The sequence below is a fragment of the Mesorhizobium sp. B2-5-13 genome (assembly GCF_006440535.1).
GTDB classification, from domain to species: domain Bacteria; phylum Pseudomonadota; class Alphaproteobacteria; order Rhizobiales; family Rhizobiaceae; genus Mesorhizobium; species Mesorhizobium salmacidum.
This window is the reverse complement of record NZ_VFUI01000002.1, coordinates 1-54,123: the sequence shown is the minus strand read 5'-3', so window position 1 is coordinate 54,123 and position 54,123 is coordinate 1. Positions and strand designations below refer to the sequence as shown.

At 63.3% G+C, this 54,123-nt stretch carries 62 protein-coding genes and 1 tRNA gene (1 of these 63 only partly in view); 21 read left to right on the top strand and 42 right to left on the bottom strand.

What is annotated here, in order from left to right:
• The 4 genes from speB to FJ434_RS03525 all read left to right on the top strand — a co-directional run.
• Positions 1–446: the final stretch of an agmatinase gene (gene speB / locus FJ434_RS03540; protein WP_140748768.1), read on the top strand. It extends 616 nt beyond the left edge of the window; only the last 446 of its 1,062 coding nucleotides appear in the window; its start codon lies beyond the left edge, outside the window; the stop codon is at positions 444–446.
• A 79-nt stretch (positions 447–525) separates the two neighbouring features.
• The gene (locus FJ434_RS03535) at positions 526–1,335 is read left to right on the top strand and encodes a transporter substrate-binding domain-containing protein (protein ID WP_140715442.1); all 810 of its coding nucleotides are present in this window, start codon (positions 526–528) and stop codon (positions 1,333–1,335) included.
• On the top strand, positions 1,331–1,999 hold the full coding sequence (locus tag FJ434_RS03530; protein WP_181165954.1) for an amino acid ABC transporter permease: 669 nt from the start codon (positions 1,331–1,333) through the stop codon (positions 1,997–1,999). Before FJ434_RS03535 ends, FJ434_RS03530 begins: the two co-directional genes overlap by 5 nt.
• Positions 1,996–2,643, top strand: coding sequence for an amino acid ABC transporter permease (locus tag FJ434_RS03525; RefSeq protein WP_140748765.1), 648 nt, complete (start codon positions 1,996–1,998; stop codon positions 2,641–2,643). The genes FJ434_RS03530 and FJ434_RS03525 overlap by 4 nt, the downstream gene beginning before the upstream one ends.
• 329 nt (positions 2,644–2,972) lie before the next feature.
• Here the strand turns inward: FJ434_RS03525 and FJ434_RS03520 are convergent, their stop codons facing one another.
• The 3 genes from FJ434_RS03520 to FJ434_RS03510 form a co-directional block, all read right to left on the bottom strand.
• Positions 2,973–3,158, bottom strand: a complete 186-nt coding sequence (locus tag FJ434_RS03520; RefSeq protein WP_023781604.1) for a hypothetical protein — start codon at positions 3,156–3,158, stop codon at positions 2,973–2,975.
• 100 nt (positions 3,159–3,258) lie between these two features.
• The gene (locus FJ434_RS03515) at positions 3,259–3,546 is read right to left on the bottom strand and encodes a hypothetical protein (protein ID WP_140508299.1); all 288 of its coding nucleotides are present in this window, start codon (positions 3,544–3,546) and stop codon (positions 3,259–3,261) included.
• A gap of 289 nt (positions 3,547–3,835) precedes the next feature.
• Entirely contained in the window at positions 3,836–5,239 is a 1,404-nt protein-coding gene (locus FJ434_RS03510) for an MATE family efflux transporter (RefSeq protein WP_140748762.1), read from the bottom strand.
• Positions 5,240–5,473: 234 nt separating this feature from the next.
• On the opposite strand from FJ434_RS03510, the gene FJ434_RS03505 reads away from it, so the two are divergent.
• The 6 genes from FJ434_RS03505 (at position 5,474) to ugpC (ending at position 11,869) form a co-directional block, all read left to right on the top strand.
• Complete coding sequence (locus tag FJ434_RS03505) at positions 5,474–6,391, top strand: AraC family transcriptional regulator (RefSeq protein WP_140748759.1); 918 nt, start codon at positions 5,474–5,476, stop codon at positions 6,389–6,391.
• Positions 6,392–6,632: 241 nt separating this feature from the next.
• Positions 6,633–7,904: an extracellular solute-binding protein gene (locus FJ434_RS03500; protein ID WP_140748756.1), complete on the top strand. Its 1,272-nt coding sequence runs from the start codon at positions 6,633–6,635 to the stop codon at positions 7,902–7,904.
• 138 nt (positions 7,905–8,042) lie between these two features.
• The gene (locus tag FJ434_RS03495; protein WP_140748753.1) at positions 8,043–8,909 is read left to right on the top strand and encodes a sugar ABC transporter permease; all 867 of its coding nucleotides are present in this window, start codon (positions 8,043–8,045) and stop codon (positions 8,907–8,909) included.
• Positions 8,906–9,718, top strand: coding sequence for a carbohydrate ABC transporter permease (locus FJ434_RS03490; RefSeq protein ID WP_140748750.1), 813 nt, complete (start codon positions 8,906–8,908; stop codon positions 9,716–9,718). Before FJ434_RS03495 ends, FJ434_RS03490 begins: the two co-directional genes overlap by 4 nt.
• Positions 9,719–9,734: 16 nt before the next feature.
• On the top strand, positions 9,735–10,781 hold the full coding sequence (locus FJ434_RS03485) for an NAD(P)-dependent alcohol dehydrogenase (protein WP_140748747.1): 1,047 nt from the start codon (positions 9,735–9,737) through the stop codon (positions 10,779–10,781).
• 2 nt (positions 10,782–10,783) lie between these two features.
• Entirely contained in the window at positions 10,784–11,869 is a 1,086-nt protein-coding gene (gene ugpC, locus FJ434_RS03480) for a sn-glycerol-3-phosphate ABC transporter ATP-binding protein UgpC (protein ID WP_140748744.1), read from the top strand.
• A gap of 9 nt (positions 11,870–11,878) precedes the next feature.
• Here ugpC and FJ434_RS03475 read toward each other — a convergent pair whose 3' ends face one another.
• From FJ434_RS03475 to gcvA, 9 genes are all read right to left on the bottom strand, one after another.
• Positions 11,879–13,465, bottom strand: coding sequence for an FGGY-family carbohydrate kinase (locus FJ434_RS03475; RefSeq protein ID WP_140715428.1), 1,587 nt, complete (start codon positions 13,463–13,465; stop codon positions 11,879–11,881).
• Positions 13,462–14,145, bottom strand: coding sequence for an HAD family hydrolase (locus tag FJ434_RS03470; protein WP_140508281.1), 684 nt, complete (start codon positions 14,143–14,145; stop codon positions 13,462–13,464). Before FJ434_RS03470 ends, FJ434_RS03475 begins: the two co-directional genes overlap by 4 nt.
• A 15-nt stretch (positions 14,146–14,160) precedes the next feature.
• Positions 14,161–15,639, bottom strand: a complete 1,479-nt coding sequence (locus tag FJ434_RS03465; RefSeq protein WP_140508279.1) for a mannitol dehydrogenase family protein — start codon at positions 15,637–15,639, stop codon at positions 14,161–14,163.
• Between the two features lie 165 nt (positions 15,640–15,804).
• A complete protein-coding gene (locus tag FJ434_RS03460) occupies positions 15,805–16,575 on the bottom strand; it encodes an L-iditol 2-dehydrogenase (protein WP_140748741.1) in 771 nt (256 codons plus the stop codon).
• 10 nt (positions 16,576–16,585) lie between these two features.
• Positions 16,586–17,590 carry an ABC transporter ATP-binding protein gene (locus FJ434_RS03455; protein WP_140715420.1) on the bottom strand — a complete coding sequence of 335 codons (1,005 nt, stop codon included), beginning with the start codon at positions 17,588–17,590 and terminating at the stop codon, positions 16,586–16,588.
• Between the two features lie 50 nt (positions 17,591–17,640).
• Positions 17,641–18,465 carry a carbohydrate ABC transporter permease gene (locus FJ434_RS03450; protein ID WP_027145410.1) on the bottom strand — a complete coding sequence of 275 codons (825 nt, stop codon included), beginning with the start codon at positions 18,463–18,465 and terminating at the stop codon, positions 17,641–17,643.
• 208 nt (positions 18,466–18,673) lie between these two features.
• Entirely contained in the window at positions 18,674–19,546 is an 873-nt protein-coding gene (locus FJ434_RS03445; protein WP_027145411.1) for a sugar ABC transporter permease, read from the bottom strand.
• A gap of 123 nt (positions 19,547–19,669) precedes the next feature.
• Complete coding sequence (locus FJ434_RS03440; RefSeq protein WP_140508273.1) at positions 19,670–20,980, bottom strand: sugar ABC transporter substrate-binding protein; 1,311 nt, start codon at positions 20,978–20,980, stop codon at positions 19,670–19,672.
• A gap of 256 nt (positions 20,981–21,236) precedes the next feature.
• Positions 21,237–22,142, bottom strand: a complete 906-nt coding sequence (gene gcvA / locus FJ434_RS03435; RefSeq protein WP_140508271.1) for a transcriptional regulator GcvA — start codon at positions 22,140–22,142, stop codon at positions 21,237–21,239.
• Between the two features lie 110 nt (positions 22,143–22,252).
• On the opposite strand from gcvA, the gene FJ434_RS03430 reads away from it, so the two are divergent.
• A complete protein-coding gene (locus FJ434_RS03430) occupies positions 22,253–22,438 on the top strand; it encodes a hypothetical protein (RefSeq protein ID WP_027145414.1) in 186 nt (61 codons plus the stop codon).
• 25 nt (positions 22,439–22,463) lie between these two features.
• Here FJ434_RS03430 and FJ434_RS03425 read toward each other — a convergent pair whose 3' ends face one another.
• Positions 22,464–23,423, bottom strand: coding sequence for a sugar-binding transcriptional regulator (locus FJ434_RS03425; RefSeq protein ID WP_140508269.1), 960 nt, complete (start codon positions 23,421–23,423; stop codon positions 22,464–22,466).
• Between the two features lie 242 nt (positions 23,424–23,665).
• Here FJ434_RS03425 and FJ434_RS03420 point away from each other — a divergent pair, with 242 nt between their 5' ends.
• Positions 23,666–24,298, top strand: coding sequence for an HAD family phosphatase (locus FJ434_RS03420; protein ID WP_140748738.1), 633 nt, complete (start codon positions 23,666–23,668; stop codon positions 24,296–24,298).
• 3 nt (positions 24,299–24,301) lie between these two features.
• Here FJ434_RS03420 and FJ434_RS03415 read toward each other — a convergent pair whose 3' ends face one another.
• From FJ434_RS03415 to ureC, 9 genes are all read right to left on the bottom strand, one after another.
• Positions 24,302–25,069: a class II aldolase and adducin N-terminal domain-containing protein gene (locus FJ434_RS03415; RefSeq protein WP_140748735.1), complete on the bottom strand. Its 768-nt coding sequence runs from the start codon at positions 25,067–25,069 to the stop codon at positions 24,302–24,304.
• Positions 25,070–25,149: 80 nt separating this feature from the next.
• Positions 25,150–25,791 carry an urease accessory protein UreG gene (gene ureG / locus FJ434_RS03410; RefSeq protein WP_140748732.1) on the bottom strand — a complete coding sequence of 214 codons (642 nt, stop codon included), beginning with the start codon at positions 25,789–25,791 and terminating at the stop codon, positions 25,150–25,152.
• Positions 25,788–26,228 (bottom strand): DUF3995 domain-containing protein, encoded by a 441-nt coding sequence (locus tag FJ434_RS03405; RefSeq protein WP_140715410.1) that lies wholly within the window; start codon positions 26,226–26,228, stop codon positions 25,788–25,790. Before FJ434_RS03405 ends, ureG begins: the two co-directional genes overlap by 4 nt.
• Entirely contained in the window at positions 26,225–26,896 is a 672-nt protein-coding gene (locus FJ434_RS03400) for an urease accessory protein UreF (protein WP_140748729.1), read from the bottom strand. The genes FJ434_RS03405 and FJ434_RS03400 overlap by 4 nt, the downstream gene beginning before the upstream one ends.
• Positions 26,889–27,452 (bottom strand): urease accessory protein UreE, encoded by a 564-nt coding sequence (locus FJ434_RS03395; protein ID WP_140748726.1) that lies wholly within the window; start codon positions 27,450–27,452, stop codon positions 26,889–26,891. Before FJ434_RS03395 ends, FJ434_RS03400 begins: the two co-directional genes overlap by 8 nt.
• Positions 27,449–28,051, bottom strand: coding sequence for a glutathione S-transferase family protein (locus FJ434_RS03390; RefSeq protein WP_140508255.1), 603 nt, complete (start codon positions 28,049–28,051; stop codon positions 27,449–27,451). Before FJ434_RS03390 ends, FJ434_RS03395 begins: the two co-directional genes overlap by 4 nt.
• A 44-nt stretch (positions 28,052–28,095) precedes the next feature.
• Positions 28,096–28,689, bottom strand: a complete 594-nt coding sequence (locus FJ434_RS03385) for a hypothetical protein (protein ID WP_140748723.1) — start codon at positions 28,687–28,689, stop codon at positions 28,096–28,098.
• A 38-nt stretch (positions 28,690–28,727) separates the two neighbouring features.
• Complete coding sequence (locus FJ434_RS03380; RefSeq protein ID WP_140508251.1) at positions 28,728–29,216, bottom strand: DUF29 domain-containing protein; 489 nt, start codon at positions 29,214–29,216, stop codon at positions 28,728–28,730.
• Between the two features lie 64 nt (positions 29,217–29,280).
• A complete protein-coding gene (ureC, locus tag FJ434_RS03375) occupies positions 29,281–30,996 on the bottom strand; it encodes an urease subunit alpha (RefSeq protein WP_181165953.1) in 1,716 nt (571 codons plus the stop codon).
• 164 nt (positions 30,997–31,160) lie between these two features.
• On the opposite strand from ureC, the gene FJ434_RS03370 reads away from it, so the two are divergent.
• Positions 31,161–31,538, top strand: a complete 378-nt coding sequence (locus FJ434_RS03370; RefSeq protein WP_140508247.1) for a hypothetical protein — start codon at positions 31,161–31,163, stop codon at positions 31,536–31,538.
• 114 nt (positions 31,539–31,652) lie between these two features.
• Complete coding sequence (locus tag FJ434_RS03365; protein ID WP_140748720.1) at positions 31,653–32,147, top strand: hypothetical protein; 495 nt, start codon at positions 31,653–31,655, stop codon at positions 32,145–32,147.
• Positions 32,148–32,221: 74 nt separating this feature from the next.
• Here the strand turns inward: FJ434_RS03365 and FJ434_RS03360 are convergent, their stop codons facing one another.
• Genes FJ434_RS03360 through FJ434_RS03340 form a run of 5 tightly spaced genes read right to left on the bottom strand, consistent with a single transcriptional unit; the run spans position 32,222 to position 34,588 of the window.
• Positions 32,222–32,527, bottom strand: coding sequence for an urease subunit beta (locus FJ434_RS03360; RefSeq protein ID WP_140748717.1), 306 nt, complete (start codon positions 32,525–32,527; stop codon positions 32,222–32,224).
• A 6-nt stretch (positions 32,528–32,533) separates the two neighbouring features.
• Entirely contained in the window at positions 32,534–33,121 is a 588-nt protein-coding gene (locus FJ434_RS03355; protein ID WP_140748713.1) for a HupE/UreJ family protein, read from the bottom strand.
• Between the two features lie 26 nt (positions 33,122–33,147).
• Complete coding sequence (locus tag FJ434_RS03350; protein WP_140748709.1) at positions 33,148–33,402, bottom strand: DUF1272 domain-containing protein; 255 nt, start codon at positions 33,400–33,402, stop codon at positions 33,148–33,150.
• A 12-nt stretch (positions 33,403–33,414) separates the two neighbouring features.
• Positions 33,415–33,717, bottom strand: a complete 303-nt coding sequence (locus tag FJ434_RS03345; protein ID WP_015314510.1) for an urease subunit gamma — start codon at positions 33,715–33,717, stop codon at positions 33,415–33,417.
• Positions 33,718–33,745: 28 nt separating this feature from the next.
• A complete protein-coding gene (locus tag FJ434_RS03340; protein ID WP_140748706.1) occupies positions 33,746–34,588 on the bottom strand; it encodes an urease accessory protein UreD in 843 nt (280 codons plus the stop codon).
• Positions 34,589–34,784: 196 nt separating this feature from the next.
• On the opposite strand from FJ434_RS03340, the gene FJ434_RS03335 reads away from it, so the two are divergent.
• From FJ434_RS03335 to FJ434_RS03325, 3 genes are all read left to right on the top strand, one after another.
• Entirely contained in the window at positions 34,785–35,039 is a 255-nt protein-coding gene (locus tag FJ434_RS03335; protein ID WP_027145432.1) for an acyl carrier protein, read from the top strand.
• A 4-nt stretch (positions 35,040–35,043) separates the two neighbouring features.
• The gene (locus FJ434_RS03330; RefSeq protein WP_140748703.1) at positions 35,044–36,252 is read left to right on the top strand and encodes a beta-ketoacyl-[acyl-carrier-protein] synthase family protein; all 1,209 of its coding nucleotides are present in this window, start codon (positions 35,044–35,046) and stop codon (positions 36,250–36,252) included.
• Between the two features lie 241 nt (positions 36,253–36,493).
• Positions 36,494–37,198, top strand: coding sequence for a glutathione S-transferase N-terminal domain-containing protein (locus FJ434_RS03325; protein WP_140748700.1), 705 nt, complete (start codon positions 36,494–36,496; stop codon positions 37,196–37,198).
• A gap of 26 nt (positions 37,199–37,224) precedes the next feature.
• Here the strand turns inward: FJ434_RS03325 and FJ434_RS03320 are convergent, their stop codons facing one another.
• The 5 genes from FJ434_RS03320 to FJ434_RS03300 form a co-directional block, all read right to left on the bottom strand.
• On the bottom strand, positions 37,225–37,551 hold the full coding sequence (locus tag FJ434_RS03320; RefSeq protein WP_140748697.1) for a hypothetical protein: 327 nt from the start codon (positions 37,549–37,551) through the stop codon (positions 37,225–37,227).
• A 104-nt stretch (positions 37,552–37,655) separates the two neighbouring features.
• Positions 37,656–38,276, bottom strand: coding sequence for a nucleoside triphosphate hydrolase (locus FJ434_RS03315; protein ID WP_140748694.1), 621 nt, complete (start codon positions 38,274–38,276; stop codon positions 37,656–37,658).
• A 142-nt stretch (positions 38,277–38,418) separates the two neighbouring features.
• A complete protein-coding gene (locus FJ434_RS03310) occupies positions 38,419–39,516 on the bottom strand; it encodes a hypothetical protein (RefSeq protein ID WP_140748691.1) in 1,098 nt (365 codons plus the stop codon).
• Between the two features lie 122 nt (positions 39,517–39,638).
• Positions 39,639–41,453, bottom strand: coding sequence for a methyl-accepting chemotaxis protein (locus FJ434_RS03305; RefSeq protein WP_140748607.1), 1,815 nt, complete (start codon positions 41,451–41,453; stop codon positions 39,639–39,641).
• 291 nt (positions 41,454–41,744) lie between these two features.
• On the bottom strand, positions 41,745–42,176 hold the full coding sequence (locus FJ434_RS03300) for a nuclear transport factor 2 family protein (RefSeq protein WP_140748604.1): 432 nt from the start codon (positions 42,174–42,176) through the stop codon (positions 41,745–41,747).
• 259 nt (positions 42,177–42,435) lie between these two features.
• Here FJ434_RS03300 and FJ434_RS03295 point away from each other — a divergent pair, with 259 nt between their 5' ends.
• Positions 42,436–43,329 carry a D-alanyl-D-alanine carboxypeptidase family protein gene (locus tag FJ434_RS03295; protein ID WP_140715514.1) on the top strand — a complete coding sequence of 298 codons (894 nt, stop codon included), beginning with the start codon at positions 42,436–42,438 and terminating at the stop codon, positions 43,327–43,329.
• Positions 43,330–43,499: 170 nt separating this feature from the next.
• Entirely contained in the window at positions 43,500–44,423 is a 924-nt protein-coding gene (locus FJ434_RS03290) for a DUF1003 domain-containing protein (RefSeq protein WP_140748602.1), read from the top strand.
• 309 nt (positions 44,424–44,732) lie between these two features.
• On the opposite strand, the gene xth is transcribed toward FJ434_RS03290, so the two are convergent.
• The 4 genes from xth to FJ434_RS03270 all read right to left on the bottom strand — a co-directional run bounded on the left by xth (position 44,733) and on the right by FJ434_RS03270 (position 47,083).
• Positions 44,733–45,509, bottom strand: a complete 777-nt coding sequence (gene xth, locus FJ434_RS03285; RefSeq protein ID WP_140748600.1) for an exodeoxyribonuclease III — start codon at positions 45,507–45,509, stop codon at positions 44,733–44,735.
• A gap of 268 nt (positions 45,510–45,777) precedes the next feature.
• The gene (locus FJ434_RS03280) at positions 45,778–46,041 is read right to left on the bottom strand and encodes a hypothetical protein (RefSeq protein WP_140748598.1); all 264 of its coding nucleotides are present in this window, start codon (positions 46,039–46,041) and stop codon (positions 45,778–45,780) included.
• Positions 46,038–46,373 carry a hypothetical protein gene (locus tag FJ434_RS03275; RefSeq protein ID WP_140749027.1) on the bottom strand — a complete coding sequence of 112 codons (336 nt, stop codon included), beginning with the start codon at positions 46,371–46,373 and terminating at the stop codon, positions 46,038–46,040. The genes FJ434_RS03280 and FJ434_RS03275 overlap by 4 nt, the downstream gene beginning before the upstream one ends.
• Positions 46,374–46,696: 323 nt before the next feature.
• On the bottom strand, positions 46,697–47,083 hold the full coding sequence (locus FJ434_RS03270; RefSeq protein WP_140508222.1) for a cytochrome c family protein: 387 nt from the start codon (positions 47,081–47,083) through the stop codon (positions 46,697–46,699).
• A 326-nt stretch (positions 47,084–47,409) separates the two neighbouring features.
• On the opposite strand from FJ434_RS03270, the gene FJ434_RS03265 reads away from it, so the two are divergent.
• Positions 47,410–48,270, top strand: a complete 861-nt coding sequence (locus tag FJ434_RS03265) for a DUF2189 domain-containing protein (RefSeq protein WP_140748596.1) — start codon at positions 47,410–47,412, stop codon at positions 48,268–48,270.
• 132 nt (positions 48,271–48,402) lie between these two features.
• On the opposite strand, the gene FJ434_RS03260 is transcribed toward FJ434_RS03265, so the two are convergent.
• From FJ434_RS03260 to FJ434_RS03235, 6 genes are all read right to left on the bottom strand, one after another.
• Positions 48,403–48,873, bottom strand: a complete 471-nt coding sequence (locus tag FJ434_RS03260) for an aminoacyl-tRNA deacylase (RefSeq protein ID WP_140508218.1) — start codon at positions 48,871–48,873, stop codon at positions 48,403–48,405.
• Between the two features lie 104 nt (positions 48,874–48,977).
• Positions 48,978–49,361 (bottom strand): cytochrome C oxidase subunit IV family protein, encoded by a 384-nt coding sequence (locus FJ434_RS03255; RefSeq protein WP_140508216.1) that lies wholly within the window; start codon positions 49,359–49,361, stop codon positions 48,978–48,980.
• Positions 49,362–49,370: 9 nt separating this feature from the next.
• The gene (locus FJ434_RS03250; RefSeq protein ID WP_027145445.1) at positions 49,371–50,093 is read right to left on the bottom strand and encodes a heme-copper oxidase subunit III family protein; all 723 of its coding nucleotides are present in this window, start codon (positions 50,091–50,093) and stop codon (positions 49,371–49,373) included.
• Positions 50,094–50,132: 39 nt separating this feature from the next.
• Positions 50,133–50,837 (bottom strand): cytochrome c oxidase subunit 3, encoded by a 705-nt coding sequence (locus FJ434_RS03245; RefSeq protein ID WP_140748594.1) that lies wholly within the window; start codon positions 50,835–50,837, stop codon positions 50,133–50,135.
• Complete coding sequence (locus FJ434_RS03240; protein WP_140508212.1) at positions 50,834–52,609, bottom strand: cbb3-type cytochrome c oxidase subunit I; 1,776 nt, start codon at positions 52,607–52,609, stop codon at positions 50,834–50,836. The genes FJ434_RS03245 and FJ434_RS03240 overlap by 4 nt, the downstream gene beginning before the upstream one ends.
• 54 nt (positions 52,610–52,663) lie before the next feature.
• On the bottom strand, positions 52,664–53,509 hold the full coding sequence (locus tag FJ434_RS03235; protein ID WP_140508210.1) for a cytochrome c oxidase subunit II: 846 nt from the start codon (positions 53,507–53,509) through the stop codon (positions 52,664–52,666).
• Between the two features lie 451 nt (positions 53,510–53,960).
• Here FJ434_RS03235 and FJ434_RS03230 point away from each other — a divergent pair.
• Positions 53,961–54,037 (top strand) — tRNA-Arg (locus tag FJ434_RS03230).
• Positions 54,038–54,123: the final 86 nt, after the last annotated feature.

The following is a 54,123-nucleotide window of genomic DNA, read 5'->3' as shown; positions in this document are numbered from 1 at the left end:
CTGTGCTCGATGGCGTGCTCGATCCGACGCGCACCATCCAGATCGGCATCCGCGGCTCGGCCGAATATTTGTGGGAGTTCACCTACGAATCCGGCATGACCGTGGTCCATGCCGAGGAGGTGACCGGACTCGGCATTCCCGCCATCATCGAGAAGGCGCACAGAATAGTCGGCGATGGCCCGACCTATGTGTCTTTCGACATCGACAGCGTCGACCCGGCCTTCGCGCCGGGCACGGGCACGCCGGAAGTCGGCGGGCTGACGACACGCGAAGTGCTTGAACTGCTGCGCGGCCTCAAGGGCCTCAACATCGTCGGCGGCGACGTCGTCGAGGTGGCGCCGCAATATGACGCGACCACCAACACCGCGCATGCCGGCGCCCAGGTGCTGTTCGAGATCCTGAGCCTGATGGTGTTCAGCCCGGCCCTCAGAAACAAGGGCGCCTGACGATCAAAGAAAGGCGGCCGCCGTGCTGGAGCCGGCGGCCGGCCCAAACAATCAAAAAGCTTCCAGAAGGGGAATGACAATGACAATCCGCTCGACATTCAAATCATCCATCGCCGCCGTCCTGGTCCTGGGCGCGGCAGGTTTCAGCCTTGGCACACAGGCGGCCAAGGCTGACGCGCTGGCCGATATCACCAAGGCCGGCACCATCAATGTCGGCGTCTTCGCCGATTTCCCGCCCTTCTCCTCGGCCAGCGCCGACATGAGCCTCAAGGGCTATGACATGGACGTCGCGCAGTACATCGCCGACACGCTCAAGGTGAAGCTCAATCCGATCGCCGTCACCGGCCAGAACCGCATCCCCTATTTGAACGATCATCGGGTCGATATCCTGATGAGCGTCGGCTACTCGAAGGAGCGCGAGCAGGTCATCGACTTCGCCGCCGCCTACGCGCCCTATTACATCGCGGTGATCGGTCCGGCGGCGATGTCGGTCAAAGGCAAGGAAGATCTTGCCGGCAAGTCGATCGCCGTCAATCGCGGCACGCTGGAAGATACCTCGCTCACCGAGGCAGCACCCGCATCGGCCGACATCAAGCGCTTCGACAACTATAATTCGGTGATCCAGGCCTTCATCTCCGGCCAGACCCAGCTGATGGTCGTCGGCAACGACGTCGGCGCGCAGGTGCTGGCCAAGCAGGACGTGCTCAAGCCCGAGCAGAAGTTCCAGCTTCTGACCTCGCCCTCGCATATCGGCCTCAACAAGAACGAGGACGCCCTCAAGAAGGCGGTCAACGACGCCGTCGCCAAAATGTTGGCCGACGGCAAGCTGGACGAAAGCTCGAAGGCCTGGCTGAAGACGCCCCTCAACCCCGACAACCTCAAGGATTGAGTTTGCCGTGGCCTTCGGCTGGCTTCCAGGTGCCGTGGGCGACATCGCGCACGGCGCGGCGACGACGATCCTTTTGATCGCCGTCACCACGCTGGCGGGAACGCTGCTCAGCATCCTCGGTGCTGCCGGGCGGCGAAATGGCCCCGCGCTGCTGCGCCGGGCCATCGCCTGGTATGTCGAGGTGATGCGCAACACGCCGTTCCTTGTGCAGCTGTTCTTCATCTTCTTCGGCCTGCCGAGCCTCGGCATCAGGCTTGACCCGATCCTGGCCGCCATGCTGGCGATGACGCTCAACATGGCGGCTTACACGATCGAGATCGTCGGCGCCGGGCTCGACGCGGTGCCGAACGGGCAGACGGAAGCGGCGCTGGCGCTCGGGCTGAGGCCGCGCCAGGTATTCATCAAGATCGTGCTGCCGCAGGCGCTCAAGATCATCTATCCCGCGCTGACCAGCCAGATCGTCATCATGATGCTGGAATCCGCCGTGGTGTCGCAGATCGCGGTGCGCGAGCTGACCTATGAGGCCGACATGCTGCAGGCGCGCACTTTTCGCTCGTTCGAGACCTATTTCGTCGTGACGCTGGTCTATCTCTTGATGTCAATGGCCTTGCGGCGGCTGCTGGTGTCAGGCGGACGCCGCGCGCTCGGAGCGGGCGTGTCATGATCGAGTTCACGCTCTGGGACATCGTGCGCAACCTTCTGCTTGCCGCGCGCTGGACGGTGCTTTTGTCGCTGGCCGCCTTCGTCGGCGGCGCGCTGGTCGGAATGGCGGTGCTGTTCCTGAGGATCGCCAAGAACAAATGGAGCCGGCGCCTTGCCTCCGGCTACATCGCCCTGTTCCAGGGAACGCCGCTTCTGATGCAGCTCTTCCTGATGTTCTTCGGCCTGCCGATGCTCGGCCTGCGCATCGAGCCCTGGACCGCGGCGGTGCTCGGCCTGACCTTCTTCGCCAGCGCCTATCTCGCCGAAATCTGGCGCTCCGGTGTCGATGCGCTGCCATTGGGCCAGTGGGACGCCGGCGCCAGCCTCGGCCTGCACTATCTGCAGGAACTCAGGCTGATCATCCTGCCCCAGGCGTTCTCGATCACACGCGCGCCGACGGTCGGCTTCCTGGTGCAGCTGATCAAATCGACCGCGCTGACCTCGATCATCGGCTTCGAGGAATTGGTGCGGACTTCGAATGCCATCAACAACGCCACCTTCGAACCATTCAAGGTCTATGGGCTGGTGGCGCTGATCTTCTTCGTCATGTGCTTCCCGCTGACGCAATATGCGCGGTCGCTAGAGAAGCAGACATTGACGCGCTGAACCGCGAGCATGTTGTGTTGACCAACATCGACGCGACCGCAAGCTGGGAAGCTGTGTGCTGTTAGAGCGCTTGAATGCTCCATTTGGGCACGGATGACAGCTTTGCGCCGCATCCCAGCCGTTCAGACGACATCTGCGAGTTCCTTAGAGCGGACGGTCAACTAGGCGGGAGATTACGACGGCATCGGGGTGGTCTTCGAGCTCGGCCAATTATTCGCGTTGGCAGTGGAGTTGGATCCAGGGCGATACCACCACAATCGGTCCTGTCACATTGTTGGCGATGTGACGGACATGTTGGCTTCGATGAGTCTGTTAGGTAAGTAGCCATCCTAATTTTCAGCATGGCTGAAGACGACAGTGCCATTGTCCTTGCGAACTTCAACGCAAATGATCCCCTCGTCACCCCTTCGGGTCTGAAACATGGAGATTGCGTGATCTTTTGCCACCTTTTCGGCGTCAAAGATCACCTTGTCGATGATGCCCTGTCTTCCATACCAAATAACGGTGAACGCCATTCGCCGCCTCCATTCGAGGCACCATAGGCGCTCTTACCGGTACCTTCAAACGGCGTCTGTGGCCAAAAGGCGGCGCGAAACGGCCGCCTTTCCCCCAAATTCAGCCACCCATCTTCTTGGCCATCGCGCAGAAATCCGCATGCGACTTGTTGATCGTGGCGTCGCCGCAGTCTTTCAACACCGCCTTCTGTTCATCTGGCTTCATGGACATCCATGCGGTCTTGAAATCCGCTTCCGACCTGAGTGTTTTCATGCCGGCATCGGTGAAGAACGGCGACATCTTTGCCGGGTCGTCGAGCGCGGAGGTCCCGCCGCTGGAAGCGGCCAGAGCCGATCCAGTTATCATTGCGATCGCCATCGCGCTCATAGTGAGCATTTTGAAGTTCATTTCTCATCTCCTCACGCTTTACGTTGATCGTATGCAACGATCATCCCTCGAAACGTCATCGTGCAGGAAAGGTTGCCCGCCTGCGTCGAAAGATGGAATTCTATTCCGGGAATGCAGTTTGGACGCCAAGGGCGCGGAGACTCAGCCTGAACCGAAGTCCTGCCGTTGCTCGTCCAGCCGCCGACCGGACCTTCGTGCCCAGCGGTCGTTTCGCGGCAGTTCTGAAGGCGCCATTTGATGCGCTACAATGTTGGGACGAGCGACCGCCGAACCGACGGACGTCTTGCGTTCATTGCCCGAGCGCCAGCGACGGCGCGATGCGGTCGCGCCGTAGCCAGCGTGCCAGGAGCAGGGCCGCCACCACGGCCAGTCCCGACGACAGGCCGATCCAGATGCCGACGCCATGGAAGCCGAAATGGAAGGCCAGCAGCACCCCAAGCGGCAGGCCGACGCCCCAATAACCAATCGCGGCATAGATCATCGGCACCTTGGTGTCGTGCAGGCCGCGCAGCATGCCGGCGGCAACCGCCTGCGCGCCGTCGAAGACCTGGAACAGGGCAGCAAACACCAGGAACGACACGGCAAGCGCGATCACCCTGGCATTGGCCGGATTGCCGAGGTCGATGAAGGCGCTGATCAGGAGATGCGGCCAAAGCACCATCACCAGTCCCATCAGCGCCATGAACGAGACGCCGATGACGAAGGCGGTCCAGCCGGCGCGCGAGACGCCCTCGGGATTGCCGGCGCCATGCGCGAGCCCGACCCGCACCGTCACCGCCTGGTTGAGGCCGAGCGGCACCATGAAGGAGATCGAGGCGATCTGGATGGCGATCGCGTGCGCGGCCAGAGAATCCGCGTCGATCAGGCCCATCAGCAGGGCTGCCGCGTTGAAGATCGTCACCTCGAAGGCAAGGATGCCGGCGATCGGCAATCCGAGCCGCAGCAGGCCCTTGAAGCGCGGCCAGTCGGACCGCCAGAAACGGCCGAACAGATGGTAGCGCCGGAATTTCTTCTCCAGCATCACCACGACAGCCATGCCGACGAACATCAGCGTGCTGGACAGCGAGGTGGCAAGACCGGAGCCGGCGATGCCCATGGCCGGCACACCGAGATTGCCGAACATGAACAGCCAGTTGAAGAAGGCGTTGCAGGCGACGGCGACGAAAACGATGATCAGCGCCCAACCCGGCCGCTCCAGCGCCGAGATGAACGAACGCAGCACGATATAGCCGTAGAAGGGCAGCACCGCCCACTCCAGCCAGCGCAGATAGATGCCGGCCTGATGCGCCAGCGCGGGCTCCTGCCCCATGGCCAGCAGAATGGCCTCGCCGTGCCAAAGCACAAGCCAGATCGGGATCGCGATCAGGATCGCCAGCCACAGGCCCTGGCGCACGGTGCGGCGCAGATCGCGCACTGAGTGGCGGCGGCGGCCAAGCTCGGTGGCGATCATCGGCGAGGTCGCCAGCATCAGGCCGAGGCCGAAGATCAGCGGCATGAAATAGAGGTTGGCGCCAAGCGCGCCGCTGGCCAGCGTGTCCGCGCCGAGGCGCCCCATCATCATGACGTCGGTGGCGGTCATCGCCGTCTGGCCGAGATTGGTCAGCACCATCGGCCAGGCCAGCGCCAGCGTCGCCCTGATTTCCCGACGCCAAAGATTTTCCGGCGCGCGAGCGCCGGCTTCGATCGCAGACATTGTCCTGCTCTTTCAGAACACGGCGCGTCGGGCCACGCCCGGAAGCCGCACAGCAACGGCACGAAATGGCACCGTTTGCGCCGTCTATTGAACGAAATGCGACATGAAGGCAAGGGAGGAGGCGTCAGAACAGATTGAGCCAGCGCCTTGCCCGGGAACCGCCGCCTCGTTCCCTTGCCGGCCAGGGACTGCTACGGATCAGACATCGGCAACCGGCGAATTGTGGGAGGCAGGATGGCGTTCAGACGCAGAAAGAACACGGCAGCGATCCCGCGCACGGCGCCTTCCTTCGAGCATATCGTCACCGAGGCGAACGACAGTTTCCTGTGGCGGCTGGACGACTATCCCTGGGAGCGCAATGTCTGGAACTTCCACCCGGAGTACGAGATCCATCTGCTGCGGAAATCCTCCGGCGTGGTCCTCGTCGGTGACCATATCGGCGAGTTCGGGCCGGGCTACCTCACCATCGTCGGCGGCGGCCTGCCGCATGACTGGGTCACCGCGGTGCAGCCGGGCGAATTGATCGATGGCCGCGACATCGTGCTGCAATTCGATCCCGAGCGGCTGCGCGGGTCGGCTGACATGCTGCCCGAACTGCGCGAACTGGAGCCGTTCCTGGAACGGTCTCTGCGCGGCATCGTCTTCCACGGCGGGACCGCGCTTGAAGGCGCCGCGCTCATGGAGCGGATGGGCACGGTGCATGGGTTGGCCCGGTTCTGCCTGTTCCTCGAACTGATCGATCTTCTGGCCAGGACCGACGAGTATGAGCTGTTGTCGTCGCCGGACTTCCAGCCGGTCCTCGACGCCGCGTCGCTCGACATCGTCCAGCGCACGCTGACCTATCTGTTCCAGCATTTCGCCGAAGATCTGAAGCTGCCTGAGGTGGCCGAGCTGGCCGGCATGAGCGAAAGCACCTTCTCGCGCTTCTTCCAGAAGAACACCGGCAACTCCTTCAGCGACCATCTTGCCAAGCTCAGGCTGTGGCAGGCGTGCAAGCTCCTGGCCGACACCGATATTCCGATCACCGACATCTGTTTCCAGGTCGGCTACATGAACATCTCCAACTTCAACCGCGCCTTCCTGCGCAAGCACAAGATAACGCCGTCATCCTATCGCAAGCTGTCGCGGCAGCGTCTGGCGATGCGCGCATAAGCGCATCTTGAATCATCGTTTTGGACCAGATCGATACTCATGTGACGCGCTCCGTACTTGGGCGCAGTTTTTTGCGCTGCACAATGCATAAAAGTACAGGTCAGCTGCAACGGGGCTTCTAGCGTCGCCCAACGCAACTGCGCATTTTGGCGATGGGTGGCATGTCGTTCGGGCGATGGTGAGGATCGCGTAACCCGAGGACCTGCGCTTCCTGCGACGTATTCCTGGAGGAGAAAAGATCATGAAACCAGTTCGGCTCGCTGCCAGCCTTGGCGCAGCTTTCGTGCTTTCCACTACCGTTTCAACCCTAGCCTTGGCGCAGGCGCCGGTCTGCTCGGCACCGGTCAAGGTGCTGGCGCAGCCCCGCGATGGCCTGACGCTTCTGGAGGACTCCAAGGCCGAGTTCGAGAAGCTCTCCGGCGCGAGCTTCAAGATCGATTACCTGAACGAAAACGACCGCCGCGCCAAGTCGCGCGCGGACGCGTCCACCGTCGGCAACTACAACGTCTACTATGTCGATGAAGCCAATGTGGCGCTTTTCGCCTCGTCGAAGTGGATCGTGCCGCTGACCGATTATTATCCGGCTGATTACGACTATGCCGACTTCGATCCGGGCCGCCAGAAGGTCGCCACCTATGACGGCAAGGTCTGGTTCGCGCCGCTGACCGGCGGCGGCGACCTGATGGTCTACCGCAAGGACGTGCTGGAAGCCGCCGGCATCCAGCCGCCCAAGACGCTGGACGAGCTGATCGCCGACGTGCCGAAGCTGACCAATGCCGACAAGGGCATGTACGGCATCGCGCTGCGCGGCGCGCGCGGGTCGGGCGCCAATGTCTGGCGCTGGATGCCGTTCTTCAAGGCCTATGGCGGCAAGTGGTTCGACGGCGACAAGCCGGCCTTCAATTCGGACGCAGCCGTCAAGGCGACCGAGGCCTATCTGAAGCTGTTCAGGGATTCGGCACCGGGGACCCAGACCGGCAGCTGGGACGAATCGACCGGCGCCTTCCTGTCGGGCCAGGTCGCGATCCTCGTCGAATCGACGCCGCTTTCGGGCATGGCGGTCGACCCGAAGACCTCGCAAGTGGTCGGCAAGATCGGCTTCCTGCCGCCGCCCTCGCCGCTTCCCGGCGGCGGTTACGGCCACGGCCTCGCCATCGCGGCGAAGGCCAATGCCGACGACGCTTCGAAGAAATGCGCCGGCCTGTTCATCGCCTGGGCAACCTCGAAGGAAAATGAGAAGCGCCGGCTCGACGCCCACCAGTTCGGTGAGCTGAACCGCACCAGCATCCTGTCCAGCAAGGAGTTCGCCGACATCTACGGCGCCGATCTCGGCCAGGCGCTTGCCGAAACCGGCAAAGTCACGGCGGTGAACTTCTGGCAGGATCCGCGCTGGCCGGATCTCGGCGACCGCTGGGGCATCATCCTCGAGGAATTGATTGCCGGCACACGCACCGACGTCAAGGGCAGCCTCAACGAGCTCGAGGCCTACGCCAATGAGCTGGTGAAGAAATAGGCCCCTCCCTCTTGCGGCGCGCGGTTCGCGGCATTCCCTGGGAATGCCGGGACCTGTGTGCCGCAGGAGGGCCTGCCCTGTCCCGCGCGCGGGTTCCGCCATGTCCAGATATCAGAGACACAGCAAGGCCTGAGACCAATGCCTCGACGTTCATCCCTGCCGGTCACCTTTGTCGTGCCGACACTAGTCATTCTGCTGATCCTGTCGATGGTGCCGACGCTCTACGCGATCATCATCGCGCTGCAGAACCGCGAGCTGAGCTCGGCTGCCTATTCCTGGGTCTGGTTGTCGAATTTTGTCGACCTGTTCTCCGACCGCCGCTTCCTCAACGCTGTCTGGGTGTCGGTAAAGTGGGAGGTCGTCACTGTCGTCGCGACGATGGTGGTGGCGATCGGGCTCGGCGTGCTGATGTTCGAGGTCGCCTCGCCGCGCCTGCGCAACCTCTACTGTCTGCTGTTCATCATTCCGGTGCTGTTGCCGCGCGTGTCGGCGGCCTTCGTGTGGAAGTTCGCCTATCATCCGCTCTATGGCATCGCCACTTATCCCTACCGGCTGCTGACCGGCGGGCTGATCTTCGACCCGCTGTCCAAGCCGTCGACGGCGCTGTTCGCCGTCGCTTCGGTCGATGTCTGGCAGTGGGGCCTGTTCTTCGCGGTCATCGTGCTGAAGCTCTTGGAAACCTTGCCGCCGCAGCCGATCGAGGCGGCCCGGCTCGACCATGCCCGGCGCTGGCAGATCCATGCCTATGTCACCTTGCCGATGCTGAAGGCGCCGCTGATCAGCCTGATGTTCGTCAAGATGATCGAGTCGCTGCGCTCCTTCGACCTGATTTATGTGATGACCCGCGGCGGGCCGGGGGTCGCGACCGAAACGCTCGACATGTACGCCTTCTCGCAAGGCTTCATCGAATCCGGCAAGGTTTCCTATGCCTCGGCGATGGCCGTGCTGATGATGATCGCCACCGTCATCACCTTCACCATGCTGTGGAAGCGGGTGCAGGCATGAGGCTCGACCGCATCATCGCCAAGGCCGTCCTGGCCTTCGCCGGCTTCCTCGCGGTGTTTCCGCTGCTATGGACAGCGCTCAATTCGCTGAAGAACAGCGTGGATATCATCACCCGCGTTCCCCGCCTGGTGTTCACACCGACGCTTGCCAACATCAGCTACATACTTGGCCGCGACAGCGTCGTCACCGGCCTCTACAATTCGGTCGTCGCTTGCGGCACAGCCGTACTGATCGGCGTCGTGCTCGGTTTGCCCGCGGCTTACGCGGTGGCGCGTTATCCCAACCGCTGGGCCGGCGACATCCAGTTCTTCGTGCTGTCGCTGCGCTTCCTGCCGCCGGTGGCGGTGGCGATCCCGCTTATGGTGATCTGGCTGCAACTCGGTCTCTACGATACGCTGCCGGCGCTGATCGTCACCTATTCACTGCTCACCATCTCGGTGATCATGTGGCTCGCCATTCCAGCCTTTCAAGGCGTGCCGAAGGAGATCGAGGAAGCCGCCTTCGTCGACGGCTACGGCGCCTATTCGGTGTTCTGGCGGATCGCGCTGCCCGTGGCTGCGCGCTCGCTGATCGGCGCGGTCGCCTTCAGCTTCGTGCTGGTCTGGAACGAATTCCTGATCGCGCTGATGCTGTCGAGTTCCAACGCCAAGACCTTGCCGATCGTCGCCTCCGAACTCTCCCAGCAAGGCATGAACGTGCCGTGGGGCATTCTCAACGCCTCGGTCGTGCTCCTGTCGCTGCCGCCGCTGCTGTTCCTCGGCGTGCTCAGCGGCTTCCTGAATTCTGTTTTCCGGCAAAAAAAGACTTGAAGTGAGGACTTACCCGATGCGGGCTTTGGTGCTTGAGAAAAAAGGTGAATTGTCGCTGCGCGAGATCGCGTTGCCGCTCGATGTCGGCCCCGACGATGTCAGGATCGCCATCCACACGGTCGGCGTCTGCGGCAGCGACGTGCATTATTACACGCATGGCGCCATCGGCAGCTATGTCGTGCGGGCGCCGATGGTGCTCGGCCACGAGGCTGCGGGCACAATCGTCGAGGTCGGCGCCAATGTCAGGAGTCTAAAGGTCGGCGACCGCGTCTGCATGGAGCCGGGTGTACCGAATCTGTCGTCGCGCGCGACAAAGCTCGGCATCTACAATGTCGACCCCGACGTCACTTTTTGGGCGACCCCGCCGGTGCATGGCATCCTTGCTCCCTATGCCGTGCACCCGGCCGCCTTTACCTACAAGCTGCCGGACAATGTCTCCTTCGCCGAGGGCGCGATGGTCGAGCCCTTCGCCATCGGGATGCAGGCGGCTAGCCGCGCCCGCATCGTCCCGGGCGATGTCGCCGTCGTCGTCGGCTGCGGCCCGATCGGCATCATGGTCGCCCTTGCCGCCCTTGCTGGCGGTTGTTCGAAAGTGCTGATTTCCGATTTTTCCGCGCCCAAGCTGAGGATCGCCGAGCAATATGCCGGCATCGTGCCGGTCAATGTCGGCGAGCAGTCGCTGGTCGATGCCGTCGCGGCAGCTACCGACAATTGGGGTGCCGACATCGTCTTCGAGGCGAGCGGCAGCGCCAAGGCTTTCGCCGATCTGTTCGACGTCGTGCGGCCAGGTGGCGCGGTGGTGCTGGTCGGGCTGCCGGTGGAACCGGTGGCCCTCAATGTGCCGGCGGCGATCTCGAAGGAAGTGCGCATCGAGACGGTGTTCCGCTATGCCAACATCTTCGACCGCGCCCTGCAGCTCATCGCCTCCGGCAAGGTCGACCTCAAGCCGCTGATCACCGGAACCTATGATTTCGCCGACAGCATCAAGGCGTTCGAACGGGCCGCCGAAGGCAACCCGCAGGACGTCAAGCTGCAGATCCTGCTTACCGGTGAAAAGGACTGACCATGTCCGCGATCGTTTGCTCCCATGTCGACAAAGCCTATGGCGCCACCACAGTGATCCGCGATCTCAATCTCTCGATCGAGGAGCACGAATTCGTCGTGTTCCTCGGCCCGTCCGGCTGCGGCAAGTCGACCTTGCTGCGCATGCTGGCGGGGCTGGAGGACATCAGCGGCGGCGAGGTATCGATCGGCGGCAAGGTGGTCAACGACCTCAATCCGGGCGACCGCGGTATCGCCATGGTGTTCCAGAACTACGCGCTCTACCCGCACATGAGCATTTTCGACAACATCGCCTTCGGGCTGCGGCGCCAGAAGGTCCCGGCGCCCGAGATCCGCAAGCGGGTCGAAGCGGTGTCGAGGACGCTTGGGCTCGACCCCTATCTCGGCCGTAAGCCAGCCGAACTCTCCGGCGGCCAGCAGCAGCGCGTGGCGATCGCGCGGGCCATGATCAAGACGCCCAAGGTGTTCCTGTTCGACGAGCCGTTGTCCAATCTCGACGCCAAATTGCGCAACCATATGCGCGTCGAGATCGCGCGGCTGCACCAGTCGCTGAAGACCACCACCGTCTATGTCACGCACGACCAGCTGGAGGCGATGACGCTCGCCGACCGTATCGTGCTGCTCAAGGATGGCATCATCGAGCAGATCGGCTCGCCGGCGGAAATCTACGGGCGGCCGGGCAATATTTTCGTGGCCGGTTTCATCGGCACGCCGAACATGAATTTTATCGATGTGACGGTCGGCCGGGCAGGGAACGGCTGGACGCTGACCGGCGCCGGGACGGTGCTTTCGATAGACGGGGCGGGCTTTCATCTCCAGCCGGGCGCTCGCGCTGTGCTGGGCATCCGGCCCCCGGACCTGAAGACGGCCGGTGTCGGCGCCGCCAGCCTATTGCAAGGCACCGCCGATCTCATCGAATTCCACGGCAATGACGCGCTGGTGACATTCGGCTCCGGCGGCAAGGAAATCAGCGCGCTCGTTCCGGCACGCGACTGCCCGGTAGTGCGTGCTCCCGTCCGCTATACATTCGAGGAGAATGACATTCACCTGTTCGACGCGACATCGGGCGCGTCCCTGCGCAGGCAATAGCGTAAAAGCCTACCGGATCGCGTCAAGCATCTGCCGCTGCCGGTGCATTTCCAGGAAAATCCGGTAGTCGCGATCGAAGCGGACGCCGGCCGCCGGATTGGCGGCGCGTGTCTTGCCACCCTGCTGCATGGCAAGGCAGGCGGCGTTGAGATCGGGGAAAAGCCCGGCGGCGGTCGCCGCCACCATGCCGGTGCCGAGCAGCACCGCCTCGTCGGCCAGCGGCTCGACCACCGTGCAGCCGGTGGCGTCGGCATAGAGCTCCATCAAAAGCGGGTTCTTGGTGTGGCCGCCGGTGACATGCAGCGTGTCGATCAGATAGCCGTTCTCGTTCAGCGCCTCCAGCACATGGCGCACGCCGAGCGCGATGCCGACGGCGGTGCGCCAGTAAAGCTTGCACAGGCTGTCGAAGGACGAATCCAGCGTCAGCCCGCTGACGACGCCAACGGCATGTGGGTCGGCAAGCGGCGAGCGGTTGCCGTGGAAATCCGGCAGCACATGCAGCCGGTCGGCAAGGCTCTCGCCCTCGGCGGCGCGCAGTTCGGCGACGCGCGCGGCGATCCTGGCATGCATGGCCGCATTCGGCTCGCCGCCGGCGCCGTGCCAGCGGATGATGTGGTCGAGCAGCGCCCCGGTCGCCGACTGACCGCCTTCCGACAGCCACAGCTTCGGCAGTGCGGCGCCGTAATAGGGGCCCCAGACACCGGCGAAAGGCTGCGGATCGGGCGACATTGCCATGACGCAGGATGAGGTGCCGGCGATCAGCGCCAGATGGCGACCGATATTCTGGTCGTCGCCGGCAAAGCCACCGAGCACGCCAAGCGCCCCGGCATAGGCATCGATGACGCCCGCGCCGACGCGGCAGTTTTCGGTCAGACCGAGTTCTGCCGCTGCCTGCGCCGTCAACGGACCGATATCGGCGCCGACCGGACTGGCCCGTTCCGGCAGATTGCCGTGCTCAAAAAGATCGTCGAGGCCGACGAGTTCGAAGAAATCGCGCTGCCACGCGGTGTCCTGGTGCGCCAGATAAGTCCACTTCGCTGTCAGCGTGCATTGCGAGCGGGCCAGCGAGCCCGTCGCCTGCCAGGTCAGGAAATCGGTCAGGTCGAATAAATAGCCGGCTTCGTTCCACGTCTTCGGCAGATTGCGCTTCAACCACATCAGCTTCGGCGTCGCCATCTCGGGCGACATAACGCCGCCGATGTAGTTCAGCACCTCGTGGCCGCTCGCGGTGCATTCGTCGGCTTCGGCGATGGCACGGTGGTCGAGCCAGACAATGGTGTCCCAGCGCTTGTCGCCGCTGGTCGACACACTGAGCTGGCCGCCCTGCCTGTCACGCACGACCAGCGAACAGGTGGCATCGAAGGAGATACCGGCAATATGCTCGGCGGCGACGCCGGCCTTTTCCCGCGCGGCACGCACGGCGGTGCAGACGGCGGCCCAGATATCGCGTGAATCATGCTCGGCATGATCTGGCTTTGGCTGGTTCATGGCGATCGGCCGCTCGGCGCGGCCAAGCAAGGTACCACTGGCGTCGAGAATGCCCGCGCGAGCGCTCCCGGTGCCGACATCGACCGCGCAGACAAACTGTTTCGTCAAGATGCTCTAACTCTCGCTTCCAGGCCTGCAATCAAATCGGGCAATTGCAGCATGTCAGCGAATATAAAGTCCGGTTCGGTCGACGCAAGCCGCGCTTTCAATCCCGGATTGCCGGCGTGTGCGCCGCCGGTGAAGGCGAAGACGCGCATATCCGCCGCGAGCGCGGCCGCGACGCCGGCCGGGCTGTCCTCGATGACCAGGCAATTTCTCGGTTGCGCCCGCATGGCGGCGGCCGCGTGGAGGAAAAGGTCCGGTGCCGGCTTGCCCCTGGCAACCATGGCAGCGCTGAACAGATGCGGCTCCATCAGCGTGAGCAGGCCGGTGACGTCGAGCGCGTAACGAATACGTTCCAGCGTGCCGGAGGAAGCGACGCAGTACGGCAGGCCGAGCTTCGGCAGCATCGCCTTGACGCCGGCGATCGGCTTCAGCTCCTCACGGAACTTTCGCATGAGGTCGACGCGCATGGCGGTGAGATGCTGATCGGTGATCTCCAGGCCGAAGTCGCGGCCGAGGATTTCGCGCACGCTCTTCATGCTCTTGCCGAGGAAATGCTCGTAGGCGGCGTCTTCGCCGACGCTGCCGCCGGCAAGTTCGATCATGCCGAGCAGCGCCGAGACGGAGAGCGCCTCGCTGTCGACCAGCACGCCGTCGCAGTCGAAGATGACCAGTTCAGGCGTCATGATGCCGGCTGGCTCTCAGAGCTTGCCGGCGAGGTAGCGCGTCAGCGTGGCGCGGGTGCCATTGGCCCAGAGCACGTTGAGCGCGTGGACGAAGGCGTCGACGAAGGCCGTGGCGCGGCCGACATCGCCATAGATATCGTCCATGGCAAGCCAGGCGGCGGGCGCGTCCTTTGCCGCCTTTGCCGTTGCCTGCAGCCGGTCCCAGCTCGGGTCGTTGGGCTCGATGACCGCCCCGCTGTCCGTCGTGCCGAAGCAGTAGCGGCACCACAGCGCCGATTCCAGCGCCAGACCGGCAACGCCTTTGCCGGCCTTCAGCCGGTCGGCGATGGTCGGGATGATGAATTTCGGCTGGCGGTTGGAGCCGTCGAGGCAGAGGCGGCGCACCGTGTCGCCGATCTTGGGATTGGAGAAGCGCTTCTCGATGAGCTGGTAATAATCTTCCAGCACCGTGTCCGGCACCGGCGGCACTGTCGGGATGATCTCGTCATGCTCGAGCTTGTCGAGGAAACCGAGCACCAGCGGCTCCTGCATCGCCTCATGGACGAAGTGGATGTCCATCAGCCCGGCCGGATAGGCGATGGTGGCGTGGCCGCCATTGAGGATGCGGATCTTCATCAGCTCGTAAGGGGCGACGTCCCTGACGAACTGCACGCCGACCTTTTCCAGCGGCGGGCGGCCATCGGTGAAATGGTCTTCCAGCACCCATTGCCGGAACGGCTCGCAGAACACCGGCCAATTGTCCTCGAGGCCGAAATCATCGGCAAGGATCTTGCGCTCACGGTCGCTGGTTGCCGGTGTGATGCGGTCGACCATGGCGTTCGGGAAGGCGACGTGGTCGCTGACCCAGCTCGCCAAATCCTCGTCGATCAGGCGGGCGAGGCCGATAACGCCATCCGACGTGACATGGCCGTTGTGGGGGATGTTGTCGCAGGACATGACCGTGAACGGCACGATGCCATCCTGGCGGCGTCGCGCCAGCCCGGCCAGGATGATGCCGAATACGGTTTTCGGCGTGGCGCCCGGCTGGGCGTCGGCGACGATATCGGGATGGGTCGGATTGAACACGCCGGAGGCCGGATCGATGAAATAGCCGCCTTCGGTGATGGTCAGCGATACGATCCTGATGGCCGGGTCGGCAAGGCGATCGATGATACCGGCCGCATCGCCCGGCATCAGGAAATCGATCATCGCGCCGGTGACGCGGGCACTCATATGGCCCTCGTCCTGCTCGACAACCGTGGTCAGCCAGTCCTGCTCTTCGAGCTTGCCGCGGCCGATCTTCTCGCCGTCGAACACGCCGGCGCCGACCAGCGCCCAATCATGACCGACGCCTTGACCGAACAGGTCGTCGAGATAGACGGCCTGATGTGAGCGGTGAAAATTGCCGACACCGAAATGCACGATGCCGGCTTTCAACGCCGACCGGTCATAGTTCGGACCTGCGACCTTGGACGGAAGCGTGGCGAGGCTCGAGGAAGAGAGTTTCACGGTCATCTGCTTTACCCTTTGGCCGATTTGCAGCCCGACTGTTTCGCCTCCTTCGGGAGGGCGAGGATGAGGGGCCGCACCTGGTTTTCCAGTATGCTGCCCCTCATCCGCCCCCGTGGCGTCTTCTCCGGAGGAAATGAGAGAAGCGCCTTCCCCCTCAACTCGTCCTTTTCAACTCATCCATTGGCCGCCATCGACGTTGTAGGTCTGGGCGACGATGTATTCGGCCTCGTCACTGGCGAGAAACACGGCCATGCCTGCGAGGTCTTCCGGCTTGCCCATGCGGCCATACGGCACGCCTTCGCCGACCAGCCGTTTCTTTTCGCCTTTCGGCCGGTTCTCGTATTTGGCGAACAGGGCATCGACCTCGTCCCACATGTCGCTGTCGACGACGCCGGGCGCGATGCCGTTGACATTGATGCGGTGCTTGATCAGGTCGAGCCCGGCCGACTGCGTCAGCGAGATGACCGCGGCTTTGGTGGCGCAGTAGACCGCGACCAGCGGCTCGCCGCGACGCCCGGCCTGGCTCGCCATGTTGATGATCCTGCCGCCCTTGCCCCGCGCGATCATCGAGCGGGCGGCTGCCTGCAGCATGAACAACGTGCCGGCGACATTGACGGAGAAAAGCTTTTCGTAGCTCGCCCGAGAGATCTCCACGATCGGCGCCAGGTCAAACAGAGCGGCGTTGTTGATCAGGATGTCCAGACCGCCGGTTTTGCTCTCCACCGCTTTGACCGCAGCCTCGATGGATGCCTGGTCGGTGACGTCGAGCTTGACGGCATAGGCGTTGTCGCCGATCGCGGCCGCCGTTTTCTCGGCGGCTTCAAGGTTGATATCGGCAATCGCCACCGTGGCGCCTTCGCGCACATAGGCTTCGGCGAAGGCTCTGCCGATGCCGCGCGCCGACCCGGTGATCAGCGCCGATTTGCCCTTCAGCCTCACTACCCCACCCTCACTGGGCCATCGCCTTGCCGTCAGCGCCGAAGCGATGCAGCTTGGCCTTTTCGGGTGTAAGGTAGATCGTGTCGCCATGATGCACGGCCAGTTCGCCGTCGGCGCGCACCGTCAGCGGTCCGACGCCATCGGCCTGGACATGCAGAAACGTGTCGGAGCCCAGATGCTCGGCAACGCCGACCGTCGCCTTCCAGTCGCCCGCCGTGGTCGAGATCTGCATATGTTCGGGCCGGATGCCGATCGTCTTGGCGCGGTATTTGTCAGCCGGCGCGCCCTCGATCAGGTTCATCTTCGGCGAGCCGATGAAGCCGGCGACGAACAGGTTGCGCGGCGTCTTGTAGAGCTCCATCGGCGAGCCGACCTGCTCGATGTTGCCGGCGTTCAAGACGACGATCTTGTCGGCCATGGTCATGGCCTCGACCTGGTCGTGGGTGACGTAGATCATCGTCGTCTTGAGCTGGTGGTGCAGCTCGCTGATCTCGAGCCGCATGGTGCCGCGCAGTGCCGCGTCGAGGTTGGACAGCGGTTCGTCGAACAGGAAGGCCGAGGGCTGGCGCACGATGGCGCGGCCGATGGCGACGCGCTGGCGCTGACCGCCGGAGAGCTGGCCGGGACGGCGCTCGAGATAGTTGGTGAGATTGAGCACGCGCGCCGCGTCCTTCACCTTCCTGTCGATGGTCGCCTGGTCCTCGCCTGCCATCTTCAGCGGAAAGGCGATGTTCTTGGCAACCGTCATGTGCGGATAAAGCGCATAGGACTGGAACACCATGGCGAGCTTGCGCTTGGCCGGCGCCTCGCCGGTGACGTCACGGCCATCGATGTTGATGGTGCCACCGCTGGTGTCTTCGAGGCCGGCGATCAGCCGCAGCAATGTCGACTTGCCGCAGCCCGACGGGCCGACGAAGACGACGAACTCGCCATTCTCGATCACCAGGTCGAGACCGGGGATGATGGACGTCGATCCAAACGATTTGGAGACGTTCTTGAGCGTGATGTTTCCCATGGTTTCCTCCCCGAGAGCTATTTTTCGCCGATTGCTTCAGGCAATTTCCGTTACTTCACCGCACCAAAGGTCAGGCCGCGCACCAGCTGCTTCTGGCTGAACCAGCCCATGATCAGGATCGGCGCGATGGCCAGCGTCGAGGCCGCCGAAAGCTTGGCCCAGAACAGGCCTTGCGGGCTGGAGAAGGAGCTGATGAAGGCGGTCAGCGGAGCAGCGTCCGTGGTGGTCAGCCGGATGGTCCAGAATGCCTCGTTCCAGGCCAGGATGATGTTGAGCAGCATGGTCGAGGCGATGCCCGGCACCGCCATCGGCGTCAGCACGTAGATGATCTCGTTCCACAGCGACGCGCCGTCCATGCGAGCCGCTTCCAGGATCTCGCCGGGGATCTCGCGGAAGTAGGTGTAGAGCATCCACACCACGATCGGCAGGTTGATCAGCATCAGCATGACCATCAGGCCGATGCGCGAGTCCAGCAGGCCGAGATTGCGGAAGATCAGGTAGATCGGAAACAGCACGGCAACCGCCGGCATCATCTTGGTGGACAGCATCCACATGAGGATGTCCTTGGTCCGCTTGGTCGGCGAAAACGCCATCGACCAAGCCGCCGGAATCGCGACCAGCAGCGCCAGGATGGTCGAGCCGACGGAGAGCAGCACCGAGTTCAGGAAGAACTTGAAATAGCCGCTCTGCGCCTGGACTTCGGCATAGCTTTCGAAGGTCCCCGACGGGATCAGGTTGAAGCCCTGGATCGCCTCCTGTTCCGACTTGAACGAGGTGATGATTGTATAGAGGATCGGGAAGAAAATCAGCAGGGCGACGATCCAGGCGGCGACGGTCGCGATTGTCTTGTGCTGGGTGGTGACTGCGCGTGCCATGATCAGGTTCTCCCGTATCGGCGATGGTGGCGGCAGGGTCGACCCCCACTCCGGTTTGCTGCACAAACCACCTCTCCCCCGATCGACGGGGTAGAGGAAGGGCGCAGCTTCGATGCAGGCATTTCCTCTCCCCCGGGCCGGGGGAGAGGTGTCCCGCGCAGCGGGACGAAGTGGGGGTGGTTCAGCGCACGTGCCATCTTGACCTCCCTTACTTGTCCAGGTTCTTGCCGACGGCGCGCATGGCGAAGAAGGCGACGATGTTGGCGAGAATGACGGCGATCACACCGCCCGCGGATGCCTGGCCGATTTTGAACTCCAGCAACGCCTTCTGGTAGACAAGGAAGGGCAGGTTGGTGGAGGCATAGCCCGGGCCGCCATTGGTGGTGACCAGGATCTCGGCATAGACGGAAAGCAGGAAGATCGTCTGGATCAGGATGACCACGGTAATCGCCCGGGACATGTGCGGCAGCGTCAGATAGATGAAGCGGCTGATGAAGCCGGCGCCATCCATCTCGGCGGCCTCCTTCTGCTCGCCGTCGAGCGACTGCAGCGAGGTCAGGAGGATCAAAGTCGCGAAAGGCAGCCACTGCCAGGCGACGATGATGATGATCGCCGTCATCGGATGCTGCCCGAACCAGTCGATCGGTTGCGCGCCGAAGAAGCGGGCTATGTCGGCGAAGACGCCATATTGCGGGTGCATGATCATGTTCTTCCACACCAGCGCTGCCACCGGCGGCATGACGAAGAACGGCGAGATGACGAGAATGCGCACGATCCCCTGGCCCCACATCGGCTGATCGATGAGCAGCGCCAGCAGGATGCCGCCGATCACCGTGATCAGCAGCACGCTGACCACCAGGACAAGCGTGTTGAGGATCGACTGCAGGAAAGCCGGGTTGGAATAGAACAGCGCGTAGTTCGAGAGGCCGACGAAGCCATCGCGCATCGGATTAAGCGGATTGTACTGCTGGAAGGAGAACCACAGCGTGAGAGCGAGCGGAACAACCATCCAGACCAGCAGCAGCACCACGGATGGCGCCATCATGAATCGGGCAAGCGAACGGGTCTGCTGAGTAGCCATGACGGTCACCCTTCAAGGATCAAACTGAATTATCAGAGGCGTTGAAGGCGGCCGCCCGAACTGGGTTTCGGGCGGCCGTTGCCGGTCATGATCGTCGGCCGGCATTCGGCACCGGGAGGAGCCTTACTTGATATAACCGCCCTCGGTCATCGCCGCGGTCGCGGCGTCCTGGGCCTGCTTCAGCGCATCGTCGACGCTCGACTGACCGGCAAGAGCCGCCGAGAAGAGCTGGCCGACAGTGGTGCCAAGGCCCTGGAATTCAGGGATGGCGACGAACTGCACGCCGACATAGGGCACCGGCTTGACGGTCGGATGCGTCGGGTCGGCGGCGTTGATGGAGTCCAGCGTCATCTTGGCGAACGGAGCCGCCTTCTGGTACTCGGGATTGGCATAGAGCGAGGAGCGCGTGCCCGGAGGTACGTTGGCCCAGCCTTCCTTCGATGCGACGAGCTCGGCATAGTGCTTGCTGGTGGCCCAGGAGACGAACTTCTCGGCGGCGTCGGCCTTCTGCGTGCCGGCCGGGATCGCGAGCGACCACGCCCACAGCCAGTTGCCGCGCTTGCCGAGGCCGTTATCGGGCGCCAGGGCGTAGCCGACCTTGTCGGCGACGGTCGAGTTCTTCGGGTCGGAGACGAAGGACGCCGCCACGGTGGCGTCGATCCACATGCCGCACTTGCCCTGCTGGAAGAGCGCCAGGTTCTCGTTGAAGCCGTTGGACGAGGCGCCCTCGGGACCGTCGGCCTTCATCAGGTCGACATAGAACTGCAGCGTCTTCTTCCACTCGGGCTGATCGAACTGCGGCTTCCAGTTCTCGTCGAACCAGCGGGCGCCGAACGAGTTCGACATGGCGGTCAGGAAGGCCATGTTCTCGCCCCAGCCGGCCTTGCCGCGCAGGCAGACGCCGTTCACGCCACTGGCGCGATCGGTCATCTTATCGGCGGCCTGCTTTACAAAGTCCCAGGTCGGCGCGTCGGGCATCTTGAGGCCGGCCTTCTCCATCAGGTCCTTGCGGTACATGACGAAGGAGCTTTCGCCGTAGAAGGGCGCGGCATAGAGCTTGCCATCGACCGAGAGGCCGCCGGCAATGGCCGGGATGATGTCCTTGGCGTCGTAGTCGTCGCCGAGCTTGTCGAGCGGCAAGAGCCAGCTCTGCTTGGCCCAGATCGGAACCTCGTAGGTGCCGATGGTCATCACGTCATACTGGCCGCCCTTGGTGGCAATGTCGGTGGTGACGCGCTCGCGCAGCACGTTCTCTTCGAGCGTGACCCAGTTGAGCTGAATGTCGGGGTTGGCCTTGGTGAAGTCGTCGGTCAGCTTCTGCATGCGGACCATATCGCCATTGTTGACTGTGGCGATGGTGATGGATTCGGCGTGTGCGGCGAACGCAAGCGCGCTGGCGGACAACAAGCCCAGGGTGAGCGTGCGAAGTTTCATCAAATTCCTCCCATAAACCAAGATGAGCATTTGCCTTGGTTATGAGCAATTACTCACTTGGTGTGAATTATGTCAAGCCGGATTCGATGCTGCAGCGCAGCACGCAACCCGGCGCATGGCGGCGGACGATCGGCAACAGGGCTCGGATTGCCACCGCCTGGGATCCGGGCGGCAGGGCCGAAAGCCTCCTGAACGAGATGTGGTTTTCTTGCCCGGTCTGCCGGTCAGCTTGTCTGCCAGTCAACTTGTCCGCCGGTCAGCAGGCGATCTCGGCCAGCAGCCAGTCACGGAAGGCGCGGATCTTGGGCACGTTGCGGCGCGCCTCGGGGTAGACCAGCCAGTAGGCGTGCCCGTCGTCGCCGACCAGGTCGAAAGGCTGGATCAGCCGGCCGTCCGCGAGTTCGGACTTGAACAGCGCCCGGGTCAGGATCGCCACCCCATGACCCGATATGGCCGCGTTGGCTTCGTATGCCTGCGCGCCCATGCTGCTGCCGGGACGCCTGGCAAGGTCATGGCTGTGCACACCGGCGGCCTCGAACCATTGTGTCCACCAGATATCGCTGGGATCGAGGATCGGCAGCTTGAGCAGATCGGCCGGTTCGTTGATGCCGCCGATGCTCGCCGCGAGCTTCGGGCTCAGCATCGGCGTGAAATCGGCATCGAGCAGCTTGTGGGCTTCCAGCCCCGGCCATTTGCCACCGCCCGAACGGATGGCAAGGTCGACATCCTCGCGGGCGAAATCCGTCAGCCGGCTCGACGTCTCGAGCCGCACGGCAAGCGACGGGTGCGCGATCTGGAACGCGCCGAGGTGGTGCGCCAGCCAGTTGGAGGCAAAGGTCAGCACCGTGGTGACACATAGCAGCCCGTCCGCGCCGCCGCGCGCGGCGGCATAGGCCTGGCTAAGAATGGCGAAGGCCTCGCTGACGGCCGGCGCCAGGCGTTGGCCGGCTTCCGTGAGTTCGATCTGTCGCGGCCGGCGCAGGAACAGCGGCGCGCCGACGCGCTCTTCCAGCACCTTGATCTGATAGCTGACCGCCGCTTGCGTCATGGCGAGTTCACCAGCGGCCTTGGTGAAGGAAAGGTGCCGCGCCACCGCCTCGAACACCCGGATCGCCTGCAGCGGCGGGAGTTGCGAAAGCTGTGGCGCGCCGAGGTCAGGCATAAGGCGTCCTTATGGGTCGTTATCGACGTTCGATTGGCAAAGGCGGCCGGCAAGGCCGACATTGATGCTCAACCCGTCATTCGGGTTCAGGATAACGAAGGTTGACGATCATGACCATGGCGCAGCAAAAATGCACTCCCGCTCCCGATCATCGCTGGATTTCGTGGCTTGTGGACGGATTCGGCTGGTTCGCGACCCGAAAAAAGGCACATCTTGATATCAGGGACCTGTCGCCGCATCTGCTGCGCGACCTCGGTTTTCTCGACGGCAACGACCCTTTCGGCCGGCACCAATAGCCTTGCTGGCTTTATCACGAAGCCGTCAAATGCTGGCCAGCAGGGCGGCGGCCGTCCGCTCGTCGGTGATGAGCCCGTTGACCAGCCGGCGGTTGACGGCCGCCATGATACCCGGCAGCTTGCGCTCGCCCATGGCAAGCGCAATGACCAGCGACTTCTCACGCGACGGCAGCGCTGCCGACGACACCCGGTCATTGGTGATGCCCTCGATCATGCGGCCTTCGCGATCGAACACCCAGCCGACGATTTCGGCGACGCCGCCGGCCTTCTGCAGGGCTTTCAGCTCGCTTTCGGAAATGAAGCCATCCTCGTAGAGCGGCGCCTTCGGCCCAAGGTCGCCAATGCCGATGAAGGTGACATCGGCCTCGGCGGCAAGCGCCAGCGTCGGCTGGATCATCGGCTGATTGAGCAGCATCTCGCGCTCCTGCGGCGAGGAGGCGATGACCGGCAGCGGCATCGGGAAGGACCGCGCCTTGACCCTGTCGGCCATGGTGAAGATGACGTTGTAGAAGGCGGCCGAACCGTCCGGCGAGATGTTGCCGGTCAAGGACACCACCTTGTGCTGCGGGCATTCCATCGGCGGCAATTGTTCGATCGCCGCCTTCAGCGTGCGTCCGGTGCCGATGCCCATGACGAGCGGTGTCGGCGACCGAAGCCGCCGCTCGATCTCGGCGGCCGCCGCTTCGGCGATGCCGATGGTCGTGGAGGATGAACTGGGGTCACTCGGCACCACCTCGACAAGGTCGAGCGCGAAGCGCGATTTCAGCCGCGCGGCAAGGTCCAGGCAGTTGGCGATCGGATGATCGACGCGGACCTTGATCAGGCCTTCCGACACCGCCAGCGACACCAGCCGCTGCGCCGTCTGCCTCGATATGCCGAGCGTGGCGGCGATCTGGTCCTGTGTGTTGCCGGCAACATAGTAGAGCCAGCCGGCGCGCGCCGCGTCATCCAGCCTGTTGGTGCCGCCATCCTGCCGGGTATTCACGTCCTGCCTCCCGAAAACCGCCGATCATCAGGCGGTCAGTTCAGTTTCGCAGGGAATGGCCGCCTGCGCAATTGTCAATCTCAAGAGCAAATGCTTACACCGATACAGCGGAGTTTTCTTCACTATCATCCGGCTGGAGAAAGCGCGGCCGGTTCCGTCTTCATCGGAAGGCATGTTCTGTGGCCGCTAAAGGTTTATCTCCCGTCGCAAACCCTTTAAGGGATCGCAAAAAGGAGCGCTGCATGACACCGAAGGCGGTTTTCTGGGACATGGACGGCACGCTGGTCGACAGCGAACCGCTGCACGAGGCAGCCCTCATTGCAGCGATGCGCAATGCCGGCCTCACGCCGCCTGACGATCTGCATGAGCGCGTGCTCGGCGTCGCCGCCTGGCCGGTCTACGAAATGATGCGCGACGAGTTCGGGCTGCAACTGCCCTTCGACGAATGGATCGTTCACAAATATGAGCATTACCTGCCGCTGGTCGAGGGGCTGAAGCCGCGCCCAGGCGCGATCGAGGTCTTCAACGAACTGCGCGCGCTCGGTGTGCAGCAGGCGGTGGTCTCCAATTCGGACCGGATGATCGTCGACGCCAACCTGCACATGGTGGGGCTGACTTACCCCGGCATGAAGACGATCAGCCGCAACGACGTGCGCGAAGGCAAGCCGCACGCCGAGCCTTTCCTGCGCGCCGCCTATCTGGCGGAGGTCGATCCTGCGCACGCCGTCGCGGTCGACGACAGCTGGCCGGGCGCCATGGCGGGCCTGGCGGCGGGAATGAAGACCATCTTCTGGCCTGAAAAGCCGATGGAAGGCCCGCCCGGCGCGGTCGTCATCAACAGCGCCACGGAATTGCGGGCTCAGCTCGGACTGTAGCCCTCAGTTCCGGTACGCCGGCTCCTGTTCGTCGAGGATCGCCTTCAACTCGGCGAGATGGCGTTCGGCCTGGCCTGGATAGTCGTCCATCTCGCTCGCCGCCTTTTCGGCGATCGCGTCGGAGAGCGTGCGCAGCGGTCGGCCGGTCCACAACGCCTTGATGTAGGTCTCGGCGGCGCGCTCGAAATAGAACATGCGGTTGAAAGCATCGGCGACGGTGTCGCCGATAACCAGCACGCCATGGTTGCCCATCACCATCACCTTGACCTTGGGGTCGGCGAGAAGCTGCGAGCAGCGTTCGCCCTCTTCCTCGAAGGCCAGCCCGCCATAATGCGCGTCGACGATGTGACGGTTGAAGAACATCGCCGAATTCTGGTCGATCGGCGGCAGCGTCGAATCGGCAAGCGAGGCCAGCACGGTGGCGTGGATCGAATGGACATGCATGACGCAGCGCGCGTGCGGCACGTTGCGATGGACGGCTCCGTGCAGCCCCCATGCCGTCGGGTCGGGTGCATTCGGCCCTGAAAGCGTGTCGGGGTCGTTGGCGTCGATCTCGATCAGGTCACTCGCCTTGATGCGCGAGAAATGCACCTGGTTCGGGTTCATCAGGAACCTGGTGCCGTCGTCGTTGACGGCCAGCGAGAAATGGTTGGCCACCGCTTCGTGCATGTTGAGCCGCGCCGTCCAACGGAAGGCGCATGCGAGATCGACGCGCTCTTCGTAGAGGGGCAGGTTGGTCAGCGTTTCCTTCTGCAGGCGGGCAATGCTCATCCTGGAAATCCTCCGGTTTCGGCAAGAATGCCGCGCTCCGCTGGTGCCCGCAACCGCTTTCGCTTGGTGCAGACCGCCAGCTATGCCGCCGTGCTTGCGGCGCCAACAGTCCGCAGTCCGCCGTGCTCGACGATGAAATCGATCACCTCCTGCAGGCCCTTGCCGCGCGAAAGATCGGTGAAGCCGAACGGCCGCTTGCCGCGCATGCGGCCGGCGTCGCTCTCCATGACATCGAGATTGACGTTCACATAGGGCGCCAGGTCGCGCTTGTTGATGATGAGGAAATCGGAACGCGTGATCGCCGGGCCGCCCTTTCTCGGAATCTCTTCGCCCTGGCAGACCGAGATGACATAGAGCGTCAGGTCGGCAAGGTCCGGCGAGAAGGTGGCGGCCAGGTTGTCGCCGCCGGATTCGATGAAGATGATGTCGAGATCGGGAAATTTGCGGTTCAGCTCGGCGATAGCCTGCAAATTGATCGAGGCGTCCTCGCGGATGGCGGTGTGCGGGCAGCCGCCGGTCTCGACGCCGACGATGCGGTCCTCCGGCAGCGCCTGCAGCCGGGCCAACATCATGGCGTCTTCCCGGGTGTAGATGTCGTTGGTGACGACGGCGATGGAAAACTCGTCGCGCAGCGCCTTGCAGAGTTTTTCGGTGAGCGTCGTCTTGCCGGAACCGACGGGGCCGCCGATGCCGATACGAAGAGGACCGTTCGCTTGTGTCATGTCGGAAACTCCATAATGGCAAGAACCGCGAAGCCGAGCCCGATCAGCAGGCACAGCGGCGAATAGAGATTGGTATCGAGCCGCGCAAAAGGCTGTTCGGGTGCCAGCCGGCGCCACCAGGGCATGAAACCGGCGATACCGCGCCCCAGGAACACCAGACCGATCAGCATCGACGTGGCGGCAAGCCCCTCCCTTGGAAACGGCGAGGCAAAGAAACCGATGAGCGCCAGCGGCCACAGCGTTGCCAGGCCAAGGCAAGCGGCAACGGCGAAACTGGCGAATGGCGTCGGCATTTCGTCGACGCCGCGAAAACCGACGACGGCGTGGGCGCAGGACGCCGCATCCCTGCCCGGCCAGATGCCGCCTATGCCCCAATAGACGTGCAGGGCCGTGATCAGCAGCAGGACGAATGAGAGGACGAAGGCGAGGAGGATCATGAGCGGAACAGTCGTGAGTACTGGGTTTCGTGCTTCATCGCCACGATGTCGGAGATGAAGGCGCAGCCGCCGAGATCGTCCGGTATCGAGCGGGACGCGCGGGCAGCGGTCGAGAGCGCCAGCGGCTCGAACCCTGCCAGCAGCGTCGTGGCCTCGTTCTGGCCGATGACGCCGAGCCGGATCGCGGCCTGGACGAGGTTGGAGAAGAAGGCTTGCAGGAAGGCGGACAGCGCGTCCTGCAGCGCAATGCCGTTGCCGCCGGCGACAGTGCCGACAGCGACGCAATAGGCGCACTCGGCCGGCAAGCGCTCCAGCACTGGATTGGGCCAGGCGGCGGCGGCCTTAAGAAAGGCCGCACCTTGCAGCATGGTCTCGGTGTGGCGCTCGCGCGAGCCTGCCAATGCCTCGGCCAGTGCTGCGACTTCGGCCAGATCGCCGCCTTCGCGGGCGCGGCGCCAGCTCTCGGCGAACAGCACGGCATCGTTCCAGCCCGAACCCATCTCAACCAGCGTCTCCAGCCAGCCGGCAAGGCCAGCGGCATCGGTCACCAACCCATCATACACCGCCCGCTCAAGGCCATGGCTATAGGCAAAGCCGCCGACCGGAAAGGCCGGCGACAGCCAAGCCAACAGCCGCAGCAGGGCGATGCCGGAGGGCTGGTCAGTCATGATGATGATCGTGATGCGAATGCGCATGGCTGTGCGAATGGGATTCGCCGTGGCCATGGCTGTGCGCCTCGGCGTGGGCGTGGCCATGCCCACCGGAGTAGGCGCCGCGGACCGGCTTGAACGGTTCCGAGACGTCGCGCACCGTGGCGCCGAGCCCCTCCAGCATCGCCTTGATGACGTGGTCGCGAAGGATGAGGATGCGGTTCGCCTCGATGCCGGCGGCGAGATGGCGGTTGCCAATATGCCAGGCGAGTTCGGTCAGATGCACGGCGTCGCGGGCGCGGATGTCATAGACCGCTTCGGGCGCCGCGACGATCTCGATATGGCCGCCATCCTCCAGCACGAGCCGGTCGCCATCGTTGAGGGCAATAGGCACGCGCAAGTCGACCAGCACCTTGCTGCCGTCGGCAAGTTCGATGGCGCGGCGGCGCAGATGCCGCTCGTCATGGGCGAGAACCGCACGGCCGGATGGCGCGGTGGCTCCAACACTGCCCGCAGGCAGCACCGAGACGGCGCGCGGAAATTTGGTGAAGTCGGTGTTGAGGTTGAGCTTCATTTCATGGAGCCTCCGTTAGCTTGCGCCCGCGCACGGGCAGGCCGCGACAACACGCGGTCGAAATAGGCGTTGACGCGGTCGGAGTCGATCGGGAACCGGCCGGCACGCGCCCAGCCGCCCATGTCGCCGAGCAGCACGTCGACAGCCGAGAACCGGCCCAGCGCGAACAGCCTGTCGCCGAGCCGGCGGTCCAGCGCCTTGACCTCCGTGGCGAAGTCATAGGCCGCGGCAGGACCGACATCGACCCGAACTTCCCTGGGTAGGAGGAAGCGGTGGCGCAATTTGTTCCACAGCGGCGCTTCGAACTCCGACTGGGCGAAGTGCATCCAGGAATCGATTTCGGCACGGCCGGCGAGACCGGGATTGGCGCCCATCCCCTTGTCGGCGTGCTTCTCCGCCAGATAGACGCAGATCGCCGCCGAATCCGTCACCGTCAGCTCACGGTCGATGAGGATCGGCACCTTGCCCGACGGGTTGAGCGCATAGGCTTCCGGCGAGCGGAGCTTGACCTCGACGAATTCATAGGGCTCCCCGAGTTCCTCGAGCATCCAGAGGACGCGGCTGACCCGGGATCCGCGCGATCCGACGGCCTTGTACATCGTTGAACCTGCCTTTCCCCGGAACTCTAGATCATCGGGAGGTGTCATACGATCGTGTCGAAGAGCCGCAGGATGAACGATATCTGGTAGATGAGCGCGGCCGCGACGAAGGCGATGTGGAAGCGGCGGTCGCGCACCAGGATCGCGGCGATGCAGAGCGCGACGAAGACCGGCGTGCGGAACAGATATTCGTTGCCGAAGCGGGCGAAATGCTCCGGACCTTTCAACAGGGTGTCGATGACGTCGAGCAGGTAGCTCCCCGCCAGCAGTCCAAAGAACCAGGCCCGGCGCGAATAGAAGAAATCCTCGTAGCTGGTGTAGTCCAGCATCGAATCCGGAAACAGCAGCGCGCACAGCAGGAACAGCGTGATGGCATAGAAAATAATGAAAAGGTATTTGCCGAAGGTCCACGTTTCGACGGCGTAGAGGTCGAACTCCCACCACCAGAAATGCACCAGCATCAGCAGGACCGAGACGACCCAGGCCAGATGCACGGGATAGAGCCGATACTGGCCGGGATGCTGGACGATGCGCGCTACCCCCGACAGCAGGCGGGCGACGCCAAGTCCGATCACCATGCCCATGACGATGCGGATATGCGGGAAGATGTCATGGGCGGAGGCTATTTCGGTGGCCATGGATCTTGGGAGAAACGCTGGTGGGGAAAAAGAGGCAGCTAGCCTCGCAGGAAATCATCCATTGAAAGAGGGCCGCCAGGCCAAAATCTCCCATCGAGCGCCTGCTTGGCATTGAACGGTGGCTCACTTGGAAATTGCGATTTCCGCAGGCCGGTCTCCTGAATGGCAATGGGCAACGCGTCTTTGTAGGACTGATCGAAGATTTGAGCGGGATAGCGACGAAGACTCGGACTATCCTTGAGGATACCTTCGATCCAGACACGCTGCTCGGAAATCGACGATTGCCAGCTGTGGCATCTGTGGCCCGGCTGGAATTCCCATTTCAGGAGGTGTGCAATCAACACCCGCATCCGACTGCGAATTTCTCTCCGGTCACTTCTCCCCAAGCTTTCTATCTCCTCGGCAAGGTTCTCGCGGTCGAGATCGGAGAGACGACCCTCGCGCAGCAACGCACCCTGCTCGGCGCACCACTGGGCGTAGTCTGTTTCATAGGGTGTCATGGCCCTGAGACGGTCAATCCTGTTCATATGCGCATAATGCCCTAAAGCGCGCCGCGTTTAAACGGCTTCTTGGCGCAGGCACCGGTGAGGCTCAAAACAGAAAATACCGTTGCGCCATCGGCAGCACCGTCGCCGGTTCGCAGGTCAGCAACTCGCCGTCGGCGCGAACTTCATAGGTTTCCGGATCAACCTCGATATGGGGCGTGGCGTCGTTGAGTACCATCGAGTGCTTGCCGATGCCGCCGCGCGTGTTCTCGACGGCGACGAACTGCTTGTCGACGCCAAGCCTGCCGTGCAAACCTGATTCGAGCGCGGCCTTCGAAACGAAGGTCACCGACGAATTGGTCCGGGCTTTGCCATAGGCGCCGAACATCGGCCGGTAGTGCATCGGCTGCGGCGTCGGGATCGAGGCGTTGGGGTCGCCCATCGGGGCGGCGGCGATCATGCCGCCGATCAGCACCATGTCCGGCTTGACGCCGAAGAAGGCCGGGTTCCACAGCACCAGGTCGGCGCGTTTGCCGACCGCGATCGAGCCGATCTCCTTCGAGAGGCCGTGGGCGATGGCCGGATTGATGGTGTATTTGGCGATATAGCGGCGGACGCGGAAATTGTCGTTGTCGCCGGTCTCCTGCGGCAGTGACCCGCGCTGGCGCTTCATCTTGTCGGCGGTCTGCCAGGTCCGGATCGCCACCTCGCCGACGCGGCCCATGGCCTGGCTGTCGGACGAGATGATCGAGAAGGCGCCGATGTCGTGCAGGATGTCCTCCGCAGCGATGGTTTCCTTGCGGATGCGGCTTTCGGCGAAAGCGATGTCCTCGGGGATCGACGGCGACAGATGATGGCAGACCATCAGCATGTCGAGATGCTCGGCCAGCGTGTTGGCGGTGTAGGGCCGCGTCGGGTTGGTCGAGGACGGGATGACGTTGGGAAGGCCGCAGACCTTGATGATATCCGGCGCATGGCCACCACCCGCACCTTCGGTGTGGAAGGCATGGATGGTGCGGCCCTTGATCGCCGCCACCGTGTTCTCGACAAAGCCGCTCTCGTTGAGCGTGTCGGTGTGGATCATCACCTGCACGTCGTAGTCGTCGGCGACCGACAGGCAGCAGTCGATCGCGGCCGGCGTCGTGCCCCAGTCCTCGTGCAGTTTGAGCGAGCAAGCGCCGCCCAGCACCATTTCCTCGAGTGCGGCGGGCAGCGAGGCGTTGCCTTTACCCGACAGGCCGATATTCATCGGGAAAGCGTCGAAGGACTGGATCATGCGCGCCATGTGCCATGGCCCCGGCGTGCAGGTGGTCGCCAGCGTGCCATGCGCCGGGCCGGTGCCGCCGCCGAGCATGGTGGTGATGCCCGACATCAGCGCTTCCTCGATCTGCTGTGGGCAGATGAAGTGGATATGCGCGTCGAAGCCGCCGGCGGTGAGTATTTTGCCTTCGCCGGCGATGATTTCGGTGCCGGGACCGATGACGATAGTGACGCCATCCTGCGTATCAGGATTGCCGGCCTTGCCTATTGCGGTGATTCGGCCATCCCTGAGGCCGATATCGGCCTTGAAGATGCCGGCACTGGCATCGATTACCAGCGCGTTGGTGATGACGGTGTCGACCGCGCCCTGGGCACGGGAAACCTGGCTCTGGCCCATGCCGTCGCGAATGACCTTGCCGCCGCCGAATTTCACCTCCTCGCCATGAATGGTGAAATCCTTCTCGACCTCGATGATCAGCTCGGTATCGGCAAGCCGCACTCTGTCGCCAACGGTCGGGCCGTACATCTGGGCGTAGGCGGCACGGGTTAGTCTGGCCATCAGCGATTGCTCCCGAAATGCGGTATGGTCGAAGTCCGTCTGCACATTGTCGCCTTCCAATGGTCACGCAATGACCCGCTGGGCGACACCTTCTGATCCCATTTGGCGGTTGAGGTTGGGACGCCACCCCAAAGCGACCGTTTGCCAAATCGATGGAAGGAAAATCCATGCGCAAAACGATAGTTCTTGCAACCGCCGCCAGCCTGATGCTGGTTGGTGCCGCCAGTGCCCAGCAGCAGCCCGCGCAACAGCCCGCTCCGACCACGCCGGCTCCAGCCGCCCCTGGCGGTCAGCAGGCCGCGCCAGCGATCCAGAGCGTCAACGTCATCGACATCAGCGAGCTGCCGAAGGACACGCAGACGCAGGTCAACCAGGTGATCGCCCAGCGTGGCGACGCCGGCCTGCAGAAACTGCGCAGTTCGATCGACGCCACCCCCAAGGTGAAATCCGCTCTCCAGGCCAAGGGAATGACCTCGGCTCAGGTGGTCGCGGCCAGCATGGAGCCGAATGGCGCGCTGACCCTGATCACCAAGAAAGCGAGTTAAGGACCCGGCGTGGCGGGCCGGTATCCGGTCCGCCCGCCGAATCATGACGGGAACCGTGGCAGGGCCGGAGTCGTTTCGTTTCCTGAGCGTCGAAACAAACCGCGAAAGTGGACGATGACCGACATCACCTTGCCCGATGCCCGTTGGCTGCACGCCGTTGCCGCGGCTGCGTTTGTCGCGGCGAGCGTTCCCCAGGCAGCGCTGAACGCGCAGGGCCTTCAAAGCCCGGAGACTGTCGACCGGATTGTCGGCTCGCAGGTCAACCAGGAAGAGGCCAAGACGACCGCTGAGATCGGAAAGGTCAATTCGGCGATCGACCGCACGCGCGAAAACATCAGCACGGTGCGCAAGACGTCCAAGCTCGACAAGGTCGATATCGTGTTCCTGACCGACGCGGCGCGCAGCGAGGGCGGCCCGCCGCCGGCCATCGAGAACAAGGTTAGGCAGCATCAGGACGATGTCGCGGAACTGCGCAAGGAGATCGAGGCCAACGCCCTGCTCTACAATGCCATCGAGTCGCGGCGCGTGCTTGCCGATGATGTGCTCGCCGTGGAGTTCGATGATCCCGGAAAGATCGTGATCTATGCGGCCGCCAAGCCGTCGGGCTGAGCCGAAGGCATCGCCTGTGTGCAGGCTTGCCCCGAAGCCATTCGCCGGCCTTGCGCACCACGCATGAGACACCCTCACAGCTTGCCCATCACCTTCTGCTGGAATCCATAGACCTCGCGCTTGCCGCCGAGCGGCACCAGCGTGACGTCGCGTTCCTGCCCCGGTTCGAAGCGCGTGGCGGTGCCGGCGGCGATGTCGAGGCGCATGCCGCGCGCGCGCGCGCGGTCGAATTTCAGCGCCGCATTGGTTTCGTAGAAATGGTAGTGGCTGCCGACCTGGACCGGCCGGTCGCCGCCGTTGGCCACTTTCAGGATGACGGTCGGCAGACCCTTGTTGAGTTCGATGTCGCCTTGGGCGGGAATGATTTCGCCGGGGATCATGGGACCTCACACCACGCCGAAGGCGAGGCCGACGCCGATCGCCGCGCAGGCGGCACCCGCGATACGGGCCACACCGCGGAACCTGAGGCCGAGGCTCAGACCAGCGGCGATGCCGATTGCATGGAGCAGCACGGTGGCAACGGCAAAGCCGGCCATATATTCGAGGCCGCCGGCATTTTCCGGCACTTCCATGCCATGGGCATGGCCGTGAAACAGCGCGAACAGGCCGATGATGGCGACACCGGCCGAAACGGGGAGATCGACCGCCAGCGCCACCAGCAGCCCAAGCGCCACGACGGAGGCCAGTATGCCCGGCTCAACGAAGGGCAGCGGCACGTGCAGCATGCCAAATGCGCCGCCGGCCAGCATGACGCCGACGAACGCCGCCGGCCAAACCCAGATCGCCTTGCCGCCCTTGAGGGCCGCCCAAAGGCCAACAGCGAGCATCACTGTCATATGGTCGAGACCCGACAGCGGATGCGTGAAGCCGACTATAAAGGAGGAGGTCGTGCCGATGCCGACGTGGGCGTAGGCGGGCATGGCTGCCGCTACGAGCAGGATCGCCGAGAGGCACAGGCGTTTGACAGGGACCATTTTATTTTGCCTTTCGTTTTGCGGTGTCAGGCGGCCTTGCGGGAGCCGCAGCCCTCGGCCTTGAGCACGCGCTTGGTCGAAGCCGGATATTTCTTCAACATCGCGGCGGGACGGATCGGCCGGGCGGTAAAATCGCCGCCGCAGTTCGGGCAGACGCCGCCAAGCACGTTTTCGACACAGCGCGCGCAGAAGGTGCACTCGAAGGTGCAGATCAACGCATCCTTCGCTTCGGGCGGCAGATCCTTGTCGCAGCATTCGCAGTTCGGGCGCAGCTCCAGCATTTTTCTCTCTCCTCACCGGATCGGTTCGTGCACGGTCACCAGCTTGGTGCCGTCGGGAAAGGTCGCTTCCACCTGCACGTCATGGATCATTTCGGCGATGCCTTCCATCACCTGCGCGCGGCTGACGACATGGGCGCCGGCCTCCATCAGCTCGGCGACCGGGCGGCCATCGCGGGCGCCTTCGACGACGAAATCGGTGATCAGCGCGATGGCTTCCGGATGGTTGAGCTTGACGCCGCGCTCGAGCCGCTTACGCGCCACGATCGCCGCCATGGCGATCAGCAGCTTGTCCTTTTCCCTTGGCGTCAGGTTCATGCGTCTTCCTGAAATGATGCGGACACAGTCACAGTGACCATAATTTGGGCAACCCCGCCCTTCCGTTGAGCAATTCGACGAGCGGGACCAGCCGCTGGCGCAGGTGGTAGCCGTCCCCGGCGTAAAGCCTCGCAAGAAGCTTGCCAGATGTCTTCACGGTCCAGAGGCTGACGCCACCCCGGTCGCCAATGATCTCCCGAACCGGGTCGAGCAAGGCTTCCGCGCGCGGCGATACCAGCAGCAGCGTAGCCACGGCGATCGCGCCACCTGATATCGCCGGACGGGACAAGGTGTCGGCGATGGCAGGTCCGATGCGGAAATCCTCGGCATGGATGAGGGTTCCTTCCCTGCGAACACGCCAGCGGTCGCGAAAAGTGCCCTGTGCGGCACGTTCGCCCATGGCCAGGCGGCCGAAGACAGTGGCTTCCAGCACCAGCGCCTCGGCTCCGGCCGCGAGTTCGACATCCAATGTGCGGGCAAAGGCGGCGCGGTCGAAGACGATGGTTTCCTGCGGCAGCCAGGCGATGCTGCCGTTCGCACCCACGGTCAGCTTGACCCGCACTTCGGCATGATCCGACGCGGCGCGATAGACTTTTTCGCAGGCCTGGGTCGTTATCGCGGCACTGGCATCCACGCCGATATCGACATCCCAACCGAGGCGGTCGCCGCCGGTCAGCCCGCCGGCGGTGTTGATCAGGACGGCCTCCAGCGGGCCGGCTGGAACGGCCGGCAGCCTTATCTTGGCGGAGCCGTCCTGATAGAGGCGCCGCAGCCGCGTGCGTCCGCCGATGCTGGCGCAACCAAGCTGCGCCTTGCCCGCCGCGCGCTGGGGCAGTTGACCTGAGAACTTCGTATTTTCGATCGTATCCACGCCATCAGGTTAAGCACTGTGGCGCTTTTGTCGACATATAGCTTGTTGCTTGATGACGTTTCCGTTTCTATAGAGGGAACCACCTTGGTACGGTCAGGCAACGCTTGCCGGGGGTAGAAGGCGAAGATCGCGATCTGATATCGAGGACAAGAAGGCGCTGTTCAGCGTCGGAACCGACAAGTGGGGAAGAAACCGAATGGCTGACCAGCTGGCAACGGACATCATCGAGAAGATCAAGGCCCATGCCGAGCCGGGCGGCGAGGAAATCACCACCACGACCGAATTGACGGCGCTCGGCATCCATTCGCTGGAGCTGACCGAGATCATCTTCGACCTCGAGGAGCAATATGGCATCGAGATCGAGATGAACACGGTCGATGCCTGGAGCAATCTGAAGAATGTCGGCGACATGGTCGAGGCCGTTCGCGCGCTGATCGCGAAAAAAGCCTGACCGAATGCTGAAGCGCGTCGTCATTACCGGCATCGGCGGGTTGTGCGGATTGGGCACCAATGCGCAGGCAATCTGGGCCGAGTTGCGGGCCGGCCGGTCAGCGATCGGCCCGATCGACAATCCCTTCCTGCACGACCTGAAGGTCAAGACCGGCTGCGAGATCAAAGCGCTGCCGGATCACGGCATCGAGCGCAAGCAACTGGTGTCGATGGATCGCTTCAGCCTCTTGGCGGTGATCGCTGCGAAAGAAGCCATGCGGCAGTCCGGATTGATCCCGCATGCGGACAATACCTATCGGATGGGCACCATTGTCGGTGTTGGCGTCTGCGGGTTCGAGACGGTCGAGGAGAACTATCGCGCCATCCTGATCGAGGGCAAGAATCGCGCCGGCATCTTCACCGTTCCCAGGGTCATGCCGGGCGCCGCCGCCGGCCAGATCAGCATGCATCTGGGTTTGCGCGGACCGGTGTTCGGCGTCACTTCGGCCTGTTCGTCGGCCAATCATGCCATCGCCTCGGCGGTCGACCAGATCAGGCTCGGCCGCGCCGACGTCATGGTGGCCGGCGGCACCGATGCGCCGCTGGTGTGGGGCGTGCTGAAGGGCTGGGAGGCGCTGCGCGTGCTTTCGCCCGACACGTGCAGGCCGTTCTCGGCCGACCGCCAGGGGCTGGTGCTGGGCGAAGGCGCCGGCATGGCGGTTCTGGAAAGCTACGAACACGCGGTGGCGCGCGGCGCCACCATTTTGGCCGAGATTGCCGGCGCGGGCCTTTCGGCCGATGCCTCCGATATCGTCGCGCCGACCGTCGAGGGCCCGGAAGCCGCGATGCGCTTCTGCCTGGCCGATGCCGGGCTCAATCCCGAGGATGTCGATTACCTCAACGCGCACGGCACCGGCACCAAGGCCAACGACCAGATCGAAACCCTCGCGATCAAGCGCGTCTTCGGCGATCATGCGCGGGCGCTCTCCGTGTCCTCGACCAAGTCGATGCACGCGCATTGCCTAGGCGCCTCGGGCGGGCTGGAGATGATCGCCTGCGTCATGGCGATCCGCGAAGGCGTCGTGCCGCCGACGGCGAATTACCGCGAGGCCGATCCCGACTGCGATCTCGACGTGACGCCGAATGTCGCGCGCGAGCGCAAGGTGCGCGCCGCCGTCAGCAACGGCTTTGCCTTCGGCGGCACCAATGCGGTGCTGGCCTTCAAGGCCATCTAATCCGGGCGGTCACTACCTGCCCAGGGCGGTCACTACCTGCCCAGGGCGGTCACTACCTGCCCAGGGCGGTCACTACCTGCCCGGGGCGGTCACTACCTGCCCGGGCGGTTCGGATCGATTGACTGTCCGTGCATGGTGAAGCGTCGCCGCATGTTGATCCGGCCGCGCCGCAGCCCTAATTCTTTGGCCGACCCCGCCGACATCGCGCCGCTTGGCGCAAATCCCCCCTCAGGAGTTCTCGATGGCCGACTTGTCCGCCTTTCCGATCGCAACCCGTTGGCCGGCCAAGCATCCGGACCAGATCCAGCTCTATTCGGCAACGACGCCGAACGGAGTGAAGATATCGATCGCGCTGGAGGAGATCGGCCTGCCCTATGAGCCGCATCTGATCAACATCGGCAAGAACGAGAGCTGGACGCCTGAATTCCTGTCGCTCAATCCCAACGGCAAGATTCCGGCGATCATCGATCCCAACGGCCCGGACGGCAAGCCGATCGGCCTGTTCGAATCCGGTGCGATCCTGCTCTACCTCGCTGAAAAGACCGGCCTGCTCATCCCAGCGGATGCAGCGCGGCGCTACGAGACGATCCAGTGGGTCTTCTTCCAGATGGCGGCGATTGGGCCGATGTTCGGCCAGGTCGGCTTCTTCCACAAATTCGCCGGCCGCGAGATCGCCGACAAGCGACCGCTGGAGCGCTACCGCGACGAATCACGGCGCCTGCTCGGCGTTCTCGACGTCAGGCTGAAGGGCCGCAAGTGGATCATGGACAATGACTACACCATCGCCGACATCTCGCTGCTCGGCTGGGTGCGCAACCTGATCGGCTTTTACGAGGCGCGCGATCTGGTCGGTTTCGATGATTTCGCCAATCTGGCAGCGTGGCTTGAGCGCGGCCTGGCGCGGCCAGCGGTAGAGAAGGGCCTGACCATTCCGGCGCGGAGCTGAACCTCCGGCCCTTGGGAAGCGCGTCCCTACTTTGCTTTCGCCTTGGGTCCGCCCCTGCCGACCACGGAGGCGGCAAGAGACGCCACACCCCGCGCCGTGGCCACCACCGCTCCGGCGGCAACATTGGCTGCGGCGCGAACCTTCGAGCCGCCGCTGGCGGCCGGCTTCTTCGCGTGGGCGGACTTGGCGGCTGCTTTCGACGCGCTACCTGGCACGACTTTTTTCGGCGGCGCCTTGCCGAAGGCCTTTGTATCCTTGGAGCGCTGGGCGACCGCCGGGCTGGCCCCGGCCGTGGATTGCGGCGCCTTCGGTTGGGCTGACTTGCCCCTGGGCTTTTTTGCCTTGGTTGCCATCGGACGGAATCCCTCTTCTGGCATGATTGCCTGATCGGGATAACGTCTTGTAAGTCTTAAAGTTCCCGCCGAAAAATACTGAAAATTAAACAGGTTAATCGACCTTAACCGGGTTCACCAATGACCAGGTCGGCCGCCCGGCGCCGTGCCAGCACCCGTTCGATGTTGGGCATGTCATTGGAGGCGATCCAGGCGCGCGCATCCGCCTCGGAACGGCCATGCTCGTGCCAGCGTTCCATCAGGCGGCGTTCGAGCTCATTGCGCGGCACGTCGACGAAGATCGAGAAATCGAACAGCGGTGCCAGGCGCGACCACGGCTCCTCGTCGAGCAGCAGGTAATTGCCTTCGACCAGGATGAACTTGGTCTCGGCACCGATGATCGCCGCGGCAGCGCGCGACAATTCCATGCCGCGGTCGAAGACCGGAATGGCGATCTCGGCCTCGCCGGCGCGGATGCGCTTCAAAAGCGTCTCGAAGCCGCCGAAGTCGAACGTGTCGGGCGCGCCCTTTCGCGCGCGCAGGCCGCGCGCGTTGAGCACGATGTCGTCATAGTGGAAGCCGTCCATGGGCACGACTTCCACCGCGCCTTCCGGCAAAAGGTCATGCAGGCTTGCCGATAGTGTCGACTTGCCGGCGCCCGGCGGTCCGGCAATGGCGACGATGAAGCGCTTCGCCTTGCCGGCGCGCTTGAAGATGGTGGCGGCGAGGTGGGCGATTTCGGACATTGTGTTGGCTCCTTCCGCAGGATTTTGGACGCATCTTGTCGGCAGTCGCAGGAGATTTCAAACCGCGATTTGCACGATTTAGAGCGAACAATTGTGGAAGTCAGCGCTGGCGAGTGCGATTAATCCCTTACGGCTTTGCCCTTCAGCTTGCCGGTGGCAGGCCGATACGCAGGAATTCGCTGTCGAACGGGACCTCCGATGCCGCGGCGCCAGCCAGCCGCAGGCGGCCATCCGCCGTGGTGATCTCCCGCGGGGGCTCGCCGCCCGACAGCGGCAACGCACCGATGACATGGCGGAACGAGACGCCGCGGCGCTCGCCGAGCGCGAATGTCGTCGCCACGCCCTCGCGCTTCAGCCAGTTGTCGCCGAGCGAGGCGGCGTGGCCAATCGCGGTTCGCCCATCCTCGATGCCGAGCACGCCGAGATGGCGGCCGCTCCACGGCGCGTAGTCGCGCCCGCCATTGCTGAACCACAGCATGGTGACCGGCAGTTCGGCCGGGTTCTTGAGCACCAGCACCAGATCGTCTTCGGCGTGGCGCGCAAGCGCGGTCCAGCCCGGGCCGCCATGGTCGGCCTCGACCAAGGTGAGGAAATCCTCGCGCCGGTCATCCATGCGGTAGTCCGTGAGATCGAGCGTACCGCCGCCGGCAGCAGGAAAATGGTCGAGATCGGACGACCGCGCCGGATACGCGAGCATGAAGCGGCCGCGCGCGGGGTCCGGCTCCAGCGGATCGGCTGGCGTGGCGGCAAACCGCTTCGGCGAGAAAGCCAGCCTGCCGCCGCCTTTCATCGCCGTCATCGGGTGATGGGCGACCGAGATCGCGCCGGATCCGCCGGAAAATACATGTTCCTGATAGAGGAAAGGATGGTCGTCGCGCAGCGTGAGAATCTTGTCGACGCTGGCGCCCATCACCTTGTGCCGCAGGCGGAAGATGGCGCGCCAGCCGCCACCCGTGGTGCCGCTGTCCACCACATCCCAGGCGCTGTTGGCCGGCCAGCCATGCAGCGGCGCCTCCTCGACATCGCTGCGCGAAAACGGCGCGCAGAGAAAGTCGCCAGAGAGCCGGACGGTGCCCTGCGGCAGGTCTGGAGGCAGCGTCTCGCTTGCGTCGACCCAGGGTGCGCGGTGCAGTGGCCGCAATTGGCGCCCGCCGCTCTCGATTGTCATGTCGGCGATGTGGCCGACCATGAGGTCGAGCGAAACCGAAATGCCCCTGGCCTTGATCGTGACTGTATCCATGGCGTTCTCACCCGAATCTGACGGGTGCCAAGAAGAACCCGTTCGGCGCGCAGCGCAAGCGCGCGGGCGCGCATTTTGCATCAGATTTGCGTCCACCTCTCTACACGCCGAAGGTGCCAGCCCTATTGCCGCTTGTAGTCCCGTACCGGCGATTTTGTCCCGTCGGTATAGGTCACCTGCACCGACATCGACTTCACGCTGTCGGCGACCTTGAAATAGGGCTGGAAATCACTGGGGATGGCGTAGGGATCCTTGGCATTGCAAGGCGGCATGGGAAGCGCCTTGTCGAGCGTGGCGCCGTTCAGGCTGTAATGCACCTCCTTGATGGCGCAGCGGTAGGACAGCATCTGCGTGAAATAGACCAGCCCATGATTGCCGCTGGCGTCGAAGGCGATCCACGACGTCCAGAACTGGTCGAGGATCTGCTTGTTGCCCTGTTGCAGGGCGGCATCCGGATCGAAGCGGATGTCGAACGGGCCGGTCTCGCGTCCCCTGATGTCGAGATATTTGATCCCGATCGTGGTCGCCGCCGTGCTGTCGGGCAATTCAAAACTCGGATTGGGTATCGGCTTGCCGGTGCGCTGGTCGTTGAGCGCCAGCAGGCCGGTGTCGGTGAAGGGGCCGGTGCCGCCAAGACGCCAGGATATCGCGGTCGCCGGCTCGGGCAGCGAAATGGTCATCGACCAGCCCTGGTTGGAGCGCATCGGCGTCAGCGAAGGCGCGAAGCGGGCAGGGTTGAGCACGTCGCCAAGGGCCGCCAACCGGCTGCGGCTGCGGTCCAGCCAGTCGGCAAGCTGGGTCTGGTCGACGAAATATTTGAGCAGCCCGCCTTCTTTTTCATAGGAGACGAATTTGGTCAGCGCCTGGGCTTCGCTGCGCTTGTCGGCCAGCGTCTGGCTGCCGAGACGATCTTCCGAAAACTCCTGCGCCTGGAGGTAATAGGCCGGCGCGAAGTCCGGATTGGCCGATATGAAGGCGCTGAGCTTGTCGAGCCGCTGCGCATCGTCGAACTGCATGACATGCACCAGCTTGATCGACAGCGCCTTGCCCTTGTCGGCCAGTTGACCGAACACTTCGCGGGCCCCGGCCTTGCCGTCCTGGACCCTGAGCAGCGTGGCAAAGCGCGTGTAGGGATCGATGGCATCGACATCGAAGCCGGCAAAAACGAGGTAGGAGCGCCGCGCGTTGAGCATGTCGCCCGACAACTCGTAGACGCGGGCATTGTGGTAGAACTCGTCCGGCCGCTTCGGCTCGGCGATGGCGCCGCCTTGCGCGGCCAAGGTCGCAAACCCCTTGGCTATCGTGTCGATCGAGGCGGCGATCTGCTCGGTCGTCGCCTGCAGCTTTTCGGACTGGGCCGCTTGCTGTTTTTGGCCGGCTGCGAGCGTTTCCGTGGTCTGCTTGACCGCTTCGACGGCCTTTTGCGTCTCGACCCCTTGCGCGGTTTGCTGCTGCTGGGCGGACGCGATCTGATCGGTTTTCTGGGCAACCGTGTCGGTCGATTTCTTGACCTGCTCGACCGTCTTTTGCGTTTCGGTGACGGTCTGCACGATCCTGGCGACCTTGGCCGAGACGATGCCCATCGACTGCTGCAGCCCGGCAACAACAGGCACCAGGCCGGCGATCAGCCCGTTCTGCGAATTAGTTTCCTTCTGCATGGCATAGACGCCGCCGGCGACGGCCGCCGCACTGGTGGCGAACACCAGCGCCGGCAGCGCCTTGGCCGCCAGCACCAGCCGCAGCACGATGGCGATGGCGATGATGACCGCCGCGATCGAGGCGGCCAGTGCGATATAGGCCGCGAACGGCGCCAGCGGGTTGAGGATGTCGGACACGGCACCGCCGATGAAGGCGATGCTGCCTGCCCATTTGCCGGTGCGGCTGAGCGATGCCCTGATAAGCGACGGCGCAGCGCCGCCAGCCCCGATATTCGTCATGCCAAGCCCCCCAAGCCGCCCCTTGCCGTTTCCTTCCCACGGGAAACGCCGCATTGGCAAGCAAGGACAGGAAAAGGTAGTGTCCCGGTTTGAAAATTTAGTCGTTGAGCAACCCGCGTCTGCCGGGTTTGGGGGCTGCGGCGTCCATCTTTTCGCAAAGATCATCCAGGAGGGTCTTCCTCCTCGACTGTCGAAATGCGCATGACGCGTACGGCATTGCCGATTACATCGGCGGGGCGCTTCGGACCTTAGGTCCGGGTGGGCACGAACCTTCCTGAGCGAGCAAACCTTCTACTGCCCAACTACGGTCGCTGCCGGCCGCGCTGAGGTTATCGGATCGGCGTGGCGAAGGACGATCTTCCACGCGCCATCCTCCTGTCGGAAGATGGTGGTGACCCGAAGCGCAATCGGCACCAGTTTGTCCGCGCCGCCGACTTTGGATTGAAGCCGCTCGATTTCGATGATGTAGCCTAGGTCCGCTGTCGCGTACTCGGCGATTCGTTCAAAGCCGATGACCTCGCCGTCTCGGTAGTTGGTAGCAGCCCGATCCATGGTCTCGGCCGCCTTTATCCACCCCTTGGCCGGTGGACCGAACGGGTTGGCGATTATCACGTCATCCCGCCGCGAGTAGAGGTTTTTCAGAGGCTCAGGGTCGCCCTTCACAAAAGCACCCAAAGCCAGATGATCCTGCTCGATAAATTTCGCTAGGTCGGAAGCCAACATCCTACCGCCCTCGTCTGATCTGAAAAGCGAACTCTACTCCAAAATCCTCTGCTATCGAATACGCTCGCTCTGTCTCACGAGACATGACGCCAGACACCGCGACCCAAACGGGCGATTTCACGGCGGCTTGTAAGCTTTGGTTCGTCGCGGGGTCGAGAAACCCAAGCTCACAAACCTGGGGCTAACAGCCATTAACCAAATGGACGCTACTCACGCGTTAGTTTAGCTTCGCCTTAACCCAAGCAGAACAGACTTGCCCTTGCCCCCCTTGCGCCCCCTTCCGCTCCTCCAGAAGTTGTTTGCAGCCCTGGCATTTGCTGTGTTGTTCGCCGGCTGCACGACGGCCGCGCCGCCCGACAGCGTGCTGGCCGTGCCGGCGCCGCCGCAGAAATACGCGGCCATCGTCGTCGATGGACGGAGCGGCAAGCAGCTGTTCGAGGTTAACTCGACGGCGCAGCGCTATCCGGCCTCGCTGACCAAGATGATGACGCTCTATCTGCTGTTCGAGGCGATGGAGACCGGCCGCGTCACCAAGGAGACGCAGATCCCGGTTTCCGACCACGCAGCCTCGCAGCCGCCGACCAAGATGCGTTTCCGGCGCGGCGAGACGATCGACGTCGATTCCGCCATCCGCGCCATCGTCGTCAAATCGGCTAATGACGTGGCGGTGGCGGTGGGCGAATATCTTGGCGGCTCGGAAGACCAGTTCGCCGCCATGATGACATCCAAGGCGCGCCAACTCGGCATGAGCAGCACCACCTTCCGCAACGCATCCGGCCTGCCCGACGACAGCCAGATGACGACCGCGCACGACATGGCTGTGCTCGGCATGTCGTTGCAGCGGCGCTTCCCGCAGCATTTCCACTATTTCTCCGAAAGCGACTTCATGTTCCGCGGCAGGCTGGTGCGCGGCCACAACGACATGCTCGGCCGCGTGCGCGGCGTCAACGGCATCAAGACCGGCTACATCAGGGCTTCCGGCTTCAACATCGTCACCTCCTACGATGCCGACGGCCGCCAGCTGATCGTGGTGGTGATGGGCGCCGACAGCGCCCGCCAGCGCAACGACCATGTCGAAGCGCTGATCCAGCGCAGCCTGTCGCCTACCATGGCCGACACCAAGACCAGGCTGATGTTCGCCGAACAGCAGTGAGGTGAGGGGGGCCTCCCCATCTCTTCGTCATCCAAAGACTCGCAGCCGGCTATCGTCTTGCGACTGTCACGCAATCGTGCGGAAGACGTGGCATAGGCTGAGAAATCCGACAGTGGATATGCCCCGCCGCCATGGCGTATTCTAAACAAGCACGACAGCAGGAGCCCATCATGAGCACCGTTCCCAAGGCATCCGAGCAGAAGTCGGCCGACAATGAGAACGACAGCGGCGGCGAGTATTTCGAGGCGCCGACCACGCAGGAGGATTTGCACGAGGTTTCCGACGAGCATTTCGACACGCCAGAAGTGCCGGACTCCGAACCATCAGGCTCCGGCGCATCGCGGCTGAAGCCGAAGAAAAAGCCATCGGCGATCTCAGGCCGCAAGTTCCGCAAGCGCGACCTTGTGCGCATCGACACGCTGCGCCCGAGCCTCGCCGACCGCATCCATGCAGACCACCCGGACCTGCCCAAGGGCGCGCGCATCAGCCGCGAGGAGCTCGGCCGCTATCGCATGCGCTACATGGAGGAGCTGCTGCAGCAGGAGCACGGCGAGTTCTCCGAGCTCGACCGCCAGGTGGTGGAATCGATCGCCCGGCAAGACACGATTTCGGAAAACAGTGAAGAAGAATTCGAGGAGCACCGGACGTTCGCCGACCGCGTCTCCGACGGCATGGCCGCCTTTGGCGGCAGCTGGTGGTTCTTGATCTCGTTCGGCAGCGTGCTTCTGGTGTGGATCGGCATCAACCTCTTCGAGGGCACGACCGGCGCCTTCGATCCCTACCCCTTCATCCTGCTCAACCTGTTGCTCTCCTGCATCGCCGCCATCCAGGCGCCGATCATCATGATGAGCCAGAAGCGCCAGGAGGTGAAGGACCGCCTGCGCTCCTTCAACGACTACCGCGTCAACCTCAAGGCCGAGCTCGAAGTGCGCCACCTGCACGAAAAACTCGACTACCTCATCTCGCGCCAATGGACGCGGCTGGCCGAGATGCAGCAGATGCAGCTCGATGCGATGCATGAGCTGGCGAGTGCGAAGAAGGCAAAGCGGGCGACGCGCGCACGGCGGCCGGTGAAGAGCCCGGCGGGAGCGTGAGGGTGGTGCGCAGCGGAGGAGGCCTCTGCTACCAAGCCAAGTTCGCAACGCAGCCAATTGCCCGTGAAGCCGCGCCCGCTTCCGCTAAGAAGCCGTGACTTGCCGGTTCACCGGCTGGTCGTTTTCCGGACTCTTGTCCTGAAAGCAGCCGTAGCTCAGCTGGATAGGGCGCTGCCCTTCGAAGCCCAAAGTCACAGGTTCGATGGCCGCCCTTTTAGGGGCGGACAGGATGCTTCGGCTCATGAAGGTAGTCGCCGACGCACTCTTTGCGTTACGCAAACGCACTTTTCCTGGAATTTGCCTTAGTACTCAATCGAGCTCGATCCAAGCTGGCGCATGGTCGCTTGGCTTCTCCCAGCCGCGCAATTCGACGTCCACGCCGGCATCGCGGAGTTTGTCCGAAAGGGAAGGGCTCACGAGCAGATGGTCCATTCGGAGGCCGGAGCTTCGATCGTAGCCGCCCCGGTATGAGAAGTTCCAGTAGGTGTAGATGCCCTTCTCGGGGTGGATGCGCCGGACGGCATCGATCCAACCATTCCCGAGCATTTCGGCGTAGGCTTGCCGGCTCTCCGGAAAGTACACCGCGTCCCCTAGCCACCGTCGGGGCACCACGGCGTCGATTTCGGTTGGAACGACGTTGTAGTCGCCGCAGAGAATGCTCATGGCGCCGTCTCCAAGCAACAGCTGGCCGTAGCTGATCAGGCGATCGAACCAGCGGAGCTTGTAGTCGAATTTTGGACCTGGCGCCGGGTTGCCGTTGGGCAAATAGAGACAACCCACGACAAGCCCATTCACCTCGGCCTCGATGTAGCGGCTGTGCGTGTCGTCTGGATCCCCGGGCAGCCCGCGCCGACGTTCCAGTGGTTCTGCTCCCCGAGCGAGAATAGCTACCCCGTTGTAAGATTTCTGGCCGTGCCAGATTGCGCCGTAACCGACGCTCCTGATCGCGTCGGCAGGGAACTTGTCGTCGGATGTCTTGAGCTCTTGAAGGCAGACGATGTCGTACGCGGTTTCATCCAGCCATTTGAGCAGCACGGGCAGGCGGCCGTTGACGCCGTTCACGTTGAAGGTTGCGATGCGGGTCATTTTAACTTTCCGTAGGCCAGGCCGCGCCTCTCAACGCCGGGCGGGTTACTACGATCCCGGTCTAAGTGCAAAATCGGGAGGTTCAACGGAACCGGATGCAGTTGTTTCTTGGCCTTGGACAAATCGGTCCAGGAAGCGCCGTGAGCAACTCGCAAAGGGCGTCCACCGAAGCAGCCGGAGAGCCAATGGGCCGCTCCGCGTCGGCCACCATGGAAAAGGCTGCCCCAACCGAATGCAAATGGAACAGCCTTCTCATGGCATAGCGGTGTTAATAGGCTTTTTTAGACGCCGCGGTCTTCGCGGTGTGCTTCTTGTGCTTCACCGGGCACTTGTGCTTCTTGGTCGGCTTGCAAGCCTTCCTGGCCACAGCGCTGTTCTGGTGCGGCTTCGCAGCCGTTGCCGTCTTGGTCATCGTGCTCGTTGCGGTCGCAGCTGGAGCGGTTGTCTTGGTGGCGGCGGCGGTGCCGGGAACGGGCATCGACAAAGCCAGGGCAACGGCGAGACCGAGGGCGGAGAGAAGGGACTTTTTCATGGTTTTTTCTCCTTGCTATGCAGGTCGGTTTTCGCTGCATCGGGATCGATCGGCGTCACGCCAAGCAGCTTCACAGCATTTGCGAGCATTCGGATTCCCTGTGCCTGCTTCATGTTGGCGCAGAACCGGTTTCCCCTTCTTTGCAGTGCCTTCGCCGCGGTGACCTGCCTTGACGCGGCATGGGTTTCGAGGGCTTCGTCAACTTGGCGGCTGAGATTGATGCAGCGCTCGGTGCGGGTCGCCGCAACGTTTGCCTCGCCAGCTTCGACCGGACCGGTGGCGAGCGAAACGCCGAGCAACGCACTCATCAAGCTGGTCGAGAACCTTTGCATCGCTTGTCGCCAATCCGAACAAGTGCCGCGCTGCGGCAGCCGATGAAACCCTCTCCAGCCAATTCTACGCCCGAACGATTTCTGGAATTTTTCTGGTTTATTTCTGAATTGTGTCTGAGGCTGCGCGCGCGCTTCGCCCGCGTAAGAACGGTATATTGGGGGCCTAGGGGAGTTGCGAAGCCTTTCGGGCGGGTCCGCCCTGATCGCCTCGGGTGCGGCAACTTTCGCATGACTCTGGCATGAATTCGCCCCGGCTCGGCAAGCATCACCCGCCTCCGAGTCCAGCAAAGGCTCAGGCATCCCAGTTCCGCCGGGCTCGCCCTCTACTGCTTGGCGGCGGCTTCCAGGTAGGCGATCACATTGGCGATGTCGGCATCGTTCGGGAGCCCGGCGAAGGGCATCTTGTTGCCGGGCACCTTTGTCTTCGGCGACTTGATGTATTCAGCGATATTGGCCTCGTCCCAGACCAGGCCGCCTGCACCCGCCTTTTTCATCGCGTCGGAATATTTGGCCTGGAAGCTCGGCAGCGAACCTGCCTTTCGGCCGATGACGCCGTGCAAGGATGGACCGATCTTGTCCTTGTCGGTCGCCGCTTCATGGCAGACCATGCATTTGGTGAAGATCTTCTTGCCGGCATCGGCATCGCCCGCTGCAAAGGCCGGAGTGGTCGCGATAAATGAAATTGCAAGAAGGGCCGCGGTCAGTCTCATGGCATTCTCCTCCCTCAAATCGGCGCTGTCGGCGCCGTGGATGCTATCGCATGTCGCCCGAAAGTAACCTTGGTTTTGGGACAGCGACATGCATAAAGCTAAACCTAGCGGGTTGCATGGCTCCTTTTCGACGCCACGCGCTACAATGCCGCGCAGGGTAACGCATCACGCCGTATTTTGGTTGCAGACCGGGCCGCCGAACGCGACAAGGCCTGGGAACAATGCTATGATCCCGGCGGTGCAGGTCGCGGTTTCGCGTGGCCAGTCACGCAGACGGCAGCACCGAAAGCCGCGACCGAACCGGGCCCGATCCTGGAGGAATGGTCATGGCAAATTTCCATGTCTACGCAGCAGGCACCGGCAGCAAGCTCGAACATCCCGCTATCCGCCGGATAGGGGTAGCGGATGTTTTTGACGCGCTTCGCCGGGGATTTGACGATTTTTGGGAAAAACCCTCGCACTACGTCTTTTTATGCCTGATCTATCCGGTTGCCGGTATCGTGCTGATCACCTGGAGCTCCGGCGGCAACGCGCTTCAGCTCGTCTATCCACTGATGACCGGCTTCGCGCTTCTGGGCCCCTTCGCCGCGCTTGGCCTCTACGAGATCAGCCGCCGGCGCGAACAGCAACTCGACGCGTCGTGGCGACATGCCTTTGACGTCCGAAAATCGCCCGCCATGCCGGCTATCGCCGCTCTCGGGGTCATGCTGGTGGTGCTGTTCATCGCCTGGCTGGTAACCGCGCGCGCGCTCTATGGGTACCTCTATGGCGACGCCGCGCCGGCATCGTTCTTCGGCTTTATCGCAGATGTGCTGACCACGCAGCGCGGCTGGACGCTGATCATTCTGGGCAACCTCATCGGCTTTCTGTTTGCCCTTGTCGTGCTCAGCACCACGGTCGTCGCCTTCCCGCTGCTGCTCGACCGCGACATCGGCGCCTATGCGGCTGTCGAGACTTCGGCGCGAGCGGTCATAACGAACCCCGTGCCGCTGCTGCTGTGGGGTCTCATCGTCGCGGTTGCGCTGGGTCTCGGCTCGCTGCCGCTGCTCGTCGGGCTGGCCGTGGTCCTGCCCGTGCTCGGCCATTCGACCTGGCACCTTTACCGCAAGCTGATCGAACCGGCGCCAGCCCCTGCTCCTGCTCCTGCTCCTGCCCCAGCCAAGACAAAAACACGCAAAGGGAGCTGATCCGACTTGCCCAATGCATGCGCGCAAGGGTGACGCGGCAACGACATGCACAAAATAGAGGCGGCGCCGCCTTGCCGCCGATTGCTCGACGAAGGAGGGCGCCCACCCTGTAAAGAGGCGATCGCTTCTGGTTCACGCCGGATGGCTGAAGCGAGCGACCCGCGCATCCCTCAGCAGATTGCGGAAGTCGCCGCCCGTGACATGCACCAGCGTCTTGTGATCGCCGGCTTCGAAATAGACGTCGTCTTCCGCGCCAAAGCTTTCGTCGAGAATGACCGGCACGCCATAGGCGGCGCCCAAGGGCGGCACGGCGCCAATGTCGCAGTCGCTGAACACCTCGCCGATTTCATCTTCGGAAGCGAGGCCAAGCCGCCTGTCGACCACGTCCTGCAACGTATTGAACTCGACCCGGTGGCTGCTCGGAACCACCGCCAGCGCATAGCCCATCTCGTGATGGACCAGCACCGATTTGGCGAGTCGTCGACCCGGAACATGCGCTGCCTGCGCCGTCTGGCTGCTGGTCGAGGTTCGGTGGTGGGCAACGGTATCGTAGGCGATGCCCTTGCCGGCCATATAGTCCTGGAGTTTCCTTGCGATCGTCATCGTAGGCGCCTTTCTGTTGGAGGTGGGGACGCGTCAGAGAACGTGGCAACCATTGTCCTCCCGTCATTTTTCCTGTCAACGAAGAAACGCGATCCGGCGAGCCTCTATGGCCCCATGCCGAATGACAGGACACGGGTCAGCTCGGTGTAGCCGGACTCGAGAACCATGATCCACACGAACACCAGGATCAGCAGCGGCGGCACCAGAATCGCATAGGCAAGCGCCAGCCGCTCCCAGGCCATGTGCATGAATACGGCGACGATCAGCCCTGCCTTGAGCATCATGAAGGTGAGGATCAGCCCCCATCTGAGATAGCCCTGGAGGCCGAAATAGTCGATGCTGTAGGAGCCGGCGCTGAGGACGAACAGCCAGCCCCAGACGACGAGATAAAGCCTGATCGGGTGCTGCTGGCCTTCCGCGTGCCCCACCGCCTGGGCGGGAGCAGCGTGTCCATGCAGCCCGTGTTCGCGCGCTTCTGCCTGTGCCATCGCTCCACCTCACCAAAGATAGAAGAATGCGAAGATGAATACCCACACCAGGTCGACGAAGTGCCAGTAGAGCCCCATGATCTCGACGCTCTCGTACTGGCCGCGCCGGCTGGTGAAGAACCCGCGCGCGCCGGCTTCGAAGTCGCCGCGCCACACCTTGCGCGCGGTGATCAAAAGGAAGATCACTCCGATGGTGACATGGGTGCCGTGGAACCCGGTGATCATGAAGAAGGATGAACCGAATTGCACGGCGCCCCAGGGATTTCCCCAGGGCCGCACGCCCTCGGTGATGAGCTTCGTCCATTCGAAAGCCTGCATGCCGACGAAGGTCGCGCCGAGCGCGGCGGTGACGAGCATCAGCACCGCCGTCTTCCTGCGATCGTGCCGGTAGCCGAAATTGACCGCCATCGCCATCGTGCCGCTCGACGAGATCAGTACGAAGGTCATGATCGCGATCAGGATCAGCGGAATGTCGCTGCCGAACAGATGCAGCGCGAAAACCTCGCTCGGGTTGGGCCAAGGCACCGTCGTCGACATGCGCGCGGTCATGTAGGACAACAGGAAGCAGCCAAAGATGAAAGTGTCGCTGAGCAGGAATATCCACATCATCGCCTTGCCCCAGGAGACGTTCTTGAACGCCCTCTGGTCGGACGACCAGTCGGCCGCGATGCCGCGCAGGCCTGGCGGCCGCGGAGCGACCGGTGCGGCGTGTTCCAGCGTGGTCTCGGCCATGAGCATTTCCTCCTTCGGTACGGCCCGTCGCGCGGCCGTCTAGGTCAAGAGCCCCCGGCAGATGTCGATCACGTTATCCGCCCAGCCCATGAGCACGCAGAAAAGCACCAGCCAGACGGCAAGCAGGATGTGCCAGTATATCGCGCAGAGCTCGGTCGACAGAACGAGGCCTCCGGACCGGGCACCTTGCCATGCGCGCACATTGACCCGGCCGAGCGCCACCAATCCGCCGATGATGTGAAGGCCGTGCATCGCGGTCAGCAGATAGAAGAAGCTGGCGGCCGGGTTCTCTGTCGCGAAATAGCCTTCGGCGGCGAAATCGCGCCAGGCGAGCAATTGCCCAGCCAGGAAAGCCACCGATGCCAGGGCGCCGGCGAGAAGGGCGAGCCGGAGATTGTCCAGTCGGGCTTTGTGCGCGGCAGACACCGCGCCTTGCAGCGCCGAGCTCGCCAGCACCAGCATGGCGGTGTTGAGCCACAGCAGCCTCGGGGCTGGAGCGGCCTGCCAGTCGGCATAGTCCATGCGCATGACATAGGCGCTGATCATGAGCGCGAAGAGCGCGCCGACCACGGCAAGGAACACGCCGAGCCCGATCTTAGCCGGATGCATGAGCGACGCTTCCGTCTGCGGAAACGCCGTGACCGGCCCGGCCTCGAGCCACGGCTTGGACATCAGCCGCTGGCGCGACAGCCACCAGCCGACAACGCCGGTTACGGCGGACAGCAAGATCAGGATCACGATCATGCGGGGCCGCCTTGCGTCAATGGGCGCGGATCGTTCTGTGCAATGAAGTCTTCCGGCGCGCCGGGCACGCTATAGTCATAGGCCCAGCGGTAGACCACCGGCAGCTCCTTGCCGAAATTGCCGTGTGGCGGCGGCGTGCCGGCCGTCTGCCACTCGAGCGTCGTCGCCCGCCACGGATTGCCGCCTGCCGGCCGCCCATGGCGAATGCTCCACAGCAGGTTGAACAGGAACACCATCTGGGCGAAGCCGACGACCAGCGCGGCCACGGTGATGAACGCGTTCAGCGTATGCACCGAAGGCGGGACGAAGGCCGTATCGCCGAGTTCGGGATAGCGGCGCGGCACGCCGACCAGCCCGACATAGTGCATCGGGAAGAAGATCATGTAGGTACCGATGAAGGTCACCCAGAAGTGGAAGCGGCCCATCGCCTCGTTGAGCATCCGGCCGGTGATCTTGGGGTACCAATGATAGATCGCACCGAATACCACCATGATGGGCGCCACGCCCATCACCATGTGAAAATGCGCGACGACGAACATCGTATCCGACAGCGGCACGTCGACCACCACGTTGCCGAGGAACAGCCCGGTCAGCCCGCCATTGACGAAGGTGACGATGAAAGAGAGCGCAAACAGCATCGGGATGGTCAGGTGGATGTCGCCGCGCCACAATGTCAGCACCCAATTGTAGACCTTGATGGCGGTGGGGATGGCGATGATCAGCGTGGTGGTGGCGAAGAAGAAGCCGAAATAGGGATGCATGCCCGAGACATACATGTGGTGCGCCCAGACGACGAAGGAGAGCGCGCCGATACTGACGATAGCCCACACCATCATGCGATAGCCGAAGATGTTCTTGCGCGCATGCGTGCTGATGAGGTCGGAGACGATGCCGAAGGCGGGCAGCGCCACGATGTAGACTTCAGGATGGCCGAAGAACCAGAACAGATGCTGGAACATGATCGGGCTGCCGCCATCGTGCGGTAGTGGGTTGGCGCCCATTTCCACGATCGCCGGCATGAAGAAACTCGAACCGATCGCGCGGTCGAACAGCATCATGACGCAGGCGACGAAGAGCGCCGGGAAGGCCAGCAGCGCCATGACCGTGGCGGTGAAAATACCCCAGACGGTCAGCGGCAGGCGCATCAGCGTCATGCCGCGCGTGCGACCCTGAAGCACGGTCACCACATAGTTGAGGCCGCCCATGGTGAAACCGATGATGAACAGGATCAGCGACACGAGCATCAGGATGATGCCCCAATCCTGTCCGCCGGGCGTGCCTGAGGTAATGGCTTGCGGCGGATAGAGCGTCCAACCGGCGCCTGTCGGTCCCCCCGGCGCGAAGAAGCTGCCGACGAGCACCAGAACGGCAAGCAGATAGATCCAGTAGCTCAGCATGTTGACATAGGGAAACACCATGTCGCGTGCGCCGACCATCAACGGAATGAGGTAATTGCCGAAGCCGCCAAGGAACAGCGCGGTCAAGAGGTAGATCACCATGATCATGCCGTGCATGGTCATGAATTGATAATACATGTCCGGCGAGATGGACGCGAAAGTGTCGGGAAAACCAAGCTTCAGGCGCATCAGCCAGGACAGCACCAGCGCGACGAGCCCGATGGACAGCGCGGTGCCGGCATATTGGATGGCGATGACCTTGGCGTCTTGTGAAAAGACGTATCTCGTCCACCAGCTGTGCGGGTGATAGAGTTCCACCTCCGCCACTTCCGCGGCCGGAATGAAGTCTGCTCCATGAGGCGTGACGTCAACCATCCCTGAACCTCTCCGCTCTTTCCGGTCCTCCTCGGGGCCGGTTTCATTGATGCCTTACTCTGCCTTCGCCTGTGCCGTCGCCGGTGCGGCAAGCACGCCCACCTTGGCGGGTGCCGACATCTGGGCAAAGGTCGACTGCTGCTGCAGCCAAGCCAGATAATCCTCTGGGGTGTCGACCTTCACGACGCCACGCATGAAAGCGTGACCGACGCCGCAAAGCTCGGCGCAAAGAACTTCGAAACTCCCTGTCTTGGTGGGGGTGAACCAGAAATAGGTGACGGTGCCCGGAACCATGTCCATCTTGGCGCGGAACTCCGGCACGTAAAAATCGTGCAGCACGTCGATCGAGCGCAGCAACACCTTGACCGGCTTGCCGATCGGCAGATGCAGATCGGTCGCCACGACGACGACATCGTCCTGACCGTTCGGGTCCTGCGGGTTGATGCCAAGCGGGTTCTCGGAACCGATGAGCCGGGCGTTCGAGGTGCCAAGCTTGCCGTCCGCGCCAGGCAAGCGGAAGCTCCATTGCCATTGCTGCGCAACGACCTCGATCTCGGTCGCGTCCTTGGGAACGGTGACGAACTGGCTCCACACGAACAGCCCAGGCGCCAGCAATGCCGCGACGCCGACAGCGGTGACCGCGGTCAGCCAGGATTCGAGCTTCCTGCTTTCGGGCTCGTAGTGCGCCCTCTGCCCTTCCTTGTGCCGGAAGCGGTACACGCAATATGCCATGAACAGCACGACAGCGGAGAAGACCGTCCCGGTGATCCAGAATGTGATGACGAGAGTGCTGTCGATATAGCCCCAGTTGGAGGCTATCGGCGTCCACCACCAAGGGCTCAGCACATGGAACAGCACCGAGCCGACGACAATCAGAACGAGTACGAGCACAACGGCCATCCTCGGTTCCTCCCGGCGTTCCGAGGGACTCTGTCCCGCAGGAAGGCCGCGCCCATTATGCGCGACTTACTTCGGAAATACTAGGGGAGGTGGCTGGCGGGGGGAACGTCATACTTCGCAGGGGCGAGGCGCGCGCGGCGGATGGTGAAGAGCGAGGCGGGGCAGCGAGGGACAGCGCGGATTGACCGGAAGAAGCGCCCTCGCAAAAGCTCGGGTTCCTTAGCCCCGGCGGAGTGGGGTTCCGAAGGACGGGCGAGACCCGTGGCTCGCCGGCAGGTGGCTCGGCGAAGCGGACACGGAGAGGCGAGCGCCATACGCGGCAAGGTCCTCGCCTTACGAGGGGAAATCTCCAATCCTCAATTGCCCGTTGAAGCCCGCGCCCGCTTCCGCTAAGAAGCCGTGACTTGCCGGTTCACCGGCTGGTTCGTTTTCCGGACCCTTTGTCCTGAAAGCACCCGTAGCTCAGCTGGATAGAGCGCTGCCCTCCGAAGGCAGAGGTCACAGGTTCGAATCCTGTCGGGTGCGCCAGTTCAACCCGGTCCGTTCCGGACACATAGGTTACGGTTTATACCGGAGACATGGGTAACACTTTTGGCCCGAAGGGGTTTTGGAGT

Bases quoted from the DNA above. Each gene is read 5' to 3' on its own strand.
- ureG (WP_140748732.1), bottom strand. From the start codon at position 25,791: ATGACACAAGCGAACGGTCCTCTTCGTATCGGCATCGGCGGCCCCGTC.
- FJ434_RS03360 (WP_140748717.1), bottom strand. From the start codon at position 32,527: ATGATCCCCGGCGAAATCATTCCCGCCCAAGGCGACATCGAACTCAAC.
- FJ434_RS03255 (WP_140508216.1), bottom strand. From the start codon at position 49,361: ATGGCACAGGCAGAAGCGCGCGAACACGGGCTGCATGGACACGCTGCT.
- xth (WP_140748600.1), bottom strand. From the start codon at position 45,509: ATGACCCGCATCGCAACCTTCAACGTGAACGGCGTCAACGGCCGCCTG.
- FJ434_RS03370 (WP_140508247.1), top strand. From the start codon at position 31,161: ATGCGCAAAACGATAGTTCTTGCAACCGCCGCCAGCCTGATGCTGGTT.
- FJ434_RS03450 (WP_027145410.1), bottom strand. From the start codon at position 18,465: ATGGCACGCGCAGTCACCACCCAGCACAAGACAATCGCGACCGTCGCC.
- FJ434_RS03505 (WP_140748759.1), top strand. From the start codon at position 5,474: ATGGCGTTCAGACGCAGAAAGAACACGGCAGCGATCCCGCGCACGGCG.
- FJ434_RS03485 (WP_140748747.1), top strand. From the start codon at position 9,735: ATGCGGGCTTTGGTGCTTGAGAAAAAAGGTGAATTGTCGCTGCGCGAG.
- FJ434_RS03300 (WP_140748604.1), bottom strand. From the start codon at position 42,176: ATGTTGGCTTCCGACCTAGCGAAATTTATCGAGCAGGATCATCTGGCT.
- FJ434_RS03330 (WP_140748703.1), top strand. From the start codon at position 35,044: ATGCTGAAGCGCGTCGTCATTACCGGCATCGGCGGGTTGTGCGGATTG.
- FJ434_RS03240 (WP_140508212.1), bottom strand. From the start codon at position 52,609: ATGGTTGACGTCACGCCTCATGGAGCAGACTTCATTCCGGCCGCGGAA.
- FJ434_RS03455 (WP_140715420.1), bottom strand. From the start codon at position 17,590: ATGGGAAACATCACGCTCAAGAACGTCTCCAAATCGTTTGGATCGACG.
- FJ434_RS03405 (WP_140715410.1), bottom strand. From the start codon at position 26,228: ATGATCCTCCTCGCCTTCGTCCTCTCATTCGTCCTGCTGCTGATCACG.
- FJ434_RS03430 (WP_027145414.1), top strand. From the start codon at position 22,253: ATGACCATGGCGCAGCAAAAATGCACTCCCGCTCCCGATCATCGCTGG.
- FJ434_RS03320 (WP_140748697.1), bottom strand. From the start codon at position 37,551: ATGGCAACCAAGGCAAAAAAGCCCAGGGGCAAGTCAGCCCAACCGAAG.
- FJ434_RS03315 (WP_140748694.1), bottom strand. From the start codon at position 38,276: ATGTCCGAAATCGCCCACCTCGCCGCCACCATCTTCAAGCGCGCCGGC.
- FJ434_RS03350 (WP_140748709.1), bottom strand. From the start codon at position 33,402: ATGCTGGAGCTGCGCCCGAACTGCGAATGCTGCGACAAGGATCTGCCG.
- FJ434_RS03335 (WP_027145432.1), top strand. From the start codon at position 34,785: ATGGCTGACCAGCTGGCAACGGACATCATCGAGAAGATCAAGGCCCAT.
- gcvA (WP_140508271.1), bottom strand. From the start codon at position 22,142: ATGCCTGACCTCGGCGCGCCACAGCTTTCGCAACTCCCGCCGCTGCAG.
- FJ434_RS03355 (WP_140748713.1), bottom strand. From the start codon at position 33,121: ATGGTCCCTGTCAAACGCCTGTGCCTCTCGGCGATCCTGCTCGTAGCG.
- FJ434_RS03415 (WP_140748735.1), bottom strand. From the start codon at position 25,069: ATGAGCATTGCCCGCCTGCAGAAGGAAACGCTGACCAACCTGCCCCTC.
- FJ434_RS03325 (WP_140748700.1), top strand. From the start codon at position 36,494: ATGGCCGACTTGTCCGCCTTTCCGATCGCAACCCGTTGGCCGGCCAAG.
- FJ434_RS03345 (WP_015314510.1), bottom strand. From the start codon at position 33,717: ATGAACCTGACGCCAAGGGAAAAGGACAAGCTGCTGATCGCCATGGCG.
- ugpC (WP_140748744.1), top strand. From the start codon at position 10,784: ATGTCCGCGATCGTTTGCTCCCATGTCGACAAAGCCTATGGCGCCACC.
- FJ434_RS03515 (WP_140508299.1), bottom strand. From the start codon at position 3,546: ATGAACTTCAAAATGCTCACTATGAGCGCGATGGCGATCGCAATGATA.
- FJ434_RS03270 (WP_140508222.1), bottom strand. From the start codon at position 47,083: ATGAGACTGACCGCGGCCCTTCTTGCAATTTCATTTATCGCGACCACT.
- FJ434_RS03520 (WP_023781604.1), bottom strand. From the start codon at position 3,158: ATGGCGTTCACCGTTATTTGGTATGGAAGACAGGGCATCATCGACAAG.
- FJ434_RS03260 (WP_140508218.1), bottom strand. From the start codon at position 48,873: ATGACGATCGCAAGGAAACTCCAGGACTATATGGCCGGCAAGGGCATC.
- FJ434_RS03265 (WP_140748596.1), top strand. From the start codon at position 47,410: ATGGCAAATTTCCATGTCTACGCAGCAGGCACCGGCAGCAAGCTCGAA.
- FJ434_RS03535 (WP_140715442.1), top strand. From the start codon at position 526: ATGACAATCCGCTCGACATTCAAATCATCCATCGCCGCCGTCCTGGTC.
- FJ434_RS03275 (WP_140749027.1), bottom strand. From the start codon at position 46,373: ATGCAAAGGTTCTCGACCAGCTTGATGAGTGCGTTGCTCGGCGTTTCG.
- FJ434_RS03390 (WP_140508255.1), bottom strand. From the start codon at position 28,051: ATGTACAAGGCCGTCGGATCGCGCGGATCCCGGGTCAGCCGCGTCCTC.
- FJ434_RS03420 (WP_140748738.1), top strand. From the start codon at position 23,666: ATGACACCGAAGGCGGTTTTCTGGGACATGGACGGCACGCTGGTCGAC.
- FJ434_RS03440 (WP_140508273.1), bottom strand. From the start codon at position 20,980: ATGAAACTTCGCACGCTCACCCTGGGCTTGTTGTCCGCCAGCGCGCTT.
- FJ434_RS03400 (WP_140748729.1), bottom strand. From the start codon at position 26,896: ATGACTGACCAGCCCTCCGGCATCGCCCTGCTGCGGCTGTTGGCTTGG.
- FJ434_RS03510 (WP_140748762.1), bottom strand. From the start codon at position 5,239: ATGTCTGCGATCGAAGCCGGCGCTCGCGCGCCGGAAAATCTTTGGCGT.
- FJ434_RS03490 (WP_140748750.1), top strand. From the start codon at position 8,906: ATGAGGCTCGACCGCATCATCGCCAAGGCCGTCCTGGCCTTCGCCGGC.
- FJ434_RS03495 (WP_140748753.1), top strand. From the start codon at position 8,043: ATGCCTCGACGTTCATCCCTGCCGGTCACCTTTGTCGTGCCGACACTA.
- FJ434_RS03305 (WP_140748607.1), bottom strand. From the start codon at position 41,453: ATGACGAATATCGGGGCTGGCGGCGCTGCGCCGTCGCTTATCAGGGCA.
- FJ434_RS03385 (WP_140748723.1), bottom strand. From the start codon at position 28,689: ATGGCCACCGAAATAGCCTCCGCCCATGACATCTTCCCGCATATCCGC.
- FJ434_RS03310 (WP_140748691.1), bottom strand. From the start codon at position 39,516: ATGGATACAGTCACGATCAAGGCCAGGGGCATTTCGGTTTCGCTCGAC.
- FJ434_RS03525 (WP_140748765.1), top strand. From the start codon at position 1,996: ATGATCGAGTTCACGCTCTGGGACATCGTGCGCAACCTTCTGCTTGCC.
- FJ434_RS03250 (WP_027145445.1), bottom strand. From the start codon at position 50,093: ATGGCCGAGACCACGCTGGAACACGCCGCACCGGTCGCTCCGCGGCCG.
- FJ434_RS03365 (WP_140748720.1), top strand. From the start codon at position 31,653: ATGACCGACATCACCTTGCCCGATGCCCGTTGGCTGCACGCCGTTGCC.
- FJ434_RS03395 (WP_140748726.1), bottom strand. From the start codon at position 27,452: ATGAAGCTCAACCTCAACACCGACTTCACCAAATTTCCGCGCGCCGTC.
- FJ434_RS03470 (WP_140508281.1), bottom strand. From the start codon at position 14,145: ATGACGCCTGAACTGGTCATCTTCGACTGCGACGGCGTGCTGGTCGAC.
- FJ434_RS03290 (WP_140748602.1), top strand. From the start codon at position 43,500: ATGAGCACCGTTCCCAAGGCATCCGAGCAGAAGTCGGCCGACAATGAG.
- FJ434_RS03465 (WP_140508279.1), bottom strand. From the start codon at position 15,639: ATGACCGTGAAACTCTCTTCCTCGAGCCTCGCCACGCTTCCGTCCAAG.
- FJ434_RS03500 (WP_140748756.1), top strand. From the start codon at position 6,633: ATGAAACCAGTTCGGCTCGCTGCCAGCCTTGGCGCAGCTTTCGTGCTT.
- FJ434_RS03235 (WP_140508210.1), bottom strand. From the start codon at position 53,509: ATGGCCGTTGTGCTCGTACTCGTTCTGATTGTCGTCGGCTCGGTGCTG.
- FJ434_RS03280 (WP_140748598.1), bottom strand. From the start codon at position 46,041: ATGAAAAAGTCCCTTCTCTCCGCCCTCGGTCTCGCCGTTGCCCTGGCT.
- FJ434_RS03445 (WP_027145411.1), bottom strand. From the start codon at position 19,546: ATGGCTACTCAGCAGACCCGTTCGCTTGCCCGATTCATGATGGCGCCA.
- FJ434_RS03380 (WP_140508251.1), bottom strand. From the start codon at position 29,216: ATGAACAGGATTGACCGTCTCAGGGCCATGACACCCTATGAAACAGAC.
- FJ434_RS03245 (WP_140748594.1), bottom strand. From the start codon at position 50,837: ATGATCGTGATCCTGATCTTGCTGTCCGCCGTAACCGGCGTTGTCGGC.